48 protein-coding genes (1 of these 48 only partly in view) are annotated in these 57,671 nt (G+C 27.3%); 45 read left to right on the forward strand and 3 right to left on the reverse strand.

What is annotated here, in order from left to right; translation table 11 throughout:
- Window positions 1-233: 233 nt before the first annotated feature.
- From polA to ACMX2D_RS01610, 17 genes are all read left to right on the forward strand, one after another.
- Complete coding sequence (gene polA, locus ACMX2D_RS01530; RefSeq protein WP_414972452.1) at window positions 234-2,864, forward strand: DNA polymerase I; 2,631 nt, start codon at window positions 234-236, stop codon at window positions 2,862-2,864.
- Entirely contained in the window at window positions 2,851-4,563 is a 1,713-nt protein-coding gene (gene coaE / locus ACMX2D_RS01535) for a dephospho-CoA kinase (RefSeq protein ID WP_414972453.1), read from the forward strand. The genes polA and coaE overlap by 14 nt, the downstream gene beginning before the upstream one ends.
- Before the next feature lie 172 nt (window positions 4,564-4,735).
- On the forward strand, window positions 4,736-5,110 hold the full coding sequence (locus tag ACMX2D_RS01540) for a hypothetical protein (protein WP_414972454.1): 375 nt from the start codon (window positions 4,736-4,738) through the stop codon (window positions 5,108-5,110).
- Window positions 5,111-5,298: 188 nt separating this feature from the next.
- Window positions 5,299-5,763: a CtsR family transcriptional regulator gene (locus ACMX2D_RS01545; protein WP_414972455.1), complete on the forward strand. Its 465-nt coding sequence runs from the start codon at window positions 5,299-5,301 to the stop codon at window positions 5,761-5,763.
- Window positions 5,756-6,250 carry a hypothetical protein gene (locus ACMX2D_RS01550; protein ID WP_414970856.1) on the forward strand — a complete coding sequence of 165 codons (495 nt, stop codon included), beginning with the start codon at window positions 5,756-5,758 and terminating at the stop codon, window positions 6,248-6,250. The genes ACMX2D_RS01545 and ACMX2D_RS01550 overlap by 8 nt, the downstream gene beginning before the upstream one ends.
- Entirely contained in the window at window positions 6,243-7,220 is a 978-nt protein-coding gene (locus tag ACMX2D_RS01555; protein WP_414972456.1) for an ATP--guanido phosphotransferase, read from the forward strand. Before ACMX2D_RS01550 ends, ACMX2D_RS01555 begins: the two co-directional genes overlap by 8 nt.
- Window positions 7,221-7,232: 12 nt before the next feature.
- On the forward strand, window positions 7,233-9,656 hold the full coding sequence (locus ACMX2D_RS01560; RefSeq protein ID WP_414972457.1) for an ATP-dependent Clp protease ATP-binding subunit: 2,424 nt from the start codon (window positions 7,233-7,235) through the stop codon (window positions 9,654-9,656).
- A gap of 94 nt (window positions 9,657-9,750) precedes the next feature.
- Window positions 9,751-10,077, forward strand: coding sequence for a heavy metal-binding domain-containing protein (locus ACMX2D_RS01565; RefSeq protein ID WP_414972458.1), 327 nt, complete (start codon window positions 9,751-9,753; stop codon window positions 10,075-10,077).
- Window positions 10,078-10,321: 244 nt separating this feature from the next.
- Window positions 10,322-13,003: a cation-translocating P-type ATPase gene (locus ACMX2D_RS01570; protein WP_414972459.1), complete on the forward strand. Its 2,682-nt coding sequence runs from the start codon at window positions 10,322-10,324 to the stop codon at window positions 13,001-13,003.
- Between the two features lie 360 nt (window positions 13,004-13,363).
- A complete protein-coding gene (locus tag ACMX2D_RS01575) occupies window positions 13,364-15,034 on the forward strand; it encodes a formate--tetrahydrofolate ligase (RefSeq protein ID WP_009447831.1) in 1,671 nt (556 codons plus the stop codon).
- Window positions 15,035-15,050: 16 nt separating this feature from the next.
- The gene (locus tag ACMX2D_RS01580; RefSeq protein ID WP_414972460.1) at window positions 15,051-15,689 is read left to right on the forward strand and encodes a cyclodeaminase/cyclohydrolase family protein; all 639 of its coding nucleotides are present in this window, start codon (window positions 15,051-15,053) and stop codon (window positions 15,687-15,689) included.
- 10 nt (window positions 15,690-15,699) lie between these two features.
- Window positions 15,700-16,551, forward strand: a complete 852-nt coding sequence (locus ACMX2D_RS01585; protein ID WP_414970848.1) for a bifunctional 5,10-methylenetetrahydrofolate dehydrogenase/5,10-methenyltetrahydrofolate cyclohydrolase — start codon at window positions 15,700-15,702, stop codon at window positions 16,549-16,551.
- A gap of 1 nt (window position 16,552) precedes the next feature.
- Window positions 16,553-17,830, forward strand: a complete 1,278-nt coding sequence (locus ACMX2D_RS01590) for a bifunctional folylpolyglutamate synthase/dihydrofolate synthase (RefSeq protein WP_414972461.1) — start codon at window positions 16,553-16,555, stop codon at window positions 17,828-17,830.
- A complete protein-coding gene (locus ACMX2D_RS01595; protein ID WP_414972463.1) occupies window positions 17,830-18,372 on the forward strand; it encodes a 5-formyltetrahydrofolate cyclo-ligase in 543 nt (180 codons plus the stop codon). The genes ACMX2D_RS01590 and ACMX2D_RS01595 overlap by 1 nt, the downstream gene beginning before the upstream one ends.
- A gap of 108 nt (window positions 18,373-18,480) precedes the next feature.
- Window positions 18,481-19,365: a DegV family protein gene (locus ACMX2D_RS01600; protein ID WP_414970845.1), complete on the forward strand. Its 885-nt coding sequence runs from the start codon at window positions 18,481-18,483 to the stop codon at window positions 19,363-19,365.
- 76 nt (window positions 19,366-19,441) lie between these two features.
- Entirely contained in the window at window positions 19,442-19,681 is a 240-nt protein-coding gene (locus ACMX2D_RS01605; RefSeq protein ID WP_414972465.1) for a CidA/LrgA family protein, read from the forward strand.
- A 75-nt stretch (window positions 19,682-19,756) separates the two neighbouring features.
- The gene (locus tag ACMX2D_RS01610) at window positions 19,757-20,446 is read left to right on the forward strand and encodes an LrgB family protein (protein WP_414972466.1); all 690 of its coding nucleotides are present in this window, start codon (window positions 19,757-19,759) and stop codon (window positions 20,444-20,446) included.
- A 120-nt stretch (window positions 20,447-20,566) separates the two neighbouring features.
- Here ACMX2D_RS01610 and ACMX2D_RS01615 read toward each other — a convergent pair whose 3' ends face one another.
- Window positions 20,567-21,778: a tRNA(Met) cytidine acetate ligase gene (locus ACMX2D_RS01615; protein WP_414972468.1), complete on the reverse strand. Its 1,212-nt coding sequence runs from the start codon at window positions 21,776-21,778 to the stop codon at window positions 20,567-20,569.
- 225 nt (window positions 21,779-22,003) lie between these two features.
- Between ACMX2D_RS01615 and ACMX2D_RS01620 the strand changes: the two genes are divergently transcribed.
- The 27 genes from ACMX2D_RS01620 (at window position 22,004) to ACMX2D_RS01750 (ending at window position 53,538) form a co-directional block, all read left to right on the forward strand.
- Window positions 22,004-22,435 (forward strand): macro domain-containing protein, encoded by a 432-nt coding sequence (locus tag ACMX2D_RS01620; RefSeq protein ID WP_414972470.1) that lies wholly within the window; start codon window positions 22,004-22,006, stop codon window positions 22,433-22,435.
- A gap of 66 nt (window positions 22,436-22,501) precedes the next feature.
- A complete protein-coding gene (locus tag ACMX2D_RS01625) occupies window positions 22,502-23,230 on the forward strand; it encodes a hypothetical protein (protein ID WP_009448227.1) in 729 nt (242 codons plus the stop codon).
- Between the two features lie 46 nt (window positions 23,231-23,276).
- Complete coding sequence (gene murJ / locus ACMX2D_RS01630) at window positions 23,277-24,788, forward strand: murein biosynthesis integral membrane protein MurJ (protein WP_414972472.1); 1,512 nt, start codon at window positions 23,277-23,279, stop codon at window positions 24,786-24,788.
- Window positions 24,789-24,810: 22 nt separating this feature from the next.
- Window positions 24,811-25,287, forward strand: a complete 477-nt coding sequence (locus ACMX2D_RS01635) for a hypothetical protein (RefSeq protein ID WP_414972474.1) — start codon at window positions 24,811-24,813, stop codon at window positions 25,285-25,287.
- 394 nt (window positions 25,288-25,681) lie between these two features.
- Complete coding sequence (gene aspS / locus ACMX2D_RS01640) at window positions 25,682-27,454, forward strand: aspartate--tRNA ligase (RefSeq protein ID WP_414972476.1); 1,773 nt, start codon at window positions 25,682-25,684, stop codon at window positions 27,452-27,454.
- A complete protein-coding gene (locus ACMX2D_RS01645) occupies window positions 27,444-28,157 on the forward strand; it encodes a tRNA threonylcarbamoyladenosine dehydratase (RefSeq protein WP_009447714.1) in 714 nt (237 codons plus the stop codon). Before aspS ends, ACMX2D_RS01645 begins: the two co-directional genes overlap by 11 nt.
- Window positions 28,145-28,573 carry a SoxR reducing system RseC family protein gene (locus tag ACMX2D_RS01650; RefSeq protein ID WP_414972478.1) on the forward strand — a complete coding sequence of 143 codons (429 nt, stop codon included), beginning with the start codon at window positions 28,145-28,147 and terminating at the stop codon, window positions 28,571-28,573. Before ACMX2D_RS01645 ends, ACMX2D_RS01650 begins: the two co-directional genes overlap by 13 nt.
- Window positions 28,574-28,664: 91 nt before the next feature.
- Window positions 28,665-28,922, forward strand: a complete 258-nt coding sequence (locus ACMX2D_RS01655) for an SdpI family protein (protein ID WP_414972480.1) — start codon at window positions 28,665-28,667, stop codon at window positions 28,920-28,922.
- Between the two features lie 522 nt (window positions 28,923-29,444).
- A complete protein-coding gene (locus ACMX2D_RS01660; protein ID WP_414972482.1) occupies window positions 29,445-33,569 on the forward strand; it encodes an FMN-binding protein in 4,125 nt (1,374 codons plus the stop codon).
- Window positions 33,570-34,250: a hypothetical protein gene (locus ACMX2D_RS01665; RefSeq protein WP_414970833.1), complete on the forward strand. Its 681-nt coding sequence runs from the start codon at window positions 33,570-33,572 to the stop codon at window positions 34,248-34,250.
- Between the two features lie 421 nt (window positions 34,251-34,671).
- Complete coding sequence (locus tag ACMX2D_RS01670) at window positions 34,672-35,838, forward strand: FTR1 family iron permease (RefSeq protein WP_009447836.1); 1,167 nt, start codon at window positions 34,672-34,674, stop codon at window positions 35,836-35,838.
- Between the two features lie 67 nt (window positions 35,839-35,905).
- Complete coding sequence (locus tag ACMX2D_RS01675; RefSeq protein WP_414972484.1) at window positions 35,906-36,628, forward strand: iron transporter; 723 nt, start codon at window positions 35,906-35,908, stop codon at window positions 36,626-36,628.
- Between the two features lie 103 nt (window positions 36,629-36,731).
- Window positions 36,732-38,060 (forward strand): Fe-S-containing protein, encoded by a 1,329-nt coding sequence (locus tag ACMX2D_RS01680; protein ID WP_414972486.1) that lies wholly within the window; start codon window positions 36,732-36,734, stop codon window positions 38,058-38,060.
- Between the two features lies 1 nt (window position 38,061).
- Window positions 38,062-39,342, forward strand: a complete 1,281-nt coding sequence (locus tag ACMX2D_RS01685) for an ABC transporter permease (protein ID WP_009448321.1) — start codon at window positions 38,062-38,064, stop codon at window positions 39,340-39,342.
- Window positions 39,343-39,349: 7 nt separating this feature from the next.
- Window positions 39,350-40,549, forward strand: coding sequence for an ABC transporter permease (locus tag ACMX2D_RS01690; protein WP_414970830.1), 1,200 nt, complete (start codon window positions 39,350-39,352; stop codon window positions 40,547-40,549).
- A 3-nt stretch (window positions 40,550-40,552) separates the two neighbouring features.
- Window positions 40,553-41,230, forward strand: a complete 678-nt coding sequence (locus ACMX2D_RS01695) for an ABC transporter ATP-binding protein (protein WP_009448273.1) — start codon at window positions 40,553-40,555, stop codon at window positions 41,228-41,230.
- A 32-nt stretch (window positions 41,231-41,262) separates the two neighbouring features.
- Complete coding sequence (locus tag ACMX2D_RS01700; RefSeq protein ID WP_414972488.1) at window positions 41,263-41,664, forward strand: FMN-binding protein; 402 nt, start codon at window positions 41,263-41,265, stop codon at window positions 41,662-41,664.
- Between the two features lie 21 nt (window positions 41,665-41,685).
- Complete coding sequence (locus ACMX2D_RS01705) at window positions 41,686-42,144, forward strand: DUF4418 family protein (protein ID WP_414972490.1); 459 nt, start codon at window positions 41,686-41,688, stop codon at window positions 42,142-42,144.
- A 23-nt stretch (window positions 42,145-42,167) separates the two neighbouring features.
- Entirely contained in the window at window positions 42,168-43,376 is a 1,209-nt protein-coding gene (locus ACMX2D_RS01710) for an ABC transporter permease (RefSeq protein ID WP_414972492.1), read from the forward strand.
- Window positions 43,369-44,049: an ABC transporter ATP-binding protein gene (locus ACMX2D_RS01715; RefSeq protein WP_414972494.1), complete on the forward strand. Its 681-nt coding sequence runs from the start codon at window positions 43,369-43,371 to the stop codon at window positions 44,047-44,049. Before ACMX2D_RS01710 ends, ACMX2D_RS01715 begins: the two co-directional genes overlap by 8 nt.
- A gap of 260 nt (window positions 44,050-44,309) precedes the next feature.
- Entirely contained in the window at window positions 44,310-44,585 is a 276-nt protein-coding gene (locus tag ACMX2D_RS01720; protein ID WP_414972496.1) for an HPr family phosphocarrier protein, read from the forward strand.
- 415 nt (window positions 44,586-45,000) lie between these two features.
- The gene (locus ACMX2D_RS01725) at window positions 45,001-45,486 is read left to right on the forward strand and encodes an NADH-quinone oxidoreductase subunit NuoE family protein (protein WP_009448332.1); all 486 of its coding nucleotides are present in this window, start codon (window positions 45,001-45,003) and stop codon (window positions 45,484-45,486) included.
- A gap of 10 nt (window positions 45,487-45,496) precedes the next feature.
- Window positions 45,497-47,092 carry an NADH-ubiquinone oxidoreductase-F iron-sulfur binding region domain-containing protein gene (locus ACMX2D_RS01730; protein WP_414972499.1) on the forward strand — a complete coding sequence of 532 codons (1,596 nt, stop codon included), beginning with the start codon at window positions 45,497-45,499 and terminating at the stop codon, window positions 47,090-47,092.
- Between the two features lie 25 nt (window positions 47,093-47,117).
- Window positions 47,118-49,871, forward strand: a complete 2,754-nt coding sequence (gene fdhF, locus ACMX2D_RS01735) for a formate dehydrogenase subunit alpha (protein WP_083814279.1) — start codon at window positions 47,118-47,120, stop codon at window positions 49,869-49,871.
- A gap of 142 nt (window positions 49,872-50,013) precedes the next feature.
- Window positions 50,014-50,697, forward strand: coding sequence for a response regulator transcription factor (locus ACMX2D_RS01740; protein ID WP_009448255.1), 684 nt, complete (start codon window positions 50,014-50,016; stop codon window positions 50,695-50,697).
- A complete protein-coding gene (locus ACMX2D_RS01745; RefSeq protein WP_009448154.1) occupies window positions 50,682-52,160 on the forward strand; it encodes a sensor histidine kinase in 1,479 nt (492 codons plus the stop codon). The genes ACMX2D_RS01740 and ACMX2D_RS01745 overlap by 16 nt, the downstream gene beginning before the upstream one ends.
- Entirely contained in the window at window positions 52,150-53,538 is a 1,389-nt protein-coding gene (locus ACMX2D_RS01750; protein ID WP_414970820.1) for a hypothetical protein, read from the forward strand. Before ACMX2D_RS01745 ends, ACMX2D_RS01750 begins: the two co-directional genes overlap by 11 nt.
- 53 nt (window positions 53,539-53,591) lie before the next feature.
- On the opposite strand, the gene ACMX2D_RS01755 is transcribed toward ACMX2D_RS01750, so the two are convergent.
- Window positions 53,592-54,524: a selenium metabolism-associated LysR family transcriptional regulator gene (locus tag ACMX2D_RS01755; protein ID WP_009447702.1), complete on the reverse strand. Its 933-nt coding sequence runs from the start codon at window positions 54,522-54,524 to the stop codon at window positions 53,592-53,594.
- Window positions 54,525-54,745: 221 nt separating this feature from the next.
- On the opposite strand from ACMX2D_RS01755, the gene glyA reads away from it, so the two are divergent.
- Window positions 54,746-55,984 (forward strand): serine hydroxymethyltransferase, encoded by a 1,239-nt coding sequence (gene glyA, locus ACMX2D_RS01760; protein WP_009447807.1) that lies wholly within the window; start codon window positions 54,746-54,748, stop codon window positions 55,982-55,984.
- A gap of 45 nt (window positions 55,985-56,029) precedes the next feature.
- Here the strand turns inward: glyA and ACMX2D_RS01765 are convergent, their stop codons facing one another.
- On the reverse strand, window positions 56,030-57,671 hold the 3' portion of the coding sequence (locus tag ACMX2D_RS01765) for a glycerophosphodiester phosphodiesterase family protein (protein WP_414972501.1). It continues 119 nt past the right edge of the window; 1,642 of the gene's 1,761 nt are visible here — the last part of the coding sequence; the start codon falls outside the window, past its right edge — the gene reads right to left on this strand; its stop codon occupies window positions 56,030-56,032.

A 57,671-nucleotide genomic window follows, 5' to 3' on the forward strand; every position in this document is an offset into this window, starting at 1 on the left:
TCAAAATAATATAATTACTGTAATTATATCATAAAAATAGTATATATGCCAAATTTTTAATAAAAATTAATAGTTATCATATTAGAACATTTATTATTAATTTATATAACATAAAATGAGATATTTTCATTATTTTAATTTAGACATTATATATAAAAATATGATATAATATCTGTGTATGTACTTTATAATATATTTTGGTAATAGATTATATGATAATTTTGGAGAATAAAATGAAAAAAATACTTTTAATCGACGGTTCAAGTCTTATTTTTAGGGCTTTTTATGCGATAAGAAATTTAACAACTAAAGATGGAGTTTTTGTAAATGGAGTTTATGGTTTTTTAAATATGTACTACAAAGCATTGGAATTAATAAATCCTACACATGTTTTTGTAGCTTTTGATAAGGGTTCAAAAACTTTTAGACATAATGAGTTTGCAGATTATAAGGGAACTCGTGATAATGCTCCTAATGAAATAACTTATCAGTTTGGAATTTTAAAAGATTTACTATCTTCTATGAATGTAAATTATTTGGAGCTTGATGAATATGAAGCTGATGATATTTTAGGAACAATCGCAAAACTTGCTCAAAAGGAAGGTTTTGAAGTAGATATTTTTACGGGAGACAGAGATTATTTACAATTAATTGATGATAATATTTTTGTATATTTGACTAAAAAGGGTATAAGTGAGATTAAACTTATGAATACTGAATCAGTTTTGGAAGATTTCGGTCTTTCTCCTAAACAATTGATTGATGTTAAGGCTCTTCAGGGGGATAGTTCAGATAATATACCCGGAGTTAAGGGCGTTGGAGAAAAAACTGCATTAAAATTAATTCAAGAGTATGGAAGTCTTGAAAATTTATATGAAAATTTAGGTAATCTTAAAGGGAAATTAAAGGAAAATCTTGAAAATGAAAGGGATAAGGCTTATTTGAGCAGATGTCTTGGTGAGATTTTTTTGAATGTTCCTATTGATAGAAATATTGAAGATTTTGAAATAAAAGATGTAAATTCTGATGAATATATTGAAAAATTAGAAAAATTAGAATTTAAAAGTATTATAAATAAGCATTTTAAAGATATAAAAAAGAATAATACTGTAAAATCAAATCAAAATATTGATTTTGAAGTAATTGAATTTTCAGAAATTTTTGAAAAGATAAAAAATGACGAGTCTATATCAATTAAATTTTTCTCAGATGAAGGATATATTTATAGGAAGAAATTTTATATTGGAATTTATTCAAACTTTAATAATAAGGCATATATTTGTAAGGAATTTAAGCTATCAGATTTTGAAAGGTTTTGTAATTTAGATATAGAGATAATTGGTTATGATATAAAGGAAGAATTGTTTTTTGCATTAAAAAATAATTTAGAATTTAAAAATTATGAAGATGTAATGATTTTAGAATATTTAATTGACTCTAATAAAGGAAATTATGATATTCTAAAAGTCAGCAATGAAATTTTGCATCTGGAAATTTTAGATTTAAAAGAAATGTTTGGAAAAGGTAAAAACAAAAAAACTTTTTTTGAATTGGAAGAGGGCATTATTTTTAAATTTATTTCTCAAAATGTATTTGCCATTTCAGGTTTATATGATATTTTTATAGAAAAAGCTAAAGAAAATAATCTGATTTCATTATATGAAAATGTTGAAAAACCGCTAGTTAAAGTTCTTGCAGATATGGAAAAAACAGGAGTTTTAGTAGATAGAAATAAGATTATTGAGTTAAATGAGGAATATTCAAAACTTGCATATTTGTATGAACAAAAAGTTTATGAACTTGCAGGAGAAGTTTTTAATTTGAATTCTCCAAAACAGCTTGGAGTCATTTTATTTGAAAAAATGGGATTACCTATAGTAAAAAAGACAAAAACAGGATATTCGACAGATGTTGAAGTTTTAGAAAAATTATCTAAAAAGCATGAAATTGCAGATTATATTTTAAAATATAGGTCTTTGAACAAGTTAATTTCAACTTATTTAGATGGAATATTGGAGTATATTATGGATGACGGTAGAGTAAGGACATCCTTTAAGCAGATGATTACCGCTACAGGAAGACTTAGCTCTGTGGACCCTAATTTGCAAAATATTCCTATAAGAAGTGAAGAGGGAAAAAATATTAGAAAGGTATTTGTTGCCGATAAAAATAAAGTTTTTATTGATGCAGACTATTCACAAATTGAGCTTAGAGTTTTAGCGCATTTATCTAAGGATTCAGTTATGATTGAATCTTTTAAAAATGATTTAGATATACATTATAAGACTGCAAGTGAAGTTTTTGGTGTTCCGATTGATGAAGTTACTGATAATCAAAGAAGAAGTGCAAAGGCTGTAAATTTTGGAATAGTTTATGGAATAAGCGATTATGGTCTTTCAAAAGATTTGAATATTACTAGAAATGAAGCAAGAGAGTATATTGACGGATATTTAAATACTTATCCTAGAATAAAGAATTATATGGAAGAAATAGTTGATAGAGCTAAAAAAGATGGTTTTGTAACTACTATCTTGGATAGGAAGAGATATATTCCTGAAATTAATTCTAAAAACTTCAATATTAGAAGTTTTGGCGAGAGAATTGCCCTGAATACTCCTATACAGGGAAGTGCAGCAGATATTATAAAACTTGCGATGATTAAAGTTTACGAAAGATTAAAACTTGAAAAAGTTAATGCAAAATTAATTTTACAAATTCACGATGAGCTTATAATAGAATGTGAAGAAAACGAAAAAGAGATTGTTAAGAAAATTTTAAAAGATTCTATGGAAAATGTATATAAATTAGATTTACCATTGAAGGTAGATGTATGTGAAGGAAGGAATTGGTATGAGTCGAAATAAAAAATATATTGTTATTACAGGTCAAATTTGTAGTGGTAAGAGTAGCTTAGCGGATTTGATTAGAGAGAGAAATGAAAATTATTTAGTTTTAGATGCTGATGATCAAATAAAAGAATTATATAAAAGGGGTGCTGAGCTTTATAAGGTTTTAGTAAATGAATTTGGAGATAGTATTTTAAATGAGAAGGGTAATATTTCAAAAGCAAAGTTAAGAAGAACGGTATTTTTTAATGACGAAAATAGAAAAAAACTTAATTCATTAACTCATCCCGTTATTTTGAAAAATATGGTTGATATTGGCAAAAATTCTGATGCAGAAGTTGTATTTTTACAAGTTCCTCTTTTAAATGAATCAATAGATAGATTGGAAAAATTGATTGAAATTGATGAAGTTTGGAATATAACAGCAAGTGATGATATTAGATTCAAAAGACTTATGTCAAGAAAGGGAATGACAGAGGAAGTTGCACATAGAATTATGGAAATTCAGTCAGAGTTTGATAATGAAAACTATGATATTTTAACTGTTGAAAATAATGGCGATTTTGAAGAATTAAAAGATAAATTGGATTTATTTTTTGAAAATAGTTGTATAAATGAAGAAAAGAAAAGAGGGTTTTTTGGAAGGCTGAAGAAAAATAAAGAAAAAAAAGAAGCCGAAGAAAATGATGAAATTGTTGAAGATAAAATTGAAGATACCGAAGATGTAAAAAAAGTAACTGAAGATGAATTGGAAGAAATGGGAATGATTGAAAAAGTTTCTAATAATGATTTTACAGAAAAAGAAAATTTAAAGAATAATGATGAGCATTTGGATGAATTTATGCAATCAGTATTTGTAGAAGGGCAAAGTACAGAAAGTGTTGATTTAAAAACTTTAGAAAAACAAGATTCATTAAATATAGAACAAACTAAATTAACAGATTTAAGTCCTTTGCATGAAGAAAAATCAGATGTTACTGATTCTGTTAAAAAAGATATTAATAATTCTAATGAAGAGTTTTTTGAGGAAGAAACTGTAGAAGAAGTTAAAAAAGATAAGGGCAGAAAAAACAAAAAGATGAAAGTGTGGAAAAAAATATTAATAACTATAATAACTGTATTAATTATATGTAAAGCACTATTTTTAGGAGCAATATATTATGGAGGAAAGAATTACCCTGTAAATTATATTGAAGAAATTCAAAAATATTCAAACGAGTATGGAGTAGATCCTAGAGTGGTTTTAGCTATTATGAGGGTTGAAAGTAATTTTAAGAGTGATGCAACAAGTAAAGTTAATGCAAAAGGTTTAATGCAAGTTTTACCTGATACCTCTAAACATGTTGCAAAGTTATTAAATATTGATGCGAATTCCATAGACTTAAATGATGCGGAAACTAATATTAAGATTGGAACATATTATATAAAATATTTAATGAAAAACTTTAGTAATATGGATACTGTTTATGCAGCATATAATGGTGGAATTGGTAATGTAAATACTTGGTTAAAAGATTCCAAATACTCAAGTGATGGAGTAAGTCTATATAATATTCCTTCATCAGAAACTAAACATTATGTCACTAAAGTAAATAAAGCATTAAAAGCTTATGAAATTTTGTATGGAAAGGAATTTCCAACTAAAAAAACAAAAGGATTTTCAAAATTTGTAGAAAATGTAAAAAATTCTATTAATTATATTTTTAGAAGTTTTTAAATATTGAGTTTAAAATATGAATTAAAAAGTCAACGGATATTATCATTCGTTGATTTTTTGATTGTTAAAATTTTTAATGTATATGTCTTCGAAAATTAAAATTTTCAAAATTGATTATAGCAAATATATATGGTATAATCAGAATAATTCTAAAATTTGAATGGAGATTTATATGGAAAATAAAAATAATAATTTTTTAGAAAATTATATTAATGATAGAGAAAAATTAATGAAAATTTTACTATGGGGTTCAATAGCTTTGGATATGTTGTTGCTATTGTGTTTTGTTGTAGGTTTTTCTCTTGGCATGGGAAGTTCGATAATAGGATTTTTTATGCTTGGAATTGTTTTTAGATATGGAATATGTTTGTTTATAATAAGTGTAGTATTTAAGTTTATAGCTCTCGTTTTAAGTTTTCCCAGAGATACTAAAGATAAAAAGAAATATTTTTCTATTGCTTTGTCTTCTCTGTTCAGATTATTATTTATAGGTGCATTAATTTACGGAATATATTATATTGGTAAAGTTATGACTGCTGTTGGATAAAAAATTTTATTTACTTTAAAATATATAAATTCATTAATTAAAGTTGAGGAAAAATATTAAATTATTTTACTCAACTTTTTTGCTTATGGTAATAATTTTTAAATTATAAAAAGTTTATTTAAATGTAAAAAATTATTATTCATTGGGTATAATATAATAAAGGTCAAAGTAGGTCAGGGGGTGTTCTTTTGGCAGGTATTAGTGATATTATCGAAAAATTTTTGAAAGAAATGTTAGAAAATTCTGAAAATGGAATTATTGAGATAGGAAGAAATGATTTAGCAAATAAATTTTCATGTGCTCCTTCTCAGATAAATTATGTTTTGACAACAAGATTTTCCTCAACAAACGGATACTATATTGAAAGTCACCGTGGGGGAAGCGGTTATATAAAGATTTCAACACTTTCAAATGAAGATGTATTTTTAAATTCTATTATCGAGTATTTAGATAAAAATGAAATAACTTTTAATGAAGGGCGACGAATTATAGATAGAATATTTGAATTGGGATATATTACAAAAAGAGAAAGATTTATTATTTTACATGCTATAAGTGATAATTCTCTTTGTATAGATAGTAAAATTAAGGATAGTTTAAGAGCTAATGTTTTACTTAATATTTTGTATTCTTTCGGGAGGGAAAATGAGTAAGAAAATTGCAACAATAAGTTATGAAAAAGAAATAACGGATTTTGAATATGACAATTTATTTAATACATTAAAACCTAATGAAAAAGATGAAATATTTTGTAATTTTAAAGGTCAAATTTCTAATTCAAATGTCAAATGCAAAAATTGTAAAACTTTGGTAAAGGATATTATTTATACAAATTTAACTGTTTGTCCTTGTTGCTATGAAACAATTTATAAATTGATAGAAAATAATAAATTAAAGCCGACTCTTGTCTATTCGAATTTTATAAAAAGATTATTATGTAATGATTTTAACAAATATAAAGGAAAAGCACCAGAATATACAAAAGAATTTTTTGAAAATAAAATAAAAATTGCTGATTTAGAAAGGGAGTTAGAGCATTGTATAGAAACTGAAGAATATTTCAAATGTGAAGTTTTGAAAAATACCATTGAAGATTTAAAAAAGAAAAATTTCAAACTTAGGAGGAGAATAAATGAGTAGTTTTTTAGGGAAAATTTCTGAAAAGTACATTTCTCTTTCAAGTCAGGTTGATGTTTATAGAAATGTCAAAGGCTATAAATTTAACTATATGTTGACCTTTGAAGATGAAATTAATCTTTATAATAAAATTTGTTCTTCTTTCTATAAATTGTATTATAGTGATAGATTTACATTTGAAAAGGTAAATACAAAAAAACAAATTTTAAAATATTATAATATGGGTTTGTTTTTAGATTCCAATGATATTTTCAGAGAAAATTCATATATAGCATCAAGAGATGATGAATTTGTTTTTATGAATATAAACATTAGAGAGCATCTTAGATTTACCGGTAAATTACCCGGAGTAAATTTTCTTCGTTGTGGACATTTTGCCTATGGACTTGAGTCGGATTTGGATGAAAAAATAGATTTTTCGTTTAATACAAATTTCGGATATGTTTTTGAAGATGTAAATTTAGTTGGTAATGGTTTAAAAATGACAGGAGTTTTACATATTCCTTCATTGAGATATTATAATACTACCGATTTTTTAGAAAAGAAAATGAAAAAATTAGGAATAGACTTTTATTCTCTATCTAAAATAGGACTTTGTGAGGATTTTTATATTGCGGAATTTTGTAATCAAAATGCAGAAGAATTTTCCGCAATTAGAAAAATGGATAAATATATTACGGAAATTGTAAATTTAGAAATAGATAATCGTAGAAAACTTTTAGGGACAAAAACAGACTATTATAGAGAAAAATTTGAAAGATATAAGAAAATATTGATAAAGAGAGAAAATATAACACCATATATAGTTAGTAAATTTATTTCACTTTGTTTATTACTACAAAGTTTGGAGCTTATAGTTGATTATGATATAAAGTTGTTATATGAATGCCTTATGGCTATTAGAAGTTCAACTTTTTTAACTGAGGAAGAGAGTAATGAAGAACTTTTAAATGTAATTTTAAAGTTAATATAGGAGGGTGATTCTATGTATGAAAATGTAATTAGAAGTGTTGACGAGTTTATCCGATATGCTGTAAATGAAGCATTTTATTTAAAAGATGATTATATTGGAACTGAGCATATCTTGCTTGCGTTTTTAAAAATAAATAGTAGAGAAACTGAAAGTCTTGTTTCAGCAGGTGCAAATTATAATTCTTTAAAAAGTTATTTAATAGATAAGAAAGGAATTGGAAACTTTTCAAATGTTGCGAGTAAATTATCCAAAAACGCAAAAAAAGTTGTAGATAATGCTGTTAATATTGCAATGGAGTCGGATAATGTCCAAGTATTACCTTGTCATCTCTTAATTTCATTAATGGAATTAAAAACAAGTCTTGCTTATAAAATGCTTGTTGAAGCTAATATCAGTCCTGAAAGTATTTCGGCGGATATAAAAGAAAAGATAAATTTTGGAAATGATACAGAGGTTTCAGGAGAAGCAACGACAGAAACTTTAGATAAATATACTGTAAATTTGAATGAAAGAGCAAAAAAAGGGAAAATTGACCAAGTAATTGGTAGAGAAAAAGAAATAGATAGAATATTACAAATTTTACTTAGAAGAACTAAAAACAATCCTATCTTGATTGGAGAAGCAGGAGTAGGAAAAACTGCGATAGTAGAAGGACTTGCCCTTAGAATTGTAGAGGGAAAGGTTCCGGAATTTTTAGAAAATAAAACTATTTATAGTCTGGATTTACCGGCAATGCTTGCAGGAAGTAAATATCGTGGAGATTTTGAAAAAAGAGTAAAAGATACTTTAAATGAAATTATGAAGAATAAAAATGTTATTGTATTCATAGATGAATTTCACAATATAGTTGGAACCGGAGGTAGTGAAGGTTCTATTGATGCCGCAAATATTTTAAAACCGTTTTTAGCAAGAGGAGAAATTCAATTAATTGGTGCTACAACCATTGACGAATACAGAAAACATATTGAAAAAGATTCTGCTCTTGAAAGAAGATTACAGCCTATAGAAGTTTTAGAGCCTACAGTTAGTCAGACTATAAATATATTGTTAGGTCTTAAAGAAAAATATGAAAATCATCATGGGATAGTAATAACCGATGAAGCTATAAAAGCTGCAACAGAATTATCACATAGATATTTAACAGACAGATTTTTACCTGATAAAGCTATTGATTTGATAGATGAAGCGGGTTCTATGTTAAGAATAAAATCATATCTAAATCCGGATGATATAATTTTCCTAAAAGATGAAAACGCCAACCTAAAAGCTGATATAAAACAATTTGTGAAAAATCAGGAATTTTTAAAAGCTCAAGAATGCAAAAATAAATATGAGGAAAACTTAGAAGAGATAAGAAAACTTAAAGAGATAAAAAAAGATAAGAAAAATAAGGAAAATTTAACATTAAAATATGACGATATTGCAAAAGTTGTCTCAGATTGGAGTAAAATTCCTGTTGATAGATTGACAGCTAAAGAAAGTCAAAAATATTTATCTCTTTCTGATAATTTAAAAAATATAGTTATCGGTCAGGGAACTGCAATTGACAGAGTTACAAATGCCATCAAAAGATCCAGAGCAGGAGTTTCTTTAGGAAGTAAACCAATAGGAAGTTTTATTTTTGTCGGAGCTACAGGAGTTGGTAAAACTTATCTTGCAAAATCTTTAGCAAATCTTTTATTTGAATCTGAAGAAAATATGATTAGGATAGATATGAGTGAGTATATGGAAAAACATACTGTTTCTAAACTTATAGGATCTCCTCCGGGATATGTAGGCTATGGAGAAGGTGGATATTTAACAGAAGCGGTTAGAAGAAAACCATATAGTGTTGTATTATTTGATGAGATTGAAAAAGCTCATCCAGATGTGTTTAATATGCTACTTCAAATCCTTGATGATGGACGACTTACAGATTCACAAGGAAAAACTGTGAACTTTAAAAACACAGTAATAATTATGACTTCAAATGTAGGAGCATCTGCGATTGAAAAGAAAAATACATTAGGTTTTTCTTCAAAAAAAGATGAAGATGAAAAAGAATATGACAGAATTAAAGAAATTGTAAATTCTGAACTTAAAATTATGTTCAAGCCTGAATTTTTAAATAGAGTAGATGATATAATTGTCTTTTCAAGACTTGATGAAAAAGATATATTAAAAATTACAGAGCTTTTGCTTGAAAAATTGAAAAAAAGACTTAAAAATATTGGACTTAATATCGGATATAGCAATAAGATTATTAAAAAATTATCAGATATGGGCTATGATAAGGCTTATGGAGCAAGACCTCTTGAAAGAATAATAAAATCTGAACTTGAAAATAAAATTGCAGATGAGATTTTAAAGAATGAAATTCTTAGTGATGAAAAACTGTTTTTGGATGTGAAAAAAGGTAATATTGTATTGGAAAAAGTAAAAATCAAAACTAAGTAAATTTAATAAATAGACTTGTACTTTATGATAACAAAAATATATTGATAACGGTTAAAAAATATGTTAATATTATCTAAAAAAGGAGATTATAATTATGATAATTACAACTACAAGTAATATTGACGGATATGAAATTGTAGAATATAAAGGAGTTGTCTTCGGTGAAGTAATAACAGGAGTAAACTTTGTAAAGGATTTTAAAGCCGGATTAAGTGATATTTTCGGAGGGCGATCATATTCTTATGAAGAAGAATTAATGGGTGCAAGAGAAGAAAGTTTAGATGAAATCGTGGAAAGAGCAACAGAAATTGGAGCAAATGCCGTTGTCGGACTTAAAATGGATTACGAAATGCTTGGAGCATCAAATAGTATGATGATGGTTACTTGTTCAGGCACCGCTGTTAGAATTGTAAAGAAATAGATGAAAAGGTGTTTTAAAAAATTTTAAAACACCTTTTCAAATTTAATTAATTTTACTTGAAAAATTTTTAAAAATTTAGTATAATATATTTGATAAAGGGGAGTAGCTATTTTTGTTTAGTCGTCAATACGGTTTATCCCGGCTAAACACCTAACTATTTCAATAGGAAGCAAGACCTTTGTTTAATTTTATTAAACAAGGTTTTTTTTATGCAAAAAAAGCCTTAATTTAAGGAGGAAAATCTATGTCTTGGTACAACAAAAGTGTTGATGAATGTATCAAAGAGCTTGGAAGTGATGTGAAAAATGGACTTTCAAGCAAAAAAGCCGTTGAGCTTTTAGAAAAAAACGGAAGAAATGAGTTAAAACAAAAAAATAAAAAATCACTTCTTTCAAAAATTATAGACCAATTTAAAGATCCGATGATTTTAATTTTAATTGGTGCTTGTATTATGTCAGCAATTGTAGGTGAAATAACGGATGCTTTTATAATTATTGCAATTGTAATTGTAAATGCTATTCTTTCACTTAATCAAGAGGGAAAAGCTGAAAAGGCAATAGAAGCTTTACAAAAAATGGCAAGCCCTATGGCTAAAGTTTATAGAGATGGAAAATTAGTTCATATTCCTTCTCCAGAACTTGTTGTTGGAGATATTGTTGAGCTTGAAACAGGGGATATTATTCCTGCAGATTTAAGACTGATTGAAAGTTTTATTTTAAAAATTGATGAAGCATCTTTAACCGGAGAATCTGTGCCTGTTGAAAAATTTGCTGATAAGATTTATGATGGTGAAATTGAAATTGGTGATAGAGAAAATATGGCTTATTCATCAACAATTGTTGCTTATGGTAGAGGAATGGGAATAGTAATTTCTACAGGAGAAAATACAGAAATTGGAAAGATTGCAACAACTCTGGATTCTTTTGAAGATGAAGATACTCCACTTCAAAAGAAACTTGCAGGACTTTCAAAGTCTTTAGGCCTTATAACGATAGGAGTTTGCATTGTAGTTTTTATAGTTGGACTTTTATATAAACAAAAATTCTTACTTATGCTTTTAACTGCAATTTCACTTGCCGTTGCAGCAGTTCCTGAAGGATTACCGGCAATAGTTACAATAGTATTATCACTTGGTATGACAAAAATGGTTAAAAAGAATGCAATCGTAAAAAAACTTTTAGCAGTTGAAACATTGGGAACTACAACAGTAATTTGTTCAGATAAAACGGGAACTCTTACTCAAAATGAAATGACTGTTAAAAAAGTTTTCGTAAATAATTTAGTTTATGATGTAGAAGGTACCGGTTATGAACCTGTTGGAGCTGTACTTTTAGATGGAGAAAAAGTTAATGCTGAAGAAATTGAAGATTTCATTTCAATTTCAAAAATTTCTACTCTTGTTAATGATGCAAAACTTATTAAAGACGAAAATATGTATAGAATTGCAGGAGATCCTACAGAGGGAGCATTACTTACTCTTTCAGAAAAAGTTGCTATTTCTAAAGACGATTTAAGTGATAAGCATAAAAGAATTGCGGAAATACCTTTTGATTCTACTAGAAAGATGATGACAACTTTTAATGAAAATTTATTTTCAGCTAATGTTATCTCAGCTACAAAAGGTGCTCCTGATATTGTAATAGATAATTGTAAATATATTTTAATAAACGGAAAAGAAGAAGAATTTACTTTTGAATTAAAAGAAAAAGTTCTTTCTCAAAATAGCGAATTTGCTAAACAAGCTCTTCGTGTATTAGCTTTTGCTTATAGAAAATTTGATTCATTACCTAAAGAGAAGACTTCAGAAAATATTGAAAAAGATATGATTTTTGTAGGACTTATGGGAATGATTGACCCTGCAAGACCTGAAGCAAAAGAAGCTATCAAAGAATGTAAAAAAGCAGGAATAATCCCTATAATGATAACAGGAGATTATTTAGAAACTGCTGTTGCTATAGCTAAAGATTTAGGAATTTTGGATGAACATTCAAAGGCTATTATGGGTCGTGAACTTAACAAAATGACTGAAGAAGAAATTTGTGAAGTTGTAAAAACTACGAGAGTTTTTGCAAGAGTAAGTCCTGAAAACAAAGTGCAAATAGTTAGTGCTTTAAAGAAAAATGGCCATATTGCTGCAATGACAGGGGATGGAGTAAATGATGCACCTGCAATTAAGAGAGCTGATATTGGAGTTTCAATGGGAATTACAGGAACAGATGTTGCAAAAAATACTTCAGATGTAATTTTAACAGATGATAATTTTGCTACAATAGTATCAGCAGTTCATGAAGGACGTATTATTTATTCAAATATTAAAAAGTTTGTTTCTTTCTTATTGTCTTGTAATGTTGGAGAAATTTTGATAGTTTTAATATCTATATTGTTAAATATACCTGTTCCTTTTATACCAATTCAATTACTTTGGTTAAATTTAGTTACAGACAGTTTCCCTGCACTTGCACTTGGAGTTGAAAAAGGTGATGAAGATATTATGGAAGTTCCACCAAGAAATCCAAATGAACCAATTTTAGATAAGGAAATGATTTACAGTATTATTTCTCAATCAATTGCAATTACTGTTGCAACACTTGGAGCATATTTCTATGGAATGCATCATTATCCTAATCATATTGAAGGAGCAAGAACAGTGGCTTTCTTTACACTTATAACGGCAGAACTTTTAAGAAGTTATTCTGTTAGAAGCAGTAGATTTACATTATTCCATATTGGAGTATTTTCAAATAAAACTTTGGTTTACGGAACAACTTTATCTTTCTTTATGATGTTAATAGTTGTATATATACCATTCTTACAACCATATTTTGACACTGTTTCATTAGGAATAAAAGAATTGACAGTTGCAATACCACTTGCATTCTTACCTTTTGTAGTTGCTGAAGTTTCAAAAGTAATAAGAAAAAAATAATTAATAGAAAAAATTTTTTAAACAGTCGAATTGTTTTTTATAATAATTAGGCTGTTTTTTTATATAAATTATTTTTAAAATATAAACTTTTTTATAATATACATTAAATTTACTTATAATTTATTATTATAATTATTGCTATTAAGTACTATAAATCTTTAATTTTACTCAAAATAAGTATAAAAAGCAAAAGTGAAAAATGTTTTATAATTTATTTATAAGGGTATTTTATAGTTTTTTTGAATAGATATAAGATTTTTTTCAATAAAAGATATTGACATATTATTAAATAAATTGTATACTGAATGGGGGAAATAGCGATTCCCTATAAATGTTTTGTTAATAAAAAGGAGGACTTTTATGAAGACAGATGTGCAAATTGCTCAAGAAGCAAAAATGAAACCTATCAGAGAAGTAGCTGATTACTTAGGATTTCCGGAAGAAGCTATAGAACTTTACGGAAATTATAAAGCAAAGTTAAATATACACGAATTAAAAGATTATAATGAAAGACCAAATGGAAAATTAATTTTGGTTACTGCTATTACTCCAACTCCTGCCGGAGAAGGAAAAACAACAACTGTTGTTGGACTTGGTGACGGATTAAATAAAATAGGAAAAAGAACAGCTCTTGCACTTAGAGAACCTTCTTTAGGACCTGTTTTTGGAGTTAAAGGGGGAGCTGCAGGTGGTGGATATGCACAAGTAGTTCCTATGGAAGATATAAACTTACATTTCACAGGAGACTTTAATGCTATTGGAGCAGCAAATAATTTATTAGCTGCAATGTTAGATAACCACATTAATCACGGAAATGAATTGGAAATTGATGCTAGAACTATTACTCTAAAGAGAGTTGTTGATATGAATGATAGACAACTTCGTTTTATTGTTGATGGTTTAAATGGTAAAGCTAATGGGGTTCCAAGAGAAGACGGTTTTGAAATAGTAGTTGCTTCTGAAGTAATGGCTATTTTATGCCTATCAAATGACTTAAAAGATTTAAAAGAAAAATTAGGAAAAATAATTGTTGCATACAATAGAAAAGGTGAGCCTGTAACTGCAAAAGACTTAAATGCTCATGGAGCTATGGCTGCATTATTAAAGGATGCTATTAAACCAAATCTTGTTCAAACATTAGAACATACTCCTGCATTTATCCATGGAGGACCTTTTGCTAATATAGCTCATGGTTGTAATAGTATAATTGCTACAAAATTAGCTTTAAAATATTCAGACTATGTTGTAACTGAAGCAGGCTTCGGAGCTGACTTGGGTGCTGAAAAATTCTTAGATATTAAATGTAGATTTGCTGGTTTAAATCCTAATGCTGTTGTAGTCGTAGCTACTGTAAGAGCATTAAAGATGCATGGCGGACTTGCTAAGACTGAATTAGGAAATGAAGATTTAGTTGCATTGGAAAAAGGACTTCCAAACTTATTAAAGCATGTTGAAAATATGCAAAATCTATTCGGTATTCCTTGTGTTGTTGCAATCAATAAATTCCCATTGGATACTGATGCTGAAATTAAATTAATTGAAACTAAATGTAAAGAATTAGGTGTTAACGTAGTTTTATCAGATGTTTGGGCAAAAGGTGGAGAAGGTGCTGTTGATTTAGCTCATGAAGTTGTAAGACTTGCTGAAAATAACAAACCAATTAATCAAGTTTATGATATTGAAGATTCTTTAGAAGAAAAATTAAATAAAATAGTTCAAAAAGTTTACGGTGGATTAGGAGTAACATTCTCTCCGGGAGTTAAAAAGAAAATTAAAACTATCGAAGAATTAGGATTTAAAAATGTTCCTATTTGTATGGCAAAAACTCAATATTCATTCTCTGATGATAAGAATAAAGTTGGAAGACCTGAAGGATTTAAGGTAAATATTAAAGATATTAAAATTGCAGCTGGTGCAGGATTTGCAGTAGCTTACAGTGGAGATATTATGACTATGCCGGGATTACCAAAGGTTCCTGCTGCAAATAATATTGATATAACAGAAGATGGAAAGATTGTTGGATTATTCTAGTTAATAGGAGGAATTTATGGAACAAAAAATGTGTGATAAAACCATAAATTTATTTATTCAAGAATTATCAGATAAACAACCTGTACCAGGGGGCGGAGGAGCATCCGCCCTTGTAGGTGCTTTGGGAGTTGCTCTATTAAATATGGATGCAACTTATACTACTGGTAATGAAAAATTTAAAGATGTTGAAGAAGAAATTAATGAGCAAATAAAAAAATATAACGAATTAATTACTTCTTTAAAAGAATTAGTTCAAGGAGATGCGGATGCTTTCTATCCACTTTCTCAATGTTATAAGATGCCAAGAAATACTGATGAAGAAAAGAGATTAAAGAGAGAGGCATTAGAAATAAATCTTTATAATGCAGCTATGATTCCTTTACAAATAATGGAAAAATCTTATGAAGCTCTTTGTTTAGTAGACAGACTTATTAGAATTGGGAATAAAAATCTTATTGGAGATGTTGCAACTGGAGCTGTATTTTTAGAATCTGCTCTTAAAGGTGCAAGTTTAAGTGTATTTGCAAATACTTCTTCAATGAAAAATGAAGAAAATATTAAGATAATAAATGAAAAATCCATGAAGTTATTAAAAGACGGAACTGAACTTGCGAATAAGGCATTTGAAGAAATATTTAATAGATTTTTAAAATAAGGAGATTGTTATGACAACAATAATGAAAGGTAAAGAAGTAGCAATAGCTTTAAAAGAAAAAATTAAAGCCGGGGTTGCTGAACTTAAGGAAAAGGGAAAAGTTACTACTTGTGGTTTTATTAGAGTTGGAGATAGAAGTGATTCTATAGGTTATGAAAATGCCGCTATAAAAGTTTTATCTTCATTGGGAATTGAATGTGTTCAATTCCATTATCCGGAAGATATTACTGAAGCTGATTTTATATCAGAACTTGAAAAAATTGGAAATGATGAAAGTGTTGATGGTTTCTTACTTTTAAGACCATTACCTGCTCATATTGACGATGATTTGGTTGGTATGAAAATTAATCCTAAAAAAGATATTGATGGAGTTAGTCCATATAATATTGGAGAAGTTTTCTATCCTAAAGAAGATAGTTTTATTCCTTGTACTGCTGCAGCCGTTATAAAGATGTTAGAATTTTATGATTTAGATTTAACAGGTAAAAATGCAGTTGTATTAGGTCGTAGTAATGTTATCGGAAAGCCTGTTGCAATGTTATTATTAGCAAAAAATGCAACGGTTACTGTATGTCATAGTAGAACTCAAAACTTAAAAGAAGTTTGTAAGAATGCAGATGTTTTGGTTTCAGCTATTGGTAAAGCACATTTCGTTACAAAGGAATTTGTAAAAGAAGGAGCTATTGTAGTTGACGTTGGAACAAATTATGACGAAAACGGAAAGGTAACAGGGGATGTTCATTTTGATGAAGTTTCTGAAATTGCAAGTTATATTAATCCTGTACCGGGTGGTATCGGATCAATAACAACTTCAGTTTTAGCTGAAAAATGTTTAATCGCCGCTAGAAAAAAGGTAAAATAATATGGATTATGAAACTGCGATGATAAAACTCAGAGGAGAGGTTTGCAGTGGAGTTAAATTAGGTTTACAAAATATAAAAATTCTTATGGAGAAGTTAGGAAATCCACAAGATAAATTAAAGATTATTCATATTGCAGGAACCAATGGAAAGGGTTCCTGTACTTCTTTTGTAAACTCTGTTTTAGTTTCACAAGGATATAAAGTTGGTATGTTTACTTCTCCTTCTATTTACAATTTTGAAGAAAGAATTAGAATAAATAACAAAAATATTCCTGAAGATAAGTTAATAGAATTAATGGATGAGGTAAGAGAAATTGCAAACACTCTTGAAGTTTTTCCTGCTGATTTTGAACTTGTAACTGCTTTAGCATTTTTATATTTTTATAGAGAAAAATGTGATTTTGCAATTATGGAAGTAGGATTAGGTGGGAGACTTGATGCTACGAATGTAGTAAATAATCCGCTTATTACTTTAATTACATCTATTAGCTTTGATCATCAACAATTTTTGGGAAATACTATAAAAGAAATAGCGTTGGAAAAAGCGGGAATAATTAAAGATTGTGTTCCTCTAGTTCTATATTCACAAGATAATGATGTTATGGACAGCATTATAGGAGTTGCAAAAAATAAGAATTCTAAAATTATTTTAAATGATTTATCAAAAATTAAAGTATTGGAAAATAATAAATCAGGACAAGTTATAGACTATAAAGAATTTAAGAATTTAAAAATTAATTTACTTGGTTCACATCAAGTTAAGAATGCTACAATTTCTCTTGAATTACTTTTAGAACTTAGAAAAATGGGCTTTGAAATTTCTGATGAAAGTATTTATAATGGATTTTCAACCGTTACTTGGCCTTGTAGATTTGAACTTGTTTCAAAAAATCCTGATTTTATTTTAGATGGTGCCCATAATATTGACGGGATTGAAAAATTCATTTCAAATATGAATTTTTATTACAAAAATAATAGAAAAATTGCTATTTTTGGAGTTTTGGCAGACAAAGATTACAACGAAATGCTTGAAAGAATTATTCCTTGTTTTGATATGTTTTTAACTGTAAGACCGGATTCCGAAAGAGCAATGGAAGCATTGGAATTAAAGGAGAGAATTGAAGCCCTAACTGAAAAAAAGGTTTATAGTTTTGAAAACTATCAAGATGCTATTGATAAAGCATTTGAAATTTCAAATAAAGATGATGTTATTTCAGCATTTGGATCTTTGTATTTTGTGGGAGAGGTTCGTAAACTTTTAGGAGTGAGTGATTATTAATGGATAAAAAAATTTTAAGAAAAGAAATTCAAGAAAAGCTAAAAAATATATCTGATGAAGATAGAAAGAGTTTTGAAGAAATTTTATATAAAAAGTTATTTGAAAACGAAAATTTTAAAAATGCAAAATGTATTGCACTTACAATTCCATTCGGTACAGAAATAAATACTTATCCGATAATTGAAAAATTATTAGAAAATGGAAAAGAAGTCTGTGCTCCAATTTGTGAAAAAGAAAGTAGGAAAATGACTTTTTATAAAATAAATTCTTTAGATGAATTAATTGAAGGATATTATGGTATTAAAACACCTCCTGAAATAGATGAAAACATTGTTGAAAAAGATCAGATTGATTTAATATTAGTTCCAGGAGTTGGATTTGATAAAAATAATTACAGAATAGGTTTCGGTGGGGGATATTACGATAGATATTTAAAGGACTTTAAGGGATATACAATATCTTTGGCATTTAAAGAACAAATTATTGAAAAAGTTCCAACAAATGAATTCGATTTGCCTGTTAATTTAGTAATAACAAATTAAATATTTTTTTGAAAAATAGTTTTATTTTTAAAACTATTTTTTTCTTGCAAAAATATCAAAAATGGTATATTATATAATTCAGGTAAGTTTTTAAAAATGGAGGTAGATATGATAAAGTTATTTTCTGATATGGGAGCAGATATTCCTGTAGAAATTGCAAAAAAATATAAAATCCAGATTTTTAATATGGTTGTTACTGACGGAGAAAATGAATATATTTTAAATTATGATATAGATAAATATAAATTATTTGAAAATATGTCTAAAGGGGTTAATTATAAAACTTCACAGGTGTCATATAAGGATTTCTATGATGCTTTTAAGGACGAAATTTTAGCTAAAAATGAAATTATTTATATTTCTCTATCTTCTGGACTTTCTGGAACTTATAATACAGCTAATATGGTTAAAAATGATTTATTAGATGAATTTCCTGATGCGAAAATTTATATAATAGATAGTTTAGGTGCGAGTTTTGGTTATGGAGCTCTTGCTATTAAGATTTCAAAAATGATTGAAGAAAACGAAAGTATAGAAGAAATTTTAAAATATATTGATTTTTATAAAAAACATATAAATTATATTTTTACTGTTGATGAACTGACATATCTTTATCGGGGTGGTAGATTAAATAAAGCTAAATTTATAATAGGTAATTTATTAAATATCTGTCCTATATTAGATATTGTAAAGGATACAGGGAAGCTAAACTTGTTTGACAAAGTAAGAGGACATAAAGCTTTTAAGAAAAAAATTATAGATATTATAAAGAATAAATCTGAGTTTTTAGATAAACAAACTATTATTATTTTACAAGGTGATTGTGAGGATAAAGCAAATGATTTAAAAGAATTATTGATGGAAGAATTTGATAATAAGGATATATTAATCTCAGGAGTAGATGCAGTTATAGGTTGTCATACAGGTCCTACTGTTTTAGCTATTGTTTTTCTTGATGAATTATATGGAAAGTATGATAAATTTGAAATTTAAGGGTTAGAAATAACCCTTAAATTATTTTAGGAGATGAATTAGTATTAAAAATATTTATGAATTTTTAATTATTTTAATGTTTTTGTTTATTGGAACGATTTTAGAAGTAGTTTTTAAATCTCCGATACCAGCAACTATTTTGTCAATGTTAATTTTGGCTGTATTGCTATATTTTAAAGCAATTCAATTAAAGAAAATAGAAAAAGTTTCAGAGTTTTTACTCGAAAATATTACATTATTTATGACACCATTAGTTATTGGAGTTATAGATAAATTTCACTATTTTAACGGGAAATTTTTACAGATATATTTGTAAGTGTAGTTGTATCTATGATTATTACAGCTTTTGCTACAACTTTTTTTGTAAAAATTTTTGAAAAAGGAGAAAAAAATGGAATTAATAATTAATAGTCCCCTTTTTGGAATATTTTTAACAATTATAACATTTATTATAGGATATGAAATTCAAGTAAAAATGGGATTGAAATTTTTAAGTCCAATGGTTACTTCTTCAGTTTTAATTATCCTAGTTCTTTTATTTTTTAAAATTCCTTATTCTAATTATAAGAAGGGGGCAGATATTTTAACTTTTTTTGTTGCTCCTGCAACTGTAGTTTTAGCAATACCATTATATAAAAATTTAGAAATTATAAAAAAATATTTTCTTCCAATATTGCTTGGCTGTTTAGTTGGGATTGGTATAGGAGCAATTACAGGAATTGTATTATGTAATATTTTCAGAATAAATGAAGAAATTTTGCTTTCTATGTTACCAAAGTCTGTAACATCTGCTATAGGATATGAAATTTCTAAAAAAATAGGGGCAATTATGGAAATTTCTATGGTATTTATAGTTATATGTGGAATTATAGATTATAGTGTAGGAGAACTTATTTTTAAGATTTTTAAAATAGATAATAAAGTCGCAAGGGGCGTTGCACTTGGTTCTTGTAGTCATGTTCTAGGAACTGCAAAAGCAATGGAACTTGGAGAAATTGAAGGTTCTATATCAACTGTTTCGATATCAATTTCGGGAATTTTAGCTGTTATTTTAATACCTTTAATTTTGAAATTTATTTAGAAAAAAAGCTGTTAAAGAGTAAATACTATTACTTAATAACAGCTTTTATTGTGAAATAATAAGTTGAGAAATATTGTAATTTATTGTGTGTATAACTATATAAATCAATTATTAAAATGTTTATATTTGTAAAAAAGATATAAATTCAGTTTCTTTTTTATTATTTGTAAACAGTTTATAAATTTTCCTTGAGTTTTGTTCAATTTCAAATTTGTTTTTTTGAAAATTTGTTAGATTTTGAGCACTTTTATTTGTAGTTACAATTTCTAGATTGGATTTATTTTTTATTTCTTTAATTAATCTTTGTCCATTTTTATTAAATGCTAAAATATTTATATATTCAGGGTCTTTTGAGTAAATTTCCTTTATATCATTATTTATATTTAACAAATAGTTGTAAATAAATCTTTTTATTCTAACTTTTTTATATCTTTTACTTTGTAGTTTTTCTGCTAATTCTTCTATAGAGTTTACTGAATGTATATTTTTCTTAATTAAATTTAAGATTCCATTTTCATAATTTACAATATTTTCAGGATTTATTTGATTTATTAAAATATTGTATTTTAAAATTTCTAAGATTATTTTTTCATTAGGTAAAATATTATTTTTTACTGAATTTTTTAATTCATCAAAAGTATTTTTATCTATAAAGTTTTTTATTTTTTCAAAATTATTATCATAAATCGCCTTTCTTATTGCTGATGCACTTAATTGTTCTTCTGTATTATAATTCTCATCATTATAATTTCTACCTTTTCTTTTTATAGGGAAAGGAGCTATTTTTGATTTTGATAAAATTAAGTTTTTGACATATTCAATTGATAGAATATTATTAGATATAAAAAAATCATCTTCTATTTCTAAAGCCTTATATTTTTTATTTATTTTCATACAAGCGTTTTTATATGCAACAGCATAGCTTTTTCCCAGCTTCATTTCATTATTCAAGATTTCTTCAATTTCATTTTTATATCGAAGCTGAAATTTTGCTATTTCTATTATATTCTCTTTTTTTTCACATTCAAAACCGAAACAAAGGTAGTCAACAATATTTAATTTATTTAGAATAGAAATTCCACCTTTTGCAAAATTTTCAGCACTTTGTAAACTGTAGTAAAAAGGTAGTTCTATTACAAGATCAACACCATTTTTTACTGCAATTTCAGCTCTTTTATATTTGTCTAAAACAGCACATTCTCCACGCTGAACAAAATCTCCGCTCATTATTGCAATTACATAGGTATCTAATTCGTTTTTTAGAGTATCTAACTGATATTTATGTCCTAAATGAAATGGATTATATTCAGCTATTATTCCTGAAATTTTCATATATACTCCTTTTTAAAATTTAAGTAAAATTTTATAATGTATTTTTATGTTAATAAGATTTAATTAATAATTCTCTCCCGTAATTATTATACCATATTGTAATATTATTTATAAATTTATTAATCAGAAAATTATCAATTTAATATACTTGTGATTATTGACTAAATTTTAAAAAAAATATATAATATTTGTACTGTTTTTATTATATGCTTTTGGAGGTTTGTTATGGACATTAGAGTAGTTAGTGAAAGTATTTTTGATATAGAATCTGACTGTATTGTTTATTTTGTTGATAATGCATTTTCAAATGATGATACTATGGAAATTGTCTCTAAAGCAGGTAACAGGCTACTTGATGTTTTTAGCAAAATAAGTTCTTTTGCGACCGGAGAGTTTAAAATTGTTCCTGCATTTAATCTCAAAGCAACTTATGTTGTTATAGGCTCAATCCCACAAAAAATAGAAACTGAAGAAGACGAAAAATTTTTAGAGGAAAATTTTTTGAATATATTAAACGAAATTAATAGTCGTGGGTTTAATACGGTTGCAGTTGATGTAACAAGACTTTCAAATAGTTATAGTTTTAAACATAGTGAAATTTTTAAAAAATTTTTAAGAAATATAAATGAGGATATTGTAGTTTTTATGTGTAAATAGGTTAAAGACTATATTTTTATGTAATTTTTGTGAAATATATTAGATTTTAAGAAGGGGGAGAAAAAAATGAATGCTTTATTAGATAAAGATACTAGAATTGCTTTAGAGTATAATTTTTTGTATTTGAAAGATTCAGTAGCTTTTGATATTTTTGTCTCCTCACTTTCAATAGAACAACGTGGATTTAATGTAAGATTTAGACAGGCGATTTTTAATAAAATTTCAAAAAGTTTAGATGTTTTTTATAAAAACAGATCTGATAAGGAGTATATAAAAAATGCCGTTCAAAAACTTGTTTATGATGATATAAATCGTTTAGAAATAGTGTTGGCGGTTGACTCCTATATTTATGGTAAAAAATCAAATGTTTTTGCTAATGAATTGGAAAATTATTTTTTAGTCAATTATCCTAGTTTAAAAATTAGCAGAAAGCAAAAACTTATAGTTAGAAAATTATCTTCTAAAGATTATAGATTTAGAAACAGACTTATAAATAATGTTATAGATTATTATAATCTAAATAAAAAGTTTGAAGAAAAGACTAATGACTTTTTTGAAAATGTAATAAAAGATTATATTTTTAATCTTAATAATTATATTGTAAAACAATTAAAATTAGAATTTAAAGGTAATAATTATTATGTTTTACAAAAAGAAAAATTCTTAACAAAAAAAGATTTGGAAGAACTTTATAATCATATAAATAAAGTTTTTATGGAACATTTACATAAGACTTCAAGAATATTTATATGGTATGGACTTAATGATAAAGTAACAAGTAGATATAAAAACTAAAGTCAAAAACTTATGTTTTTGACCTTTTTTATGATAGGAGATTTTTATGGGTTATACAGCTTTTTTACTTATGGTTATAAATATTTTATCTAAAATATTTGGATTTTTTAGAGAAATATTATTATCATATTTTTATGGTACAGGTGAAATAGCAACAGCTTTTCAAATTTCACTTTTAGTTCCCTATACAATTTTAGGTTTTGTGATGTCAGGTATTTCAATTAATTTTATTCCAACATATACATCAATAGAAAGAAATAAAGGGAAAAAAGACTCTGAAAAATTTACAAGCAATATTATAAATATAATTTTTTTAATATCAATTTTTGCAACTATTTTAGCTTATATATTTGCAAGACAAATAGTATTTCTTTTTGCTATGGGTTATTCAGGTGAGATTTTTGAATTATCCGTACAATTTACAAGAATTACTATACTTGGAATGTTTGCTCAACTATTAAATTCAATTTTAAAAGGATACTTAAATATAAAAGGAAATTTTTTAATTCCGGGATCAACAGGTTTTTTATATAATATTATAATAATTATATTTTTAATTATTAGTTATAAAATTAATCCGATATTAGCACCAATAGGTGTTGCGGTTGCTACAATTTTTCAGTATATACCATATATTTGGGCAATTAAAAATACTGGATATAAACATAGATTTTTCGTTAATTACAAAGATGAAAATATAAAGAAACTTTTGATTCTAGCACTGCCTATAATTTTTGGTGTTGCTGTAAATCAAATTAATCAACTAATAGATAAAAATTTGGCTTCATTTATATCTGTGAGAGGAATTTCGGTTTTATCATATTCAGTTAAATTGAATGAATTTGTATGGGGGATTTTAGTAGTTTCAATTGTTACTTCTATTTTTCCTACACTTAGTAAATTAGCTATAGAGTCAAAACCAAAGTTTAAAGTACAGATTGCTAAAACTCTTTCCACTATTATATATTTAGTAACTCCAGCATGTATAGGGATATTAATTTTTTCTAAGGAAATAGTAACTTTAATATTTAAAAGAGGAAAATTTGATGAAAATGATGTTATATTAGTATCTGGAGTTTTGTTTTATTATGCGATAGGTCTAATTGGATTAGGAATCAGAGATGTACTGTCAAATGCATTTTATGCATTAAAAATGACTAGAATACCGCTTATAAATTCTGTTGAAATGGTAATTTTAAATGTTATTACATCAATAATACTTTCAAGATTTATGGGACTTAACGGTCTTGCATTAGGCTCAAGTATTGCAACTATTTTTGGTGCTATAAATTTATATTTTAAGCTTGAAAAAAAGATAGGAAAGATAAAAACTAAAGGAATTATAAATAATGGAAAAAAAGTCTTAATATCTGTCTTAGCAATGGCAATTGTATCTAGGTTAATATTTATTGCATTGAATATGAAATTATCATCAAATTTAAGCTTTATAATTGCACTTTTGTTTGCAGGCTTAACTTATGCAATTGTTTCAGTTTTACTTAGAACTAGACAAGCATTGGATATTTTAAAGGTTATTTTTAAAAAATTAAAAATATAAATAAAATATGAAAGGAGAAATTATGAAAAAAGGAAATGTTTTATTTGGAACGATTGGTGCAATAATCGGTAGTTTAGCAGGAGTAGCACTATATGTAGGAGTGGCTATGTTAAGAGTGTTCAGTTCATGGTCAGGATTTGTTGCTCTATATTGTGCAATTTTTATGTATACTTTATTTTCAAGAAAATTAACAAAAATTGGAGTTGTTATATCAATTATTGTTTCTTGTGCATCCATGGTTTTAGCAGAGGTGATTGTAACTTCTATTCATATAGCTAATCGCTATCACTTCCCGTTTTTTGAAGTTTTTAAAAACTTTTTAAAGATATATCCTAAAATAACTAATAAGTTTTCATTTTGGATATATCCGGTTATAGCATGTGCATTTGTTTTAATAGGTGGATTTGGATATTTAGTTGGTAAAAACAAAAATGATGTTGAACTTATAGATAATGACGCAGAAGAAAGTGAAGAAGTTATTGAAGACGATGACTTTTGAGATGATGCTGAAGATGACGTTGAAGATGACAGCGAAGATGTTGTAAAAGAAGATAAATCTATTGAGTAAAAGAAAAAAATATTTTAAAATTAAGGAGTTAATAATTTATTATTTGCTCCTTTTATATTTTTAGTTATAAAATGTTTATATTTAATTTTATTGACTTTTTTTTGTTTTGTTGTTATAATTAATAAAAATTAGAATAGTAAGCGATGAAGGAAAAAAGTTTTGTTAAGATTTTTAGAGAGGTAACATTTGGTGAAAGTTACTAATTAATACAAAATGGGACAATCTGGAGCTGTTATATTAAAGAGAGATACCTATAATTAGGGTGGTACCGCGGATTTAATTCGTCCCTGCATTTTTGCAGGGATTTTTTTATAAGGAGGAAAATATGGCACAAATGGGAAATTTAAGAAGAACACATATGTGTGGAAACTTAAGAAAAGAGGATATTGGTAAAGAAGTAATTTTGATGGGCTGGGTTGCTAAAGAAAGAAATTTGGGTTCATTAATTTTTATGGATTTGAGAGATACAACAGGGATTTCACAAATAGTTGTGAGAGATACTTTAGGAGAAACTATATTTAATAGCGCTAAAGAGATAAGATCTGAATTTGTTTTGGCTGTTAAAGGAATTGTTTCTGAAAGGGAAAGTAAAAATCCAAAAATACCTACTGGTGATATTGAAGTTGAAGTAAGTGAACTTGTGATTTTAGATACTGCACAAACACCGCCAATTTATATAAAAGATGATGATAATGTTTCTGAAAGTTTAAGATTAAAATATAGATTCTTGGATTTAAGAAAAGAAAGTTTACAAAATAATTTAAAGTTAAGGGCTAAAGTATGTAAGGTTATAAGAGATTTTTATACTGAAAATAATTTTGTGGAAATAGAAACTCCATACCTTAATAAACCTACACCTGAAGGAGCAAGAGATTATCTTGTACCTTCAAGAGTAAATCCAGGAAATTTTTATGCTCTTCCACAATCTCCACAAATTATGAAACAACTTTTGATGATTTCAGGAATGGATAGATATTTTCAAATAGTAAAATGTTTTAGAGATGAAGATTTAAGAGCAAACAGACAGCCTGAATTTACTCAAGTTGACCTTGAAATGAGTTTTGTTGATGTTGAAGATGTTATTGATGTAAATGAAAGAATGTTAAAAAAACTATTCAAAGAAATTAAAGGAATTGATATTGAATTACCTATAAAAAGAATGAAATATGATGATGCAATGGAAAAATATGGAAGTGATAAGCCGGATTTACGTTTCGGTTTTGAAATTAGAAATATTACTGATTGTGTTAAAAATGTTGAATTTGATTTATTTAAAAATGCAATTGCTTCAGGTGGAAGTGTAAGAGCAATTTCAATCGGAAAATATTCAAAGGAATATACAAGAAAGAAAATTGACAAATTAATTGATTCAATTAGAGATTATGGTGCAAAAAATCTATTTTGGATAAAAATTGCAAATGGAGAAGTTACATCTTCAATTTCAAAGTTTTTAAACGAAGAAATCATTAGTAATATAAAAGCAAAAATGGAAGCTGAAAATGATGATTTAATTTTAATTCTTGCAGATAAAAATGATATTGTTTTAAACTCATTAGGAGCTTTAAGATGTGTAATTGCAAAAGAAATGAATTTATTAAATCCAAATGAATATAATCTATGCTGGATTGTAGATTTCCCACTTTTTGAATATGATGAAGAAGAAAAAAGATATGTTTCAAAACATCATCCGTTTACTCATCCAAAAGATGAAGATATTAAATACTTGGAAAGCAATCCTGAAAAAGTTTATGCAAAAGCCTACGATATAGTAATAAATGGTGATGAACTTGGAGGAGGTTCTATTAGGATTAATAATTCGGATTTACAAAACAAAATGTTTAAAGCTTTAGGACTTAATAAAGAGGAAACAGAAGTAAAATTCGGATTTTTACTTGAGGCATTGAAATATGGAACACCACCACATGGAGGTCTTGCGTTCGGACTTGATAGATTGATTATGTTACTTGCGGGTACAAACAATATAAAAGATGTAATAGCATTTCCAAAGACACAATCCGCATCCGATTTACTTACAGATGCACCTTGTATAGTATCAGAGGCACAACTTGAGGAGTTAAATTTAAAAATTGGAAGATAATATTTATTCAAGAACAGAAACTTTAATCGGAAAAGATTCTCTAAATATTCTAAAAAATTCTAAAGTTATAGTATTTGGAATTGGAGGAGTAGGAAGTTTTACAGTTGAATCTCTTTGTAGATGCGGAATAGGAGAGATTTCACTTGTAGATTTTGATACTATTGACATAACTAATGTAAATAGACAAATTCACGCTATGTTAAATAATATCGGAAAATACAAAGTAGATGAAATGAAAAAGAGAATAGAGCTTATAAATCCTGATATAAAAGTAAATATCTTCAAAGAAAAACTGGAAAAGGATAATATTGAAAAATTTAACTTGAAATATTATGATTATGTTGTAGATGCAATAGATACTATTACTTCAAAAATTTATTTAATAAAATATTGTTTTGAGAACAATATAAAGGTAATTAGTGCAATGGGAGCGGGGAATAAATTGGATCCTACAAGATTTAAAGTAGCTGACATTTATAAAACGTCTGGTTGTCCGCTTGCAAGAGTAATGAGAAGGGAATTAAAAAAAATTGGAGTAAAAAAATTAAAATGTGTTTATTCTGATGAGATTTCAATTGGAGAAAAAATTGAATCTGATATGATAAGAAAATCATCTCCTTCAAGTATAAGTTTTATTCCTTCAACTATGGGACTTATTATTACATCAGAAGTAGTAAAGGATTTGATATTATGGAACAAGTAGGATATATAACTAAAATTTTACCTGAAGATAAATGTAAGGTTTTGATTTCAAGGATAAGTGGGTGTAAAGGAACCTGTAAAACTTGTGGAGGTTGTCCAACACCTACTATGCATATAGTTATGAAAAATACATTGGATGCTGAAGTTGGAGACCGTGTAAAGATAGGGATTGATAGTAATATTGTATTAAAATATTCTATTTTCTTATATGGTTTTCCTATTTTAATGTTTATACTTTCAATATTGTTAGTGAATATTGCTTTCGCAAATTTAAAAGGAATTGATATAATTGGATTTGTGGTCGGTTTGTTTACAATGTTTTTAGCATTTTTAATAGTAAAATTAGTAGATAAAAAGTATGCATATTTAGCTACAAAAACAATGTACATGGAAGAAATTATTTCAAAAAAAGATTAGATATTAGTAGATGCTTACTCTTACAATACAGATTGGATGTTTTAATATGATTTATGTTGTGGCAATTGTATTTATATCAGGGGGGATTATTATGAAAGTATTTCCTCCAAAGTTCAATTCAGGAATATATGGTTTTAGAACTAAAAAGTCGAGTAAAAATAAAGAAAATTGGGAAATTGCCCAAAAGAAATCATCAAACTATATTATATTTTTTGGAATATTAGACTTTATTTTGGCATTTATAAATGATGCTTTTATAAAAAATAATTTGTATTATGATTTACAAGGACTTTTTGTAATTGTCTATTCAATTTTAATATATGTTCTAGTTCAAAGAAAATTGAAGTAAAAATCAATTTGAAATTTATATATTTAAACTTTAAGACATATCTTTAAATATTAATTAGAGATATGTCTTTTTTTGTAAAAGCAAGATTTAAGTAATCCGGCTAAAGAAGATATTATTTTGTTTTTAAAATATAGGCAGTATGCAGATTAATGATATCTTTGAAAAATATCATTAATAAAATCACAAATTGTTTATTTTTTAATAAAAATTTTTTATACATAAAAAACTTCGTTAAATTATGTAAAAATTCACTTAATAATATATAATTGTAATAAATATCTTTAATAACTATGAAAAATATTTTTAAATAATTAATAAATTTTTAAAAATAATAGAATAAAATATGAAATTAGTTATTAAATATATCTAATTAGAGTTTATTAATAAGAAAAATTAATATTAAAATTGTTGTTTTTAGTTGAAAAAAATTATTAATTTTAGTAGAATTGATAATGTCTATTGTTATATTTATAAATAAGTGACAAATTTATAAATTTAACAAAATAAATATTGGGGGAATTTATGAAAAAAAATAGTATTATTGCCGGTTTATTTGTTTTTTGTATTACAACAGCTGGAATAGGTTACACTGTATATAATAGTGTTTATTCTGATAAACAAAGACACAGAATAAATGAAACTACAAAACTTGATAGTGTAAAGTCTCCAAATGAATTGAAAGATGGAGAATATACTGCCAGTGCCGAAGGTTATGAAGGTACTGTAACAGTAAAAGTTGTAATTAAAGAAGGTAAAATTTTTTCAGTTGAGGTACTTTCACATAGTGAAACAGATGAATATTATGAAATGGCAAAAAAAATTTTAAAAACCATTGTAGAAAAAAACACATTTAATGTTGATTCAATTTCTGGAGCAACAGTTACTTCCGATGCGATTAAAGTAGCTGTTTATAAAGCTCTTGTTCAAGCTGGAGCAAAAACAAGTGATGTAGCTACGAATCTTGAAAAGGAAAATAAAGAATTAAGAGATAGAGAAAAAGCAAAGTTGTTTGCAAAACAAACTTCAGCCATTACTGGTAAAGTCGGATTTAACAGAAATAATTTAAAAGACAGTACATTTATCGGTGTAGGATATGGATATAATGGACCAATCAAGGTTTCAATTTCCATAAAAAATGGAGTAATATATGATGCAAGAGTTATAAGTCATAGTGATGATTATCCATATTTCACTTGGGCAAAAAGTGTGCTAAATAAAGTTATAAATGGTAGTAGCAATATTGATACAGTATCGGGGGCAACTGTTTCTAGTAGGGGAATATTGAATGCTGTAAAAGATGCTTTAAGAAAAGCAAGTAATGGAAATAACAGTCCTGATATTAATATACCTGAAGAAACTGAACAAAACATTCCAAGGCAAAATAGCCGTGAAATCGAACAAATAAAAAAATATTTTAAAGGTTTAAAAGACGGCGTTTATATTGGAAAATCAAGTGGATACTATACAAATTCACTTGAAGTTCAAGTGACTGTTAGTGGTGGTAAAATAACAAAAATAGAATTAATTAAAAATAATGATGACAAGTCATATTTTGATAATCAAAAAGCAGGATTATTGGAGAGTAGGATTATTTCTAATCAATCAACAAATATTGATACAATTTCCGGAGCTACAACGTCATCAAAAGGTTTTATAAATGCAGTTGTTAATGCCTTAGAAAAAGCGGTAGATTCTAATGGAAGTGATGCTGATAAATATATTTATTCTCCTAAGACTATAATTGTAGAAGTAGGAGAAACTATCGGATTACAAAAAATAAGAAACTCATTGGAAAAATTGCCTAAAGACGTTCAAATTAATATAAAAAATAATGCAGATACAAGTTCTACAGGAAATACGAAAATTGTAGTTGAACTTATATTCAAGGACAAGAGTAAGAAAGTAGTAGAGATCCCTGTATTAGTAAATGATAAAGCTGATGGTATCTTTAAGTTTTTATCTGCTGAAGAAGTTAAAAATCTTGATAAAAATATAAATTATCCTGATGGAGTTTACTATGGAGATAGTTACGGATTTGTTTCTAATAAACCTATTCCTGTAAAAGTTACTATTAAGAACAATAAAATTGAAGATATAGAACTTGTTCAAGAAGAGTTGGATAGATTAAAAGGATTAACTGCACCGGGAAAAATAGATGATGGTGGGGTATTCCAAGATAAATTCTATACTGTAATTAACAGAATTAAAAATATGCAAAATATTGAATCTCTGATATATAAATTTGAAGTATTAAGGACTGCTGCCGGAGAGGTTATGAAAGAAGCTCAAGGAAAAGAGCAAACGGTTGAAGTTTATAGAGCTGCATTGGATAAAGTTATTGGAAAACATAATTTTGGTAAATGGGGACTTACTATAGATCAATCTCATTTAACAGGAGAGAGAAATATTCATGACAGGATATTCACATTGCTAAAAATATATGTTAGAGAAGAATTAGGGTATGATGGGGAAGATTATGATGCAGTAAGTGGTGCTACTTTCACTGCAACTGGAACAGCAACTTCTATTAAAAATGCATTATTGAAAGCTAAAAAATTTAATTTTTATGATATGAGAGTTGATGACAGTAGTTTTAAAACTTCTTATAAAGAAGGAGATAAGCTTAATTTAAAAGATTTAAAAGTCACTATTTATAAAAAAAATAATAAGGAAATTACAGTTTCTTATTCGGATTTTGATAAATATGGATTGAAAGTAATTAATGACCATAAGAAAGAAATAAAAGACGGATTAATCTTAAATAAAGAAAACTTAGGACATAATGTATCTGATGGATTGAAGCTTAGAATAGTTCATGAAGAGAGTAATAGTTTTAAATTTTTAAATACAATTCTCATATCTAAAAATATGAATAAGAATTTTGAAATATCTGGAATTAAGATAAAAGCTAAGGATAGTTCTGAGTGGTATGATACTAATGGTTATAATACTACAGACTTTATTCAAGATATTACAGTTTCAAAAGAGGTTGCTAAAAAACTTAATAATAAAGAAATTGAGTTTAAGATAATAGCTAAAGACAAAAAAACTTCTGAAGAAATAGAAATTCCTTTAATGCAATCACAAAATAAGACTTTAATTGCAGATTTTGTTAGTGGAGAATACACACTAGATGTTATTGAAAAGTATAAAGGTGTGTTATTTAATAATACTTTCCGTATAAAAACAAAAGTTGAAGGAGAAATTCCTAAGGCATTTTTGTACAAAGAAATACCGGAAACTTTGATTATATCTAAAGGAGCTGAAATAACTGATTCTAAAATAAGAAGTGTTCTAAAAAATTTACCTGATAAAACTAATATTTCAATTTTGAAAGAAGTTGATATAAACAAAGCAAATGACACTATTCCACAAAAACTTTTAATAAAATTATCATTTGATGATGGTAGTGAAAAAGAATTGGAGATAGATGTTATTGTAAAAGAAAAAGTTAATACTATGGCAGATAAATATGTTTACAAAGAAAAAGACTTAATTACAATTAAAGGCAAGGAAGTAAAATTGAGTCATTTAAATAACTTTTTTGATGATTTACCTGAAGGTACTAAGATAGAGATTATTGAAAATGCAAATGTAAGTGAAGTAAATGAGACAGGTACTTTAATGAAAGTAAGGCTTAAATTTACAGATAAAAGTACAAAAGATATATCAATAAATGTTATAGTAAAGGATACTGCTCCAAACAAAGCAGAGGAATTTAAAATTTTATATCCTGAAATAAAAAATGAAATAGTAAATGTAGTGGTAAAAGACCCTAAGTATGGAAATAAGGAAAATTTTGCAGAAACAGTTAAATGGGGTGCATTTTCAGACTTTGCTATAAATAGAGATTTAAAATTGAAATCTCGTTCTTCAGATATTTCACGTATTGAAGTAATACAAGAACCGGACAGATCGAAACTAGGAAATCAAAAAGGAAAGATAAAATTAAGCTTTAATGATGGATCTAAACTTGAATTAGAAATTTCAGTTAAAATAGTTCCATATCCTGTATATAGAATATTCAGATTAATGTCAAATAAGATGCAATATGATTTACAAGATAAGTTCAATTTAAATGATTTAAAAGTAACATTATTTATGTCTAACAAATTGGAAAATGAATCCGATTGGGCAACTACCGGAACACCTATTTTAAATATACCTTATTCAGATTTTCACTTGTTTGGAATTAAAATTGTAGATTTAGATTCAAAGAAAGAAATAGAAAATGACAGTATTATAAGTTCACTGATTAAGAATAAAAAATTATCAGTTGGAGCTTACTGTGAAAATTTAATTCAAAAAAATGATTATGAAAGTGGAAATAAATTGGTTGAAATTTTCAATATAAAAATAAGAAATATTGATGAATGGAAAGAACCTGAAAAAAATCCGGAAGAAAATAAAGAAATAAAAAATAGTGTAGAAAGCAATAAGAATCAAGATTCAGAAAAAGTTATGAATTCAAAAAAAGAAACTAAAAATGTTGATGAATTGGAGAATTCTTCTGCAGAAAATAAAATTACTGAAACAGGATATACAACTAAAGAAAAAGTATCTGAAACAGATTCGAACAATTTAGGAAAACCATCCGATGACTCAGTCCAAAAACAAAATTTTAAAATTAATGAAAAGGAAGATTAGATGAATTTAATAGTAGGATTAATTGCAATAACATTATTTTATATTTTATTTGCAAATATTATAAAAAAGTATCCAATTCTATTTTATATGGCGACTTATATATTAATAATTCCGGTTGTATTGTATTATCAAACAAAGTTTTATAAAAATATGCCAATTTGGTTTACAAAATATATTATGGATATTTTTCAAAGAGGCATATTTTCAACAGTAACATTTATGATAGTAATGTTTTTAGGAGTTATTACAACTCATAACAAATATACAAGGAAACTTATGAGTATAAGAGGTGAAATGTCAATTATAGGTTGTTTTGCAGCGATTTGTCATAATGTAGCATTTGGGATAAGATATTTTGTAGAATTTTTTACAAATGCATCAAAAATGAATGTTTATACTAAGACGGCAACTATAATAAGTTTAATCCTTATATCAATGATGTTACCGCTTATGATAACTTCATTCAAGTGTGTGAGAAAGAAAATGAAAGCTAAAAATTGGAAAAATTTACAAAAGTTAGCATACCCGTTTTTTTATCTAATATATGTACACTTGATGATTCTATTTATGATTAAGCCTGAAAAACATATGTTGTCAATAGTGTTATATACAGTTATTTATATGTTATATACAATTCTTAGGGTTAGAAAATATTTTGTAACTAAAAATAGACAAAGATAAAAAAAAAAGACTATTGCAAAGTAAAATGCAATAGTCTTTTCTATCAAATAAAATAATTTGTTTTATAATAATAATCTATCATTTATTTTTACACTAATATATATTGTTATAAGGGTTTTATTAAATGAAAATTTTTATTAATTTCTTGAAATTTTTCATTGAATATGATAATATATATTTGATAGATTTAATATTGAGTTTAAAGCATTGATTTTTTATGGTTAATGCTTAACTTTTTCGCTATTTATGTGATATATATTATCTTTATCATATATTGTTTTTAGGGAGGTGCTAAGTTATAAAAAAAATATTATCTTTTTTTCTAATACTTTGTAGTGTTTTATTTGTATGTAATATTGGAAACGTCGATGCCAAAGTTGAAAAGAAAAAGTATTCAAATTGGCAAGAAGTTGCTAAAGATATGCATATAAAATTTACAGAAGCAAAAGAGTATGCTGATAAAAAGGATTTCAAAAGTGCTTATAAGGCAATGGATTCTGCATATTTTGATTACTATGAGGTTCAAGGCTTTGAAAAAAATGTTATGGTTGCGATTTCTAATAACAGAGTAAATGAAATTGAAGCATTATTTAGAGAAATCAAGCATGCTTTTTTAGGAAATACAAGCGAATCGGTTGAAAAAATAAAAGCATCGATAGATGAACTTGATATGAAAGTTTACAAAGATGCACTTGTTTTGGATAAGGTGATTCCAAAAAGTGCCCCTGATTCGGAAGGAAAGATTGTTTTTGGGAATGCCGAGGTTAAACAGGGGGATGAAAAAGCTAAAAATATTCAAGATTTTTTAACATCTTTCGGATTAATGCTTAGAGAAGGATTAGAAGCAATTTTGGTTTGTGTTGCAATTATTGCTTATCTTGTTAAGACGGGTAATAAACATCTTTGTAAATCAGTTTACTTGGGAATGGGTGCTGCCGTTATATGTAGTTTCGGTTTAGCAATAATAATAAATTACTTATTAGGCGGAGTTGGACAGGAGTTACTTGAAGGTTGGACTATGTTCCTAGCAGTTATAGTTTTATTCTATGTTAGTAACTGGATTTTATCAAAATCTGAAGAAGAGGCATGGGAAAATTATATTCAATCTAAAGTTCAAAAATCAATAGATAATAAAAGTAAATGGACTTTAGTTTTTGCAGCTTTCTTAGCGGTATTGAGAGAGGGAGCGGAACTTATATTATTTTATAAAGCTTCATTTTCAGGAGGAAGTAAAATTTTATATCCTATGGGAGGACTTATTGCAGCTTCAGTCATTTTAGTTGTTATATTCTTGCTTTTTAGATTTACTTCAGTTAAATTACCGCTTAAACCGTTTTTCTTGTTTACAAGTATATTATTATATTTAATGTGTATCTCATTTATGGGAAAAGGGGTTATAGAGTTGACAGAAGCAGGAGTTATTTCCGGTTCAACAATTATACCCGCAATGCAAGGTTGGACTATTCCAATTTTGAATATTTATGATAGAGCTGAAACACTAATTCCGCAAATTATGTTAGTAATAATTAGTGTTTGGATATTGTTGGGACACTATTTCAAATTAAGAAAAATTAAAAAATCAAATTAATTTTTCTTACTTATCAAATTTAGTTATTTATTTTTATGAAAAACAAAAAATTAGGAGGATTTATTTTATGAAAAAGTCAAAAATGGTTGTAACATTAGCATTATTAGCATCAGTAGGTTTAGTTGGTTGTCAAAAGAATGACACAGCTAAAATAAATGAATTACAAAAATCAATTGAAGAGAAAGATAAAAAAATCTCTGAATTAACTGAAAAATTAAAAGATGCCGGTGTTGAAGATGAAAAAGCAGAAGAAGCTGAAAAACCTGGTGAATCAGGATTTGAAGAAATTAAAATCGGAGAAGAAAAAATAGTAGGACCTTTCCAAGTTGCTACAGTATATTTCCAAGGGGTTGATATGGTTCCTGAAGGAAGACAACCAAGTGCAGCTGAATCAGATATGCACTTAGAAGCAGATATCCATTTAACTAAAGAAGCGGGTAAAAAATTCGGTTTTGGTAGTGGAAAGGATATTTGGCCTGCATATTTAACAGTAAACTATAAAGTATTATCAACAGACGGAAAAGAAGTTACTTCCGGATCAATGATGCCTATGAATGCTGATGATGGAGCGCATTATGGAACAAATATCAAAAAGAATGTGCTTAAGGTTGGTAAGTATAAATTAGTTATTGAAATTCAACCGTCAGCTGACTATTTATTACACACTGATGAAGAAACAGGTGTTCCTGCAATTAAAGATGGTGGAAAAGCTGAAGCATCAAAGTATTATGAAAAACAAACTGTTGAGTTCGAATGGGATTATACAGGTCAACAATTGCAAAACAAATAATAGTAATATAAATATTATTAGTATTTAATATATGACAAATAGGTAAATCCTCTCTTAAAATTTTAAGGGAGGTTTTGCCACGTTTTAGGAGCGAGGTTTTATTTTGGGAAAATTTTATGTTGATGTAATTTTTACTATATGTGCATTTTCTTTTTTCTTTGCATTAGTTTTGTCTTTTTTAAAGAAAAATATATCTTTATTAAATAAAATAATTTCCTTTTCAATTTTAGGATTAGGAATTATTTTAGGTTTATATATACATATACTTAGAGTTAAAAATAAAAAAGAAATGATACATACAGTAACAAAATTGAATAGATATGTCTTTGCATTATGTTTATTTATTTTTATTTTACTAAGTATTTTTTTAATTTTGAGTATTCTAGTAAAAAAACATAAGCGAATTTACAAAGTATTTATTTCTTTAAATTTGGCATTTATGTTTATTGCAATTTCCTGTATGCTTTATTTAATAATACCTAGACTATTAACTCAAGCAATGGAATTTGTTGCGTTTGGAGAAGATTCTGTAAGTACAATGACTTTGTTTAGAATAAGTGGGTATATACTTGGAATTTTAACAGGAATTTTACTTGTATTGGCATTTTATAAATTCTTAATAAGATGTAGTAAAAGACAATATACTATAATGTTTATTGCAGTATTTATCAATACTTTTCTAGAATATGCTCTAAGGGGAATTACAGCTATTGTTAGACTTAAAGAATATTTGAGAAAAGATTTTAATATGGCTCCGATTTTGACTGAAAAGAGTAATATTTTTGGAATAAAAGTTTTTGATTTGATGATTTTTGAAGATAAAAGCGAAGCATATTTCATTGGAATAGCTTTTATAATAATATTATTGGGAGCAATATTCTTTGTTTATAATAATTTAAAAGTTAATGGCAACTTTGAAACCAATGCAAGTTTAAGAAAAGAAAAATGGAGATTAATTGTAAATAGAAGATGGGCATATTTTACAACTGTCTTATCTTTTGTTATGTTGTTTTCTGCAACATATTTAAATTATCAACTTACAAAGCCGGTTGAACTAACTGCTGCTCAGCCTTACCAAGAAGAAGGAAATAATATTGTAATTCCTCTATCTGATGTTGATGATGGACATTTGCATAGATTTTCTTATAAAAAAGATGGACATGACATAAGATTTATAGTAGTTAGAAAGCCTAACAGCACTTCTTATGGCGTAGGACTAGATGCTTGTCAGATATGTGGTGTTGCAGGTTATTTTGAAAGAAAAAATGATATAGTATGTAAAAGATGTGACGTTGTTATGAATAAGGCAACTATAGGATTTAAGGGTGGATGTAATCCTATACCTTTTGAGTATAAAATTGAAAATTCAAGGATAATAATTGATAAAAAAGTTTTAGATAAAGAAAAAGAAAGATTTCCAATAGGTGAATAATATGTTTTGGAGAATGGTTTTTGGAACTTTAATCAGACAACGAAAAAAGATGTTTATGATAGCATTTACTGTTGCACTTGGCGTTTCGCTTGCAACCGGAATGTTAAATGTAATGCTTGGGGTTGGAGATAAAGTAAATAAAGAACTTAAAACTTATGGAGCAAATATAAATGTAGTTTCTAAAGATGCTTCACTTATTTCTGATTTATATGAATTGGAAAATTCAGAAACTGCAACGAAGGATAAATATTTAAAAGAAGAAGATTTACCTAAAATTAAACAAATATTTTGGGGGTTTTCGATTGTGGATTTTACTCCCTATCTTGAAAAAACTGCAAAAGTTAATAATCAAAAAACTAAATTTATAGGTACATGGTTTGCCAAACATATGGATTTAACAACAGGTGAACAAATTGATACCGGAATGAAAAATTTGAAAAATTGGTGGAAGATTAATGGAGAATGGTTAAATGAAGATGATAATGACAGTGTTATGGTTGGAAGTTTATTTGCAGGAAGAAATGGAATAAAGGTTGGAGATAAAATAGAAGTTAGTAGTGGTAAACAAACCAAGGTTTATAATGTTAAAGGGATATTTGAATCAGGCGGTAATGAAGACTTAAATATATTTTCCACTTTAAAGACTGCTCAAGAATTATATGATGCTAAAGGTAAAATTTCAAATATAGAAGTTTCTGCACTTACAACTCCTGATAATGAATTGGCTAAAAAGGCAACAAGAGATCCAAACAGTTTAACACCAACCGAGTATGAAACTTGGTATTGTACTGCATATGTAAGTTCCATTTGTTATCAAATCCAGGAAGTTGTTGAAGATAGTGTTGCAAAACCTATAAGACAGGTTGCTGAGTCAGAGGGAAAAATTTTAGATAAAACTAAATTACTTATGATACTAATTACAGCATTGGGTTCAATAGGTTCAGCACTTGGAATCTCAAATCTTGTTACAGCAACTGTAATGGAGAAGAGTCAAGAGATAGGTCTTATAAAAGCAATAGGGGGTTCCAATTTAAGAATTATGTTGCTTATACTGACTGAGATTGTATTGACAGGAATTATTGGAGGTATAGCAGGATATTTTATAGGACTTGGATTTACTCAAATTATTGGTATTACTGTATTTGGTTCATATATTGAACCTGCTGTTATGGTTATTCCGATAGATATTGCTTTGGTAATAGGGGTTTCCTTAATAGGAAGTATTCCTGCTATACATTATTTATTTAAACTTAAGCCGACAGAAGTTCTTCATGGAAGGTAGGATTAAAATGAGCAAAAGAAAAATGTATTTAAAAATGATTTTAAGTTCTTTCATTAGAAGAAAGTCAAGAATGGTAGTAGCGCTTTTAGCGGTTATAATTGGAGCTACAATTATGTCAGGGCTTATTACAATATATTTTGATATTCCAAGACAGTTGGGGAAAGAATTTAGATCTTATGGAGCAAATTTTATATGTTTACCTAATGAGGGAAAAATAAGTGAAGAAGAATATAATAAATTCAAAGAACTTGTAAAAAATAAGAACGTTGTAGGAGTTGCTCCTTATAGATATGAGACAACAAAAATAAATCAAAAGCCTTATATTCTTGCAGGAACTGACATGGAGGGGGCAAAAAAGAACAGTCCATTTTGGTATATTGAAGGAGAATGGGCAACTAATAGTGATTCAAGTGAAGTTATGGTAGGAAAAGAAATTGCCAATACTTTGGGACTTTCTGTTGGAGATAAATTTAGAGTTGGTGGAGTAAAGCATGGTAAAAGTGCTGTTGCATCGGATGTAAATGATTCTGCGGAAAAAAGTAAAAATAAAGATACGGGCGATGATTTTTATGATGTGACTTTAACTGTAAAAGGAATCATTACTACAGGTGGGAAGGAAGAATCTTTTATATTTTTAAGTCTTGAAAAACTTAATGAAATTGTAGAAGATACTACCAAAATTGATTCTATTGAATGCAGTATAGAAGCTAATCACAGTGAGTTGGATAATTTTGCCAAGGAGTTGAATGGTAAATTACCGAATGTTTTTGGGACAGCGGTAAAGAGAGTTACTCAATCTCAAGATACAGTCTTAAATAAATTAACTGCTCTTATATTATTAGTAAATGTTGTTATTTTGGTCTTAACAACAATTTCTGTTTCAACAACTATGATGGCAATAATTGCTGAAAGAAGAAAAGAAATCGGATTAAAGAAAGCACTTGGCGCTCATAATAAAGAAATAATAATGGATTTTATTGGAGAGAGTGTATTACTTGGATTGATTGGAGGATTAATCGGAGTCGGATTTGGATTTGTATTTGCTCAAAGAGTAAGCCTTAGTGTTTTCGGTAGGACAATTACTTTCCAATATCTTTTGATTCCTGTAATTGTTATTATTTCAGTATTAGTAACTACTGCAGGTTGTATATTACCTGTTAAAAAAGCTGTTGAGATTGACCCTGCTTTGGTATTAAAAGGAGAATAGAATATGGATAATGATAAAGTAATATTAGAACTTAGGGATGTTTCCAAAATATATGAGTCAGTTAACGCTCTTAGCAATATAAATTTAAAAGTTAAAAAAGGTGATTGGATTGCTATAATGGGTTCATCCGGTTCTGGAAAAACAACTATGATGAATATAATAGGCTGTATGGACAGGCCATCGAATGGACAAGTTTTAATTGACGGTGTTGATATTTCTAAAGAAAGTCAAAAAAATCTAACAAATATAAGGCGAGAAAAAATAGGACTTATATTTCAACAATTTCATTTGATTAGTTATTTAACTGCTCTTGAAAATGTAATGGTTGCACAATATTATCATAGTATGATTGATGAAAAAGAAGCAATGGAGGCTCTTAGAAAAGTAGGCTTAGCTGATAGAGCTAAACACTTGCCAAGTCAATTATCCGGTGGAGAACAACAAAGGGTTTGTATCGCGAGAGCATTAATAAATAATCCCGAAATTATTTTAGCTGATGAGCCTACAGGAAATTTAGATGAAGCTAATGAAATTATGGTTATAGAAATTTTGAAACAACTTCATAAGGAAGGTGCTACAATAATTGTTGTAACTCACGACCCTGAAGTTGGAGATGAAGCTATGAGAAAGATAACTTTAGATTATGGGAAAATTATAGATGATAAATTATTGACAACGTAAATTTTTATATTATAATATGTTTGGTGGTATATATGAGAAAAAATATTTTTAAAAGTTTTATTATTCTAATTATTTCTATGGTATTTGTTACAGCTTGCAGTTCTAAAAAAGAATTAAAAGACGGAGTGTTTGAAGGATACTATAAAGATGAAAGTGCTACTGTTAAAGTTGTAATAACTATAAAGGATAAAAAGATTGTAAACTGTGTTAGGGAAGAAAGAGATAATAAAAATAATAAGATAAAAGATGAAAATTATGGTAAAGATGATGCTGATTTTAACTATAAACAAGCTCAAAAGGCTGTAAAAAATAGCGAAGGATATGCTAAAAAGCTGGTTGAAGTTCAAGATATTGAGAAAGTTGATTCAGTTAGCGGGGCTACTGTATCTTATAAGAGATTTAAAAGTGCAGTTAAGGACGCTTTAAATAAATAATATTTTTTAAGGGGGATTTTCGTGAAAATATTGAAGAAAAAATGTGTAAATATTTTAGTTTTATTCTTAGGATTAATTTTGTCTCTAACACCATTTGTAATAGCGCCGGTTTGTCCTGCGATGACAAACGGAATGAGAATGAGCTGCTATTATAGTGGATTGTTGGCTACTTATGTTGGAATGGGTATTGTTGTAATTTCATTAATTTCTATTTTTGTTGAAAATAAAATTATAAATATTATTTTTTCTATTATTAATATAATTGCGGGAATTAGTGTTCATTTGATACCAAATAAAATTATAAAGCTTTCTATTGGTATGGGAAAAGATGGTACTCCTAGATTTATGGGATATTGTATGAAAGACAATATGGAGTGTATAAAACATCATACATTTACAATAGTTTCTATTTTGGGAATTTTAATTGCAATTATTTCAATTGTATATATAGTTTATATTTTTATAAAAAAAGAAAATTAGTTTGTATAGAAAAGAGTTAAAAGATGAGTAATAAAAAAATAGATATTAAATTCTTGGCAAAGGAAAATATTAGAAAAAAACCACTTAGAAGTATTTCATTAATAAGTATAATTGCTATTTTTGTACTATTTTTATTCTGTGGAACAATTTTATCATCAAGTATTTCCGGTGGAGTTAATAATCTTTCAAATAGACTAGGAGCTGATATAATAGTTGTACCAGAAGGGTACAAGGCAAATATTGAAAGTGTCCTGTTAAAGGGTGAGCCTAGTGAGTTTTATCTTCCTGATAATTCTTTGGAAAAGATAAAAAAAATTGATGGTATAGAATCTGCAACTCCACAACTTTATGTAGCTACACTTTCTGCATCTTGTTGTTCATATCCTGTTCAAATTATTGGTATAGACTATGATTCAGATTTTCTAATTAAGCCTTGGCTACAAAAAAGTTTAAATAGGGAATTAAAAGATGATGAAGTTATAGTTGGTAGTAATATAATTGGAGAAAAAAATTCAAAAGTTAAGTTTTTTGAAGAAGAACTTGATATAGTAGGAAAACTTGAACAAACCGGAATGGGATTTGATGCTACAGTTTTTGTGAATATGAAAACAGCTAGAAAGCTAGCCAGAGCGAGTGAGAGAATACAAAAAAATCCTGCATCAGAGGGTGAAAAGATTTCTACTATATTGATAAAATTAAAGCCTAATTATAGTGCATCGGAAGTATCAAATAAAATAATGAAAGAGTATACTAAAGATGGAATGTTTGCAATGTTTAGTAAAAAATTTGTAAATGAAGTTTCCTCAAATTTAAAAGTTATTTCTAGTTATATTTATATTTTAATAGCTGTAATTTGGGTTATGTCTATGGTTCTTTTAGCAGTTGTATTTTCAATTATAGTTAATGAGAGAAAGAAAGAACTTAGTATTTTAAGAGTTTTAGGAGCTTCCAAGAAAAAATTATCAAAAATAATTATGTATGAATCTATATATATTGGATTTTACGGATCGGTTCTTGGAATAATAGTTGGTATAATTTCGGTGTTTTCTATTATACCAATTATTCAAAAAAATTTGAATTTACCATTTTTAACTCCTTCAATCTATAATTTAGTGTTGGTTTCAATATTTAGTTTGTGTGTTGGAACTTTGGTAGGTTGTTTATCATCACTAAATGCTACTAGAAAGATAAGTAGAACAGATGCTTATTTAACAATGAGGGAGAATGATTAGAATGTTAAGAATAGAACAATTATGTAAAACATTTGTTAGAGCAAAAGAGTTTAATGCAGTTGATGAAGTAAATTTAGAAATAAATGATGGAGAATTTATTGCTATTATAGGGAAATCAGGAAGTGGAAAATCAACCCTTTTAAATATAATTTCAGGAATATTAAGTCCAACAAGTGGAAAAATATTTTTTGATAATAAAGAAATCAGTTCTCTTTCGGATGATGAAAAATCTTTTATAAGAAATGATTTAATAGGATTTATTCCACAATCAACAGTTGTATTATCTACTTTAAATGTACTTGACAATATTTGTTTGCCATTTTTTCTAAGTAAAAGAGAAGGTGATCCTGTTGGTCGCGGAAAATATCTATTAAAAGAATTGGGTATTGAAAACTTAGAAACATCATATCCAAGAGAATTATCTGGTGGAGAGCTTAGGAGAGTGACAATTGCAAGAGCTTTAATGAATTATCCCAAAATAATTCTTGCTGATGAACCTACTTCCGATTTAGATGTAGAAAATACAAAGGAAGTTTTAAAAACACTAAAAGAGATAAATAAAAAAAATAATACAACAATTATACTAGTTACTCATGACCTAGCATGTCTTGATTATGCAGATAAAGTATATACAATGTCTTCAGGTAAAATTACAGAGGGTAAAAATATTTAATACAGAAGCGGAAACTGATTGATTTATAAATTAATCAGTTTTTTTGTTGAAAAACTATCTATATATTAAGTATTTTGAAAGGGGGAGTATTCAATATATTAAACATATAAAATAATAATAGAAATTTTAAAATGAAAACATTATATAATATACAAATTTATTAATAGTATTAAAAAGTTTAAATAATATATCTAAATGTGGACTTTTCTGTATATATTTGATATAATTTATAAAAGAAATAAAAAATAAAGGGGGCAGTTATGTTAAAGGAAAAGGTTATAGTCAATTCGGAAATTGGGCTTAATGCCAGAGTAGCTTCTATGTTTTTAAGAAATTCAGTAAAATTTAATTCTGAAATTATATTAATTAAAGATAATAACAGATATAATGGAAAAAGTATTTTGAGTATTTTGTCAATGCAAGCTCGAAATAAAGAAGAGATAGAAATAGAAATAACGGGTGATGATGAAATAGAAGCTATGGAGTGTTTAAAATCATTTTTTGAACAAGACTTAAAAGAATTCTATACAATTTAATATAAAAATAATTATAAAAGAATCTCTTATCGGTATAGGAGATTTTTTATTTTGTTAATAATTATTTAAATGTAAATAACAAGATTAATTGTTAAATTAGAATGTTAATAATTTATATATAATTAGATGTTAAATAAAATATTTTTTTTAAAAAATGTATAAAAATTTTTAATGCTTAAAAGCTAAAATGCTTGAAAAATATTGATATTTTTGATATACTTTAGTTATAATGTAGCATAGTTTTTCGCTATATTTTATATAGAATAACTACATATTTGTTATATACTAAAATAATTACATATTTATATTTTTTATAGTTTACAATTTAATATTGATGTTTTTAAATATATACTATATATTTTTTTATTATATAATTGTATGAGTTTTTCTAAAACTTTTTAAAAGGAGGCAAATTATGGCTTTTGTTTTTAACGTTGAAGAAAATCAAGACAAAATAGATGAGCTTTGTGAATTTATTGATAAGAAAAAAGACATTCCGGGAGCATTGATGCCGGTTTTACAGGAAGCACAAAGTATTTTTGGATATCTTCCTGAAGAAATAATGGATTTGATAGCAAAAAGAATGAAAATATTTCCTGCTAAAGTTTTTGGTGTAGCTACTTTTTATTCACAATTTTCATTTATTCCTAAGGGTAAGTATCAAGTTTCTGTTTGTATGGGAACTGCTTGCTATGTAAAAGGAGCTCAAGAAATTTTAAATGAGTTTTGTGATAAAGTAGGGGTAGAAGTTGGTGGAACAAGTGAAGATTTGAAATTTTCCGTTGCTCAAACTCGTTGTATCGGGGAATGCAATTTAGCACCTGTTGTTACAATAAATGAAGATGTATATGCTCATATAAAAAAAGCGGACATCAGAAGAATATTAAGAAAATATAAATAGGGGTGATTTTATGATAAAAACTAAAGTTGATTTTAAAGTGCTTGATTCTATCAAAGAAGAAAACTATCCTCTATTAATTGAAAGGTTAAAACAAGAACCTGATAAGTACATAATTGACGAAAATGGAATTCGTCTAAAAGGAGAGTTTTTTGAAAAGCAAACTAGAATAGCTTTAAAAAATTTTGGAATTGTTGATGCACATAGTGTTGACGAATATGTTGCATTAGGTGGGTATTACGCTTTGGCTAAAGTAATAAGTGGTCTTACTCCTGAAGATGTAGTTAATGAAATGAAAAATTCAGGACTTAGAGGACGTGGTGGTGCAGGTTTCCCAACAGGAAGAAAATGGGAAGGTGCTATGCAACAACCTGCAGGACAAAAATATGTAGTATGTAATGCGGATGAAGGAGATCCGGGTGCATTTATGGATAGATCCATACTTGAGGGAGATCCACATTCTGTATTAGAAGGAATGGCTATCTGTGGTTATGCGATTGGAGCTGATAGAGGTTTTATTTACGTTAGAGCTGAATATCCAAAGGCTGTTATAAATTTAAGAGAAGCAATTAAAAAAGCAGAAGAAAAAAATCTTCTTGGTAATCATATAATGGGAACTGATTTTAGTTTCCATGTAGAATTAAGACTTGGTGCAGGAGCATTTGTTTGTGGAGAAGGTACTGCTTTAATAGAATCTATTGAAGGTAAACGTGGAATGCCAAGAACTAAAGTTTATAGAACAACAGTTAAAGGTCTTTTCCAAAAACCTACTGTTTTAAATAATGTTGAAACTTTTGCAAATGTTCCGCAAATTATGTATAAAGGGTCAGATTGGTATAGATCAATAGGAACTGAAGACAGTTCAGGAACTAAAGTATTTGCTCTTGTAGGTAAGGTTGCTAATGCCGGTCTTGTAGAAGTTCCAATGGGAACAACTATAAACGAAATAGTATATAATATCGGTGGTGGTACCGGTAATGATAAAAAAGTAAAAGCCGTTCAAACTGGTGGTCCATCAGGTGGATGTATTCCAACTGATTGCTTTGATACTCCTGTAGATTTTGGTTCTCTTGCTAGAATTGGATCTATTATGGGTTCAGGTGGTATGGTTGTTATGGATGAGACTGACTGTATGGTTGACATCGCTAGATTTTTCTTAGACTTTACTGTTGAAGAATCTTGTGGTAAATGTGTTCCTTGTAGAGAGGGTACAAAGAGAATGTTGGAACTATTGGAAAAAATAACTGCCGGTAAAGGTGAAGATGGTGATATTGAAAGATTGGAAGATCTTTCAGAAACTATTACTGTTGCATCTCTTTGTGGTCTTGGACAAACTGCAGCAAATCCTGTTGTTAGTACACTTCATTATTTCAGAAATGAATATGAAGCTCATATTTATGATAAGAAGTGTCCGGCAGGTGTTTGTCAATCACTTCTTGAGTTCTTTATTACAGATAAGTGCGTTGGATGTACTAAATGTGCTAAAGCTTGTCCGGTTGATTGTATTACCGGAGTTCAAAAGGAATTACATGTTATTGACCCATCTAAATGTATTAAATGTGGATCTTGTGAAGCTGCATGTCCAGTTAATGCTATAATTAGAAGATAGGTTCCGGAGGTTTATTATGGCTAATATGATTAATTTAACTATAAATGGCAAAAATGTTAGTGTTGAAAAGGGAACTACTATCATTGAAGCCGCTAAGAAAGTTGGAATTGATATTCCAAACTTATGTTATGAAAAAAGCCTTACCGCCTTTGCTGGATGTAGAATGTGTGTTGTTGAAATAGAAGGAAGTAGAAAGTTAGAAACTGCATGCTCCACACTTGTAAAAGAAGGTATGGTTGTAAATACTGAAAGTGACAAATTAACAAAAATAAGAAGAAATATTTTAGATTTATTGTTCTCTAATCACCCAAGTGATTGTTTAACTTGTGATATGGTTGGTAACTGTAAATTACAAGAATATTGTTATAGATATGGAATGAAAAAAGGTACTTGGATTGGTGAAGTTCAAAATCATAAAATTGATGATAACAATCCAGTTATGATTAGAGATCAAAATAAATGTATCTTATGTGGTAAATGTGTTAGAGTTTGTCAAGATGTTCAAGTTACAGGGGCTATTGACTTTGTAGATAGAGGTTTTGAAGCTCATATCGGTACTCATAAGAATTTAGATTTAAGTACTGATAATTGTAGATTCTGCGGACAATGTATAAGCGTATGTCCAACAGGTGCCTTACTCAATAAACAATTAATGGGAACTAGACCTTGGGAAGTTAAAAAAGTTAGAACAACTTGTCCTTTCTGTGGTACAGGTTGTAATTTTGATTTAAATGTAAATGTTAAAACGGGAAAAGTTATTGGTGTTACACCAAATGAAGATTCTCCAATTAATGGAACTCAACTTTGTGTAAAAGGACGTTTCCATGCTGATTTAATTAACAGTCCGGGTAGACTTACAGAGCCATTGATTAAGAAAAATGGTGTATTTGAAAAAGCTACTTGGGAAGAAGCATTAGATTTGGTTGTTTCTAAATTAAAAGAAACTAAAGAAAATTTTGGACCAGATTCAATTGCAGGTTTAAGTTCAGCAAGAACTTGTAATGAAGATAACTTTGCTTTTCAAAAAATGATGCGTGTTGCTATTGGTACAAACAATGTTGACCACTGTGCTAGAACCTGACATGCTCCTACAGTTGCAGGTCTTGCAACAACATTAGGTTCAGGAGCTATGACAAACTCTGTTAATGAAGTTTTTAAAACAGATTTAATGTTTGTAATAGGTTCAAATACAACTGAAGCTCATCCGATAATTGGAAATAAGATGCAACAAGCTCATAGACAAGGTAAAAAACTAATAGTAGTAGATCCTAGAAAAACTGAAATAGCAAGGGAAGCGGATTTACATCTTTCATTAAAATCCGGAACTGATGCTGCATTAATTAACGGTATTATGAATATAATAATTACTGAAGGATTATATTCAAAAGAATATGTTGAAAATAAAGTAGAAAGATTTGAGGAAGTTAAAGAACTTGTTTCAAAATATACTCCGGAGCTTGTAAGTAAAATTACTACAGTTCCTGTTGAACAAATTTATGAAGCTGCAAGAACATATGCTTCAGCTGAAAGAGCTGGTATATTCTATACTTTAGGTATTACTGAGCATACAACAGGTACTTCAAATGTAATGAATCTTTCTAATTTAGCTTTGCTATGTGGAAATATAGGTATTGAAGGTGGCGGTATTAATCCGCTTCGTGGACAAAATAACGTTCAAGGAGCTTGTGATATGGCTGCATTACCAAATTATTTCCCTGGTTATCATAAAGTATTGGAAGAAGAAAATGTTAAACTTTTTGAACAACATTGGGATTGTAAACTAAATAGAAAAATGGGACTTAGAATTCCGGAAATGCTTGATGGAGCTGCAGAAGGTTCAGTAAAAGCTATGTATATTATGGGAGAAGATCCCGTACTTTCAGACCCAGATGCAAATCATGTTAAACATGCTTTAAGTAATTTAGATTTCTTAGTAGTTCAAGATATTAATTTAACTGAAACTGCAAAACTTGCAGATGTTGTTTTACCTGCTACTTGTTATGCAGAAAAAGATGGTACATTTACGGCATCTGAAAGAAGAGTTCAAAGAGTTAGAAAAGCTGTCGAAGCGCCTGGACAAGCAAGATTGGATTGGGCTATATTGGCAGATGTTTCTAAAAGACTTGGCGGTAAAGGCTTTGATTGGGAAACATCAGAAGATGTTTTCGATGAAATAAGAAAATGTATGCCTACTTATAGAGGAATTACTTATGATAAGATAGAAAAATTGAATGGAGTTCAGTGGCCATGTCCTACAGCAGAACATCCGGGAACAAAATATCTTCATGAAGGTAAATTTACAAGAGGCGATAAAGCTCTTATGGTACCTGTTGAGTATGAGGGACCAAAGGAATTAGAAAATGAAGAATATCCAATAATTTTATCAACGGGAAGAACTTTGTATCATTATAATGTAATGACAAGATATTCAGATGCTCTTGATGGAATTCTTCCACATGAGTTAATCGAAATTTCTGCAGAGGATGCTAAAAAACACGGTCTAGAAGATGGAGATTTTATGAGAGTTACTTCTAGAAGAGGTAGTGTAGTTGGTAGAGCTAAGATTACTGAAAAAGTAAAACCTGGATTAATTTATATGACATTCCACTTTGCTGAAACACCAGTTAACCAATTGACAAGTGCTCATTATGACCCTATAACAAAAACAGCTGAATATAAAGTAACAGCTGTAAATATTAAGAAAGTTAATAAACTTGATAAAGGATTAGAGAGTGAAAAATTTGTTGACTTAAATGAATTAGTTGATGAAATAGTTTAATGAGAAAATATTTTATACTTAGATTGGAAAGTTAAAACACTTTCCAATCTTTTTGTTTGCAATTTTATTTTTATTCTTGAAACTTATCTTAATTTAATATATACTATTAGTAGTTTATTTATTAGTATTTAAGGAGGAAAAGATGAGTAAAATATTATTAGTTGAAGATGAAGAAAATATTAGATTATTTACAAAAATAAATTTGGAAAGAGAAGGTTTTGAAGTTTTAGAAGCAGGAACTGGAGAATTAGGAGTTGAACTTGCATTAAAATATAATCCTCAGGTTGTTATTCTAGATGTAATGTTACCTGGAATAGATGGTTTTGAAGTTTGTAAAATTCTTAGAGAAAAACTTCCTAAAATTGGAATAATAATGCTTACTGCAAAGACACAAGATGTTGATAGAATTAATGGTCTTGAAAGTGGAACAGATGATTATTTAAGTAAACCATTTAACCCTGTAGAACTTATATTGAGAATAAAGTCTTTGATTAGACGTTTAGATTCAATTCAAAACAATAGTGATTTAATTAATATATATCCTTTTAAATTAGATTTGTATTCTAAAAATTTTTATAAAGAAGGAAAAGAAATTGAGCTTACACCAACAGAGCTTACAATTATAACAATTTTTATGTCAAATCCAGGAAGAGCTTTTTCAAGAAATGAACTTTTAAATATGACATGGGGAGAAGAGTTTGATGGAGATATTAAAATTGTAGATGTTAATATAAGAAGACTTAGAGCTAAAATTGAAGACAATTCAAGTAAACCAAAGTATATTGAAACAGTTTGGGGGACTGGATATAGATGGAATTCAAACTAGAGTATGATAAATTAGTTGAAAAATTTAAAGATGTTAAAGATTTTATATTGAAAAAATCCTTAAGAACAAGAATTATGATTCAATTTTTATTAGTAATTCTTTTAATTGTAGTATTTTTTGAAATTTTTCTGATATTTACTATAAAAAATTATTATTATTCAGGAGTAACAGGTGTAATCCAAAGCCAAGCAAAATATAGTGCAAAACTTTATGAAACTTATTTAGCTAATTCAAGTCTTTCTGAACTTGTTTTGGATGATATAGAAGAATTTTATAGTGAAGTAAATTCGGAAGTGCAAATTTTAAATAATTCAGGTAAAGTATTATTGGATACTGTTAATGGGAATCATGTAGGTAAAGTATTGTCTTCAAGTGATGTTATTTCAGCTAAAAATGGTAGTAATGGATCCTATGTGTATAAAAATTCTATTTCAAATAAAAATGAATTGGCCGTATCTATTCCTCTTAATAATGGAAATGAACAAGTTGGAATTGCTAGATTTATAATATCTTTGGAAAATATTGATAGAATTATTGCACAGAGATATCTAGTATTTTTCCTATTTGGTTTTTTTGTGATTGTAATAGGTGTGAGTATTAGTATTTTTATGAATACTAAGATTGTTAATCCTATAGAAAAGCTTACTAATGTTGCATTAAAATTAGCAGATGGACAGCTAAATGAGAAAGCTGATGAAGTAGGAGATTATGAAATTTCTAAGCTAGGAAGTACTATGAATTTAATGAGTGAGAATTTAGTAAAGAAAGAACAATTAAAGAAAGATTTTATTTCAAGTATTTCTCATGAATTAAGGACTCCACTTACTGTAATAAAGGGCTGGGCATTTACACTTCAACCGGAGGCTAAAGGAAATAAACTTTTGGAAGATGGATTAAGTATTATAGAAAAAGAAAGTGACAGATTAGGTAATATGGTAACAGAACTTTTAGATTTTTCAGAGCTTAGTAGTGGAAGACTTATAATGAATAAGGAACTTTTTGATCTCAATGAACTTGGAATTTTTATAAATAAACAATTAATGCCAAAATCTAGTTCCAAAAAAATTGATATGATTTTAAATTATGATGAAACTAAAAGAGTAATGGTAATTGCTGATAGAGATAGAATTAAACAAGTATTTATCAACATTTTAGATAATGCTTTAAAATTTACTGATGAAGGTGGAGTTGTTTTAACTGATATAAAAATTGAAGATGATATAGCTGTTGTTGAAGTAATAGATAATGGTTGTGGAATTTCAGAAGATGAAATCTCGTTAGTTACGGGTAAATTTTATAAAGGCTCTAATAGTAATTCACATACAGGCCTTGGATTGTCTATTTGTGAAGAAATTGTAAAAGCTCATAATGGAAATTTAATTATAAGAAGTGTTCTAGAAAAAGGTACTGTAGTTAGAGTTGAACTCCCACTTGAAAAAGGAGAACTTAAAAATGAGATATAAGAAATTAATATTTAGTAGTATTGGTATTAGTTTATTCTGTTTGACAATTTTACTATTTTTTGTATTAAGAGGTAATTTTTTTAGATATACTGATATAAATTCAATGATTTCAGAACCAAAAGCGAATTCATTGTTAGTATCGGGAACATGGCAATTGACTTCTATAACATCATTAAGCGATGGTAGCGAGTCTAAAATAACAGATGATAAATTATATATAAATAAAGAAATAATTTATTTTGAAAAAACAAAAACAACGAATCCTAAATTTAAATTTAGACAAGTAAATTTTAAAAATTATTTATTATATAATGGAGTCGTAACTGATAAGATTAACATTGATTCTGAGGACGTAATCGTAGTTTCAATAAGAGATGAAAGAAATTTTTATAAAGAATTTATAATTATTAACAAAAATAAAATTGCTACAATTCATAATAAAAAATACTATATGTATGAAAAAATTTCAGATGATGTTGATAAAAATAATATTGGTGAACTAAATTCTAATGACAATTCACAAAATTCAAAAAAAGATATTAGTTTTCTAATAGGAGTAAAAAGTGTAGGAACAAAAGATGTTGATTATGAAACTTTTCTATTTAGAAAAAACGGAGATGAAAAACCAACATTTAACAAGATAGAGGGACTTTTTATAAACAATAAGAATAAATTTTTTCTTGTAAATTCAACAAATGATGGGATTTATGTCAGTAATGACTATATAAATAATTCTAATAGAATTGAGTTAGCTATAAAAAATGCAACAATCAATTTTTTGAGTAAAAATTATATTAGTCTTGAATCATATAATTCGGAGACAAATAAAAAAAATTATTCAATATATAAAATTGATGGACTATCAGATGAAAAGCAAATATCGATTAAAGATATTGCTGGAGATAGAGGAGAAAAAGCGTATTTTAATAATATAAGAAAACTTGGATATTCAAGTGATAACATTAATTTGTATGATATGAAAAATTTTGGCGTTAAAAGAAGTAATTTTAACTGGATTTTTAAAGGAATATTGAGTAATTATTCACATGATAATTTTGTGTCGAGTGAAATTGATTTAGACTTAATTCCAAATGTTGACATCTTTTCTAATAAATCTAGCAAAATTTCTAAATTGAAAGTTAAAGAAAAAGTTCAAAATGTATTAGATTATTTTGTTTCTCCAGATGAGAATCTAATAGTAATTTTAACAGCAGATGATATTTCTATGTATGAAATAAAAAATCAGGATATAGGAACATTACCAATTTTTACAGTTAGTTTAAAAAATAGAAGAGAAGTAGTTACTTTTCAATGGACTAATTCAATTAGTAGTGAATTGACATATACAGAGTTTTTGAAGATTAAACAAATAAATTAGCGTAACAAAAAATCTCTATGAAAACCATAGAGATTTTTTATTATCAAATATATTTATATTAAATTAATATCTAATTCTTTTTTTAATTCATTAATTTCATCCATCATAAAATCTTTAAATATTTTATTTATATTTGAAAATTGTAAATTTTTATTATAAACAAAATAAAATTTTCTATTTAGATAAAGATTTTTTATGTTTAGTATTTTTACTTTATCTTTAAAAGGAGATATATTTAACATTCTTTGGGAGATAAAGCCACTTCCTACTCCTTTTGTAATAAGTTCTAAAATAGTATTAGTATCATGTATAGTTGCAACACTGTTAGAAATGACATTCAATGAGTTATTTCTTTTTAACTCATCTTCAACTATTTGTCTAGTACCTGAGCCAATTTCTCTGAGTAAAATTTTATCATTACTTAAATCTTCAATATTAATAACTGAATAGTTTTTTAAGTCGGGATATGCATCTTTATTAACAACATATACAATGTGATCATCCATAATTTGAGTATAAATCAATTTAGGATTAGATATTTTTAGTCCTACAATACCAAAATCTGTTTCTCCAACTAGAATACTATCAATAACGGTTCTAGAATCATCATTACTAATATTAAAAGAAATATCAGGAAATAAATTTGAGAATTTTTCAATTAAATTTGGTAATATGATTTTTCTAGGAACGGAAGAAACACAAATATTTAAAGTTCCTTTTAAATTTTGAGAATATATGTCTAAATCTCTTATAATTTCATCATAAGAAGCCAAAATATTTAAAGCATGTTTGTATACAATACTTCCTGCTTGAGTTAAAGTAACACTTCTTCTTGTTCTGACAAAAAGAGAAGTGTTAAGTTCAGATTCAAGAGCTTGTATATGATTTGTAACAGATGGCTGAGTTATATATAACACATCAGCAGTTTTCGTAAAAGATTTTGTTTTTACAATAGTTATAAATGTTTCTAATTGTTTAAAGTCCATAAAATCCTCCAAATATGTATAAATCTAACTATAAAATGTATATTTTATATATTTTTTTATATTATAACATTTTTTTAACAAAAAGTAAATATAAATAAAATATTATAAATTTAAAATGATTTAAACGAGAAGAATTTTTTTAACAATTATGCCTATATTAGAAAACATATTGACTAAATATTTAAAATATGATAATATATTTGTGATAGGGGGTATTAGAAATGTTTTCAAATGATAATATAAGAAAAGTTGATCCAGCTATAGCTGAAGTGATTGACAAAGAATTAGAAAGACAAAATAGTCATATTGAATTGATAGCTTCTGAAAACTGGGTAAATGATGCCGTTTTAGAAGCAGCTGGCAGTATATTAACTAATAAGTATGCTGAAGGATATCCTGGAAAGAGATATTATGGTGGCTGTGAAGTAGTAGATGAAGCAGAAAAATTAGCTATTGAAAGAGTTAAAGAACTTTATGGTTGTGAGTATGCAAACGTTCAACCTCATTCAGGTTCACAAGCTAACTTCGCTGTATTTTTTGCAGTTTTAAAACCTGGTGATACTTATATGGGTATGAACTTAAATCATGGTGGCCATTTAACACATGGAAATCCTATTAATTTCTCAGGTAATATTTATAATCCAGTACCTTATGAAGTTGATGAAAATGGATTTATCGATTATGATGAAGTTTTAAGAATTGCTAAAGAATGTAAGCCTAAAATGATAATTGCAGGTGCTTCTGCCTATGCAAGAAAAATAGATTTTAAGAAATTTAGAGAAATTTGTGATGAAGTAGGAGCAGTATTAATGGTTGATATGGCTCATATTGCCGGTTTAGTTGCTGCAGGATTACATGAATCTCCAATTCCTTATGCTGATGTAGTTACTTCTACAACTCATAAGACATTAAGAGGACCAAGGGGTGGTCTTATTTTAGCAAGTGCTGCTGCAAATGAAAAGTTTAATTTCAATAGAGCTGTATTTCCGGGATCACAAGGTGGACCATTATTACACATAATTGCTGCTAAAGCTATTGCTTTCAAACAAGCTTTAGAACCTGATTTTAAAAAATATCAAGAACAAGTTTTGAAAAATGCTCAAGCATTAGCAAAAGGATTGATGGACAGAGGAATTAAACTTGTATCTAATGGTACAGATAACCACTTAATGTTAGTTGATTTAAGAGATTGTGATATGAGTGGTAAGGAAGTTGAAAAAGCATTGGATTCAGTTCATATTACTTGTAATAAAAATACAATTCCAAATGATCCTAGATCACCATTTGTTACAAGTGGTATAAGACTTGGAACTCCTGCTATCACTACTAGAGGATTTAAAGAAGAAGAAATGGATTTAGTAGCTGAAGCAATTGCAGAAGTTATAAAGAATGGAGAAGAAGGAAAAGCGAAGGCATTAAGAATAGTTGAAGATTTAACTAAGAAGATACCTTTAAAATAGTTATTTAAATTTAAAAAAACGTCAGTAAAATATGCTGACGTTTTTTTATGGAACTAAAGAAAATATTTTATTAATTATTATTTGCTCAAAATTAAAATTATTTTTTTCTAATTCCAAAATTTCTTTAGAAAGAGAAACTTCATCAGTTATTATTCCATCTGCACCACTCGTGAATGCTTTTACAATTTCATCATTAGTATTTGTAGTCCATATATAAACTCTCTTACCATTTTTTTGTATTTTTCTTATCATTTCATTTGTAACAATTTCTTTTTCAATACAGAAAAAATCAACAAATTTTGCATTGTAAAAATTACCATAACTAAAAGCTAATATTAGTCCTGTTGAAATACTAGGCTCTATATCTTTAATTTCTTGTAAGGCTTTTGGAGATAAGGAAGAAACAATTACATCATATGGTTTATCCTTAATTAATTTTGCTACTTCTTGAGCTAATATTTTCTCGTTGTTTTTAAATGGTTTTAATTCTATATTTAATTTTATTTTTCCTGAAGTTTTTTCAAGCACAGTTTTTAAATCGATAAATTTATATTCTTTAGAATTTTTTTCATCAATTATTTTGTAATTTTTTAATTCTTCAAAATTTAAATTTTCGATATTAACTTTTTTTCCTGTAAGTCTTTTTAAATTATGATCATGTGATAAAACAACTACATTGTCTTTCGTCAATACTACGTCTATTTCAGCAAATTCAGCTCCATTATGAATAGCTTCATTTATAGATTCTAATGTGTTTTCAGCAGAATTTTTTGTGCTTCCTCTGTGGGCCATAATATCCGGCTTTAGATTCCTGAAAGTATGGTAGAATTTTATTTCTTCATTTGAATTTCTATATTTACTAAAAATTCCGGCAAAAATTAAAAATACCATTACAAGTGCCACTTTTAATTTAATTTTGTTTGCAGGATAAATATTTTTAGATAATTCTATATTACTAGAAGAATTAAAATAAAATTTTGATAAATCGTAAAAAGTAATAAAATTTGATAATACATTTGTAAAAACTTTTAAAAATGTTGCAATACATAAATAAGCAATTATTCCGGCATTACTTAATGTTTTATTATTTGTATGCATATAAAATATTAGTATTATTGAAATTAAACATATAAATTTTATAATTTGAATTAGTAAATTCTTTATTCCTAATATAATTAATACTTTTATACTTTTAAAAATATTCTTTCTAATCCTACTAAAACTTATCTTTATACTTTCAAAAAAATTTTTATCTTCTAAAAAAAATATATGGTAAATAAATAATAAAAGTATTGAAAAAACAATTGCTAATAGTATTACTATAATAAAAAATATTATTCCTGCAGTTGAATTTAAAATATAATCTGTAACAAAATTAGGAAGTTTTATTCCTTTGTGAATTGAAGTTGATACAGGTATGTTTATGGACACCAATATTAGAATCAAATAATTTTGTATATAACTTATTTTTGATTTTATTTGTTTATATGAATTATTAAAAATTTCTAAAATTGAAACTTCATTATCTAGTCTTATTTGATTTGCAGTAAATATAAAACTACTTACTTCAAATAATTTAACTATAGAAAATGAGAAAATAATTATTAAAACAGACCATATTTTTGCCGGAGATTTTGCGAAAATACTAGGACTTTCTATATAGAAAAAGCCAAATTTAGTTAATTTT

The sequence above is a fragment of the Parvimonas oralis genome, from assembly GCF_047608425.1.
Taxonomy (GTDB): domain Bacteria; phylum Bacillota; class Clostridia; order Tissierellales; family Peptoniphilaceae; genus Parvimonas.

Excerpts from the sequence above, each read along its gene's own strand:
- polA (WP_414972452.1), top strand. The coding sequence starts at position 234 with ATGAAAAAAATACTTTTAATCGACGGTTCAAGTCTTATTTTTAGGGCT.
- coaE (WP_414972453.1), top strand. The coding sequence starts at position 2,851 with ATGAGTCGAAATAAAAAATATATTGTTATTACAGGTCAAATTTGTAGT.
- ACMX2D_RS01540 (WP_414972454.1), top strand. The coding sequence starts at position 4,736 with ATGGAAAATAAAAATAATAATTTTTTAGAAAATTATATTAATGATAGA.
- ACMX2D_RS01550 (WP_414970856.1), top strand. The coding sequence starts at position 5,756 with ATGAGTAAGAAAATTGCAACAATAAGTTATGAAAAAGAAATAACGGAT.
- ACMX2D_RS01555 (WP_414972456.1), top strand. The coding sequence starts at position 6,243 with ATGAGTAGTTTTTTAGGGAAAATTTCTGAAAAGTACATTTCTCTTTCA.
- ACMX2D_RS01560 (WP_414972457.1), top strand. The coding sequence starts at position 7,233 with ATGTATGAAAATGTAATTAGAAGTGTTGACGAGTTTATCCGATATGCT.
- ACMX2D_RS01565 (WP_414972458.1), top strand. The coding sequence starts at position 9,751 with ATGATAATTACAACTACAAGTAATATTGACGGATATGAAATTGTAGAA.
- ACMX2D_RS01570 (WP_414972459.1), top strand. The coding sequence starts at position 10,322 with ATGTCTTGGTACAACAAAAGTGTTGATGAATGTATCAAAGAGCTTGGA.
- ACMX2D_RS01575 (WP_009447831.1), top strand. The coding sequence starts at position 13,364 with ATGAAGACAGATGTGCAAATTGCTCAAGAAGCAAAAATGAAACCTATC.
- ACMX2D_RS01580 (WP_414972460.1), top strand. The coding sequence starts at position 15,051 with ATGGAACAAAAAATGTGTGATAAAACCATAAATTTATTTATTCAAGAA.
- ACMX2D_RS01585 (WP_414970848.1), top strand. The coding sequence starts at position 15,700 with ATGACAACAATAATGAAAGGTAAAGAAGTAGCAATAGCTTTAAAAGAA.
- ACMX2D_RS01590 (WP_414972461.1), top strand. The coding sequence starts at position 16,553 with ATGGATTATGAAACTGCGATGATAAAACTCAGAGGAGAGGTTTGCAGT.
- ACMX2D_RS01595 (WP_414972463.1), top strand. The coding sequence starts at position 17,830 with ATGGATAAAAAAATTTTAAGAAAAGAAATTCAAGAAAAGCTAAAAAAT.
- ACMX2D_RS01600 (WP_414970845.1), top strand. The coding sequence starts at position 18,481 with ATGATAAAGTTATTTTCTGATATGGGAGCAGATATTCCTGTAGAAATT.
- ACMX2D_RS01605 (WP_414972465.1), top strand. The coding sequence starts at position 19,442 with ATGTTTTTGTTTATTGGAACGATTTTAGAAGTAGTTTTTAAATCTCCG.
- ACMX2D_RS01610 (WP_414972466.1), top strand. The coding sequence starts at position 19,757 with ATGGAATTAATAATTAATAGTCCCCTTTTTGGAATATTTTTAACAATT.
- ACMX2D_RS01615 (WP_414972468.1), bottom strand. The coding sequence starts at position 21,778 with ATGAAAATTTCAGGAATAATAGCTGAATATAATCCATTTCATTTAGGA.
- ACMX2D_RS01620 (WP_414972470.1), top strand. The coding sequence starts at position 22,004 with ATGGACATTAGAGTAGTTAGTGAAAGTATTTTTGATATAGAATCTGAC.
- ACMX2D_RS01625 (WP_009448227.1), top strand. The coding sequence starts at position 22,502 with ATGAATGCTTTATTAGATAAAGATACTAGAATTGCTTTAGAGTATAAT.
- murJ (WP_414972472.1), top strand. The coding sequence starts at position 23,277 with ATGGGTTATACAGCTTTTTTACTTATGGTTATAAATATTTTATCTAAA.
- ACMX2D_RS01635 (WP_414972474.1), top strand. The coding sequence starts at position 24,811 with ATGAAAAAAGGAAATGTTTTATTTGGAACGATTGGTGCAATAATCGGT.
- aspS (WP_414972476.1), top strand. The coding sequence starts at position 25,682 with ATGGCACAAATGGGAAATTTAAGAAGAACACATATGTGTGGAAACTTA.
- ACMX2D_RS01650 (WP_414972478.1), top strand. The coding sequence starts at position 28,145 with ATGGAACAAGTAGGATATATAACTAAAATTTTACCTGAAGATAAATGT.
- ACMX2D_RS01655 (WP_414972480.1), top strand. The coding sequence starts at position 28,665 with ATGAAAGTATTTCCTCCAAAGTTCAATTCAGGAATATATGGTTTTAGA.
- ACMX2D_RS01660 (WP_414972482.1), top strand. The coding sequence starts at position 29,445 with ATGAAAAAAAATAGTATTATTGCCGGTTTATTTGTTTTTTGTATTACA.
- ACMX2D_RS01665 (WP_414970833.1), top strand. The coding sequence starts at position 33,570 with ATGAATTTAATAGTAGGATTAATTGCAATAACATTATTTTATATTTTA.
- ACMX2D_RS01670 (WP_009447836.1), top strand. The coding sequence starts at position 34,672 with ATGCATATAAAATTTACAGAAGCAAAAGAGTATGCTGATAAAAAGGAT.
- ACMX2D_RS01675 (WP_414972484.1), top strand. The coding sequence starts at position 35,906 with ATGAAAAAGTCAAAAATGGTTGTAACATTAGCATTATTAGCATCAGTA.
- ACMX2D_RS01685 (WP_009448321.1), top strand. The coding sequence starts at position 38,062 with ATGTTTTGGAGAATGGTTTTTGGAACTTTAATCAGACAACGAAAAAAG.
- ACMX2D_RS01690 (WP_414970830.1), top strand. The coding sequence starts at position 39,350 with ATGAGCAAAAGAAAAATGTATTTAAAAATGATTTTAAGTTCTTTCATT.
- ACMX2D_RS01695 (WP_009448273.1), top strand. The coding sequence starts at position 40,553 with ATGGATAATGATAAAGTAATATTAGAACTTAGGGATGTTTCCAAAATA.
- ACMX2D_RS01700 (WP_414972488.1), top strand. The coding sequence starts at position 41,263 with ATGAGAAAAAATATTTTTAAAAGTTTTATTATTCTAATTATTTCTATG.
- ACMX2D_RS01710 (WP_414972492.1), top strand. The coding sequence starts at position 42,168 with ATGAGTAATAAAAAAATAGATATTAAATTCTTGGCAAAGGAAAATATT.
- ACMX2D_RS01715 (WP_414972494.1), top strand. The coding sequence starts at position 43,369 with ATGATTAGAATGTTAAGAATAGAACAATTATGTAAAACATTTGTTAGA.
- ACMX2D_RS01720 (WP_414972496.1), top strand. The coding sequence starts at position 44,310 with ATGTTAAAGGAAAAGGTTATAGTCAATTCGGAAATTGGGCTTAATGCC.
- ACMX2D_RS01725 (WP_009448332.1), top strand. The coding sequence starts at position 45,001 with ATGGCTTTTGTTTTTAACGTTGAAGAAAATCAAGACAAAATAGATGAG.
- ACMX2D_RS01730 (WP_414972499.1), top strand. The coding sequence starts at position 45,497 with ATGATAAAAACTAAAGTTGATTTTAAAGTGCTTGATTCTATCAAAGAA.
- ACMX2D_RS01740 (WP_009448255.1), top strand. The coding sequence starts at position 50,014 with ATGAGTAAAATATTATTAGTTGAAGATGAAGAAAATATTAGATTATTT.
- ACMX2D_RS01745 (WP_009448154.1), top strand. The coding sequence starts at position 50,682 with ATGGAATTCAAACTAGAGTATGATAAATTAGTTGAAAAATTTAAAGAT.
- ACMX2D_RS01750 (WP_414970820.1), top strand. The coding sequence starts at position 52,150 with ATGAGATATAAGAAATTAATATTTAGTAGTATTGGTATTAGTTTATTC.
- ACMX2D_RS01755 (WP_009447702.1), bottom strand. The coding sequence starts at position 54,524 with ATGGACTTTAAACAATTAGAAACATTTATAACTATTGTAAAAACAAAA.
- glyA (WP_009447807.1), top strand. The coding sequence starts at position 54,746 with ATGTTTTCAAATGATAATATAAGAAAAGTTGATCCAGCTATAGCTGAA.